The sequence below is a fragment of the Shewanella litoralis genome (assembly GCF_009828585.1).
Taxonomy (GTDB): domain Bacteria; phylum Pseudomonadota; class Gammaproteobacteria; order Enterobacterales; family Shewanellaceae; genus Shewanella; species Shewanella litoralis.
The window spans coordinates 115,344-161,510 of the sequence record NZ_WSRZ01000008.1; the positions used below are offsets into that span (position 1 = coordinate 115,344).

Sequence of the window (46,167 nt, forward strand, 5' to 3'; positions counted from 1 at the left end):
CACCCCTAAAGCCACCGGGTTTATGACCTTAGATGAAATTCCTCAAGGTGCATTACAAGGTAAGCACTTATGGTTTTTGTCGACGGGTACCGCCGTTGGGCCGTTTATTTCAATGTTAGCCACCCAAGAGCCTTGGCAGCGGTTTGAAAAAGTGGTGCTTGTTTATGGCGTCAGACTCGCAGAGGATTTAGCTTATTTAGACACCATTAAACAGCTTCAAGCAAAACATCCGCAACAATTTGTGTTTATTCCTATCGTGACCCGCGAAGATTTTCCTGATGGACTCTCTTGCAGGATCCCAGATGGCTTGAGCAGTGGATTAATTGAACAAAAAGCCGGTTTGGGGATAAATGCTGAACATTCGCAAGTGATGATTTGTGGCAATCCGGGGATGATAAGTGATGCACAAACAGCGTTAATTGACAAAGGACTGGCAAAAAATCTGCGCCGCGCACCTGGGCAAATTACCGTGGAGAAATATTGGTAACTTGCAATTTTGACCAATTAAAACTGGTACAAAGGCGACGCTGTTTACATTCTGTTGGTTTAAAATACGAAAAAATCAAACAGCACTTGCTCAATATGTGACGTTTATTTATTATGTATGCAATTGATAATTATTATCACTTACATTCTAAAGGGCTTATTTAAGCTTGATCACAGGAGAGTGCCACAATGAAATTGCTTAATAACGTTGCATGGTTAGGGTTAGCCGGTATGGCTTTTTCGGTCAGTGCAGCTGAACCTCTAACCGTCTATTCTTATCGCCAAGCATTTTTAGTTGAGCCTATTTTAGCGCAGTTTACTGAACAAACTGGCGTTAAGGTTAACGTGGTGTTTGCCAAAGATGGCATTGCTGAACGTATTGCCCGCGAAGGCCGTTTATCGCCTGCTGATGTGGTATTAACCTCTGACTTTTCTCGCTTGATGGAGTTGGTTGAGAAAGATTTAGTTAGCCCAGTTAATAGCTCTGTCATTAATGAAAATATTCCTGCTCAATACCGTTCGCCTAAAAATGATTGGGTAGCCTTAACCATGCGCGTACGTAACGTGTACTCTTCAAAAGAACGCACAGGTAAGATTGATATTAATTACGAAGATTTAGCATCTGCACAATACAAAGGTAAAATCTGTACTCGCAGTGGTAAACACCCTTACAATGTCGCCCTGGTGGCTTCAATGATTGCTCACGATGGTGAAGCGAAAACCAAAACCTGGCTAGAAGGCGTAAAAGCCAACCTTGCGCGTAAGCCACAAGGTAATGATCGTGATCAGGTATTAGCGGTTAAAGAAGGGTTATGTGATATCGCCATCGGTAATAGCTACTACTTCGGTAATATGTTGATGGATAAAAACCAAAAAAGTTGGGCTGAGGCCGTTAACATTAATTTCCCTAATCAGCAAAACCGTGGCGCGCATATCAACGTATCAGGTATGGCATTAGCAAAACACGCGCCTCATAAAGACAATGCAGTTAAGTTAATGGAGTTTTTAACTTCAAATGTTGCCCAAGGAATGTATGCCGAAGTCAATATGGAATATCCGGTTAAAGCAGATGTACCACCGTCTAAACTTGTCGCTTCTTGGGGGGACTTTAAAGCGGATTCATTGCCTATCTATAAATTAGCCGAGCACCATCAAGCCGCGGTTAAATTACTTGATGAAGTTAAATTTGATCTGTAACTGAGTTATAGGGAAAATTTCAGATAACAACAGTGTCGGCACATTATTAACCTTTAGTAATGTGCCGTAATTAATTCGGTAAACGTTATGATTTTAGGGTTAACCAGAAGCTGGTCGCTTGCTGGTTATGTGATAACAGCAATATTATTGTTACCACTTTTAGCATTAATCGTACAGGCAACATTGCCAGACGAAGCGGTTTTCTCTCATCTGTTTAATACAGTATTACCCACCTATATTTTCAATAGCCTGATATTAATGTTGTTAGTGGGCTTAGGTTCATTAATCATTGCCTTACCTGCGGCGTGGTTTATTGCCCGTTGTGAGTTTCCTGGCCGGCGTTATTTTCAATGGTTGTTATTATTGCCCTTAGCCATGCCGGCTTACATTGTTGCGTATGTTTATACCGATATGCTTGATTATGCGGGCCCGGTACAACGTGCATTGAGGGCTTGGTTTGAGTGGCAAACACCCCATGATTATTATTTCCCTGCAATACGAAGTATTGGCGGCGCAGCCATTGTATTGTCGCTAGTGTTATTTCCATATATTTACTTATTAGCTCGCACCGCATTTATGGAGCAATCATCGAACTTGCTGCACGCATCTAAAGTTATGGGATGTGGACCATGGCGCAGTTTTTGGCGATTAGCTTTGCCAATGGCAAGGCCTGCTTTAGCTGTTGGCGTTGCATTAGTTGCCATGGAAACCGCCGCTGATTTTGCCACTGTCAGCTATTTTGCGGTACCGACATTAACCACGGCGGTATACGATACCTGGTTAGGTTATGGCAGCTTAACCGCGGCGGCTAAACTCTCAGCAATCATGTTATTAGTGGTTTTCTGTATGGTCGGTGTGGAACGTTTTGCCCGGCGTAAACAACAGCTTTTTCAAAAACAAGCGAGATTAGATGAGTCCGACAGGTACCATTTAACCGCAGTAAAAGCCTGGACTGCATGGGGCTATTGTATAGGCTTATTAACCCTCTCGTTTTTATTACCGTTTGCCATTCTATGTGGTTATGCCGTTGATTACTTTGCCGAGAGTTGGGATATACGCTTTTGGCAATACAGTTTAAACAGCTTGTACATTGCCGCAATAGTCAGTGCAGTTTGTGTGGTATTGGCCGTGGTATTAATGTTTTTAAGGCGAGTGAGCCCACGCTCGAGTGATCATCTAGCCTCACGCCTAAGCAGTACTGGCTATGCATTACCCGGTACCGTATTGGCCATCGGTGTGCTGGTGCCCCTCACTTACATCGATTTTGCCATCAATGATGTCATGGATTGGATGGGCGCTCAGGGCCCTGGATTATTATTTACTGGCAGCATATTTACACTAATATTTGCCTTTTGCGTCCGCTTTGTTGCCATTGCGATTGGCAGTTTAGAAAACAGTTACAAGCGAATTTCCCCCTCATTGGACATGGCAAGCATCACATTAGGGCAATCGCCAATGCAATTATTGCGGCGAGTGCACTTGCCATTATTGCGTAAAGGTATGTTTGCCGGTGCGTTATTGGTGTTCATTGAAAGCATGAAAGAGTTACCCGCGGCACTATTATTGCGCCCAATTGGCTTTGAAAATCTGGCTACGTATGTGTTTCAATTTGTCTCAGATGAAAAGCTAGAGCATGGCGCATTAGCGGCCATTGTGATTGTCATGGTAGGGTTAATCCCATTGATTTATTTGAACCGTTCGTTGGAGCAGTCACACTAATATGTCGACTTTATCTATCAGCAATGTCAGCAGTGACTATCAAGGTCACGTGATATTACATCAGTTAAATTTAACCCTTCAACAAGGTGAAATTGTTGCCTTGTTAGGCCCAAGCGGTTGCGGTAAAACCACGCTATTGAAAGCCATCGCGGGTTTGCAAGGTATTAGCCAGGGCAGTATAAAAATTAACGGTCAAGTGCTCAGTGGTGAAGGTGTGTTTATTGCCAGTGAACAGCGCGGTGTTGGAATGATTTTTCAAGATTATGCGCTGTTTCCGCATTTAACGGTGGGCGATAATATTTTGTTCGGTGTAAAAGGCTTAAATAAGCTTGAGCGCCAAACAAGATTAGAAGACATGCTTGAATTGGTTAAGTTAACCGGGCTCGGTGGGCGATATCCTCATGAGCTTTCTGGTGGGCAGCAACAACGAGTATCTATTGCTCGAGCACTGGCATATGAGCCAGAACTGATGTTACTTGATGAGCCTTTTTCTAACATTGATGCACAAGTTAGGCATGAGATGATGCTAGAAATTCGCGCGATATTAAAACAACGTAATGTCAGTGCGGTGTTTGTCACTCACAGTAAAGATGAGGCATTTGTGTTTGCCGATAAACTTGCGTTGTTTGAGCAAGGGCATATCGTTCAACATGGCGCCGCAGAAACCTTGTATGCTAATCCTCATAGCCGTTATGTTGCAGACTTCCTTGGCACCACTAACTATTTGCCAGTGACAGTCTCAAGTGATCTGCTGCTTGAAAGCCCTCTGGGAGTGTTAACCAGTGCTAGCCTATTACCACACGTAGCGGGAACCCATGGTCAATTATTGTTAAGGCCGCAACAAATGGCGTTGCAAGCCGATACACAGGGGCAAGCCAAGATTATCGATAGACGATTTTTAGGCACTGTGTGTCATTATAAAGTTAACCAAAACGGTGTTGATTTAGAGGTGAGCAGCCCTGTCATGAATTTTGAACCAGGACAACGCGTGCAGTTGACTGTCGTTGGCCACCCTTTTGTAGTTTTTAATGACGCAAACTTACCTACCTAATTACCCTAAGAGACGTAAATGTGAGTGTTCTTCAAGTAATTTACCCATATTTAGGCTAAAGTGGTTTGGCTTAATGGTGTTAAATCTAATATCATCAATTTGTTAAGTGATAAACATTTAGGCCGACAAACAGTATTAAGGTGGATGAGTTTATATGGGTAACCAAGTTATGCCTCGTGAACAGTTAGGAATATGCGCAGAAGGAAATTTACACAGTGTGTATTTGATGTTTAATGCCATTGATGGTGTTGAAGAGCAGTTACGCCCATCAATTGCTAATGTGGCGCAATACATATACGAACTCACGGACCAATATGCCGACAGTGCTTTTAATGGCTTTGTGGGGATTGGCGCTAACTTTTGGGATACTTTTTATCCTCAAGCTCGGCCTGCATTATTAAAGCCTTTTCCGGCGATGAACGAAGGTAACCGTGACGCTCCTGCAATGGAGTATGATATTTTTGTGCATATCCGCTGTGATCGCTACGATATTTTGCATTTAGTGGCCAATGAGATTAACCAAATGTTTGAAGACTTGGTTGAACTGGTTGATGAAGAACGTGGTTTCCGCTTTATGGACAGTCGCGATTTAACGGGCTTTGTCGATGGCACAGAAAACCCGAAAGGGCGTCATCGTCAGCAAGTTGCATTAGTGGGTAATGAAGATCCTGAGTTTACATCTGGCAGTTATGTACACGTGCAAAAATACAAGCATAACCTCAGTAAGTGGCACAGGTTACCACTTAAAAAACAAGAAGATATATATGGTCGCACTAAGGTTGACGATATTGAATATGAGTCTGAAGATAAGCCGTTAACCAGCCACACGAAACGGGTTAATTTAAAAGATGATCAAGGTAAATCACTTGAAATTTTACGTCAGAGCATGCCTTATGGCTCAGTAAAAGAGCAGGGGTTAGTGTTTATTTCTGTATGCAGTACACCTGAACATTTCGAGAAAATGTTACGCAGCATGGTACATGGCGATGCCCATGGTAATCACGACCATTTGATGTTATTTACCAAAGCTTTAACCGGATCTTCTTTCTTTGTTCCTTCTCTGGATTTTTTAACCCAGTTTGACGACGCGTAATCGATGCTATTTCGCTTTGCGTTTTCTTAGGCAATAAAAAAGCAATGCCATGGCATTGCTTTTTTACATCTTAACACTGTTGGTTAAGCGTAACGCTAGAATTTAAATTCACTTTAACCGGTTTATTATTCGCTATAGTTAAACAGTGATTTAACGGTTTCTAGGGTATCATCAATTGTTTTGATACTCGCAGGGCAGATAAAAATAGTGTCATCTCCTGCAATGGTTCCTAAAATACCTTCCGGCTTACCTATCGAGTCGAGTAAGCGCGCAATAAGTTGTGCAGCACCTGGGCTGGTTCTGACCACAATCATGGCTTGATTATGGTCAACATCTAGCACGAGATTTTTTAATGGGCTGCCAGCGGTTGGTACACCTAACTCCGCGGGTAAGCAATACACCATCTCTTGCTTAGCATTACGTGTGCGTACCGCGCCAAATTTGCTGAGCATGCGTGATACTTTTGATTGGTTAATATTGCCGAATCCTTCAGCTTGAAGCGCAATAACAATCTCACTTTGGCTTCCAAAACGCTCTTCTTTCAGAATCGCCTTAAAAGTTTTAACGAGCTCATCCTGATTTCTTGTTGCTGGCATAGTGATATTTCATCTTATAGTTGTTATTCAAAAAACTTGCACATTTTGAATAGATCCACTGATTAAGTCAAGAAAGAATCATATTTTTTGAATAAAAATTCAAATAAAAAGTGGAACTTTATACTGACACCTTGCAGTTAATATGAACAATTATCACCGCGATATAGCAGTTATGGGGCTTTAGTTTGCTCGCCTAAGTCATTTAAGCGGCTAAGCACTAATAACGTATCACCATTTTTAGCCAGTAAATTGAGCTTCCCATTTGAAAAACCTGCATGCTGTACTAATGATATTGCTTGCATTAAGTCGGCTTCTTGCGCCATTAATGAATCGATACATGCTTTCATAGTGGCGCCAACAGTGGTGAGCTGTAATTGGTTACCTTGTTGAGTATATTGGCCAAAAAATTGATTACAGCTATTGTTACCCGTGAGTTGTCCGTCTTGAGCAAACACGATATTGGCTGGGCTGTGGTAAATAGCAGGCGTATCGAGAACGGTTTCGACATGCCAGGTGCCAATGAGTTGATCGCTTGAGAGCTGTAATGGCTGGTTTTGACAAGCGCTGAGGCCAATGAATAAAACGGCGGCAGTAAGAATAGGCTTTATCATATTGTTAATGTTCCTAAAATAACAAAAGCCATTATTCTACTATTTGTTCAGCGCATTTAGGGGGATAATGACTCAATTATTGGTTTAATTAACACAATTTAACCTGTTCACGAGTACACCATATGATCAAACTACTCAAAATTTTACACTTTGTTGGCATCGCCATGTTGCTGGTGGGTGTGTATTTATACCTGCAAACAGAGCTTGGCCAGCAAGTGAGTGGCATGTTAGTGATTGCCTTGCTCATTGGGATTGGCACGTTAATTATGTCGCCGTTACCTGTTGCACTGGTTATCGAGTGGGCACGAAAACAACCTTCTTCTTTCAATTCAAAGGAATAATCATTGTCATTCATCGTCCGTAAAGCGGTATTAACCGACGCCAAAGCCATTGCGCACTTAGAGCGTGCCCATGTTGATGACGAACTTACTACTCATAATGGCATTTTACATGCTCATTCGTTAACCATTAGCGAAGTTAAACAATTAATTATTCAGCATTGGATAGTGGTTGCCGAGCAACAAGGCGACATTATCGGTTATGTTATTGCCGCGAAATGGGCTTTTGTTTCTTCTCAGCCCTTGTATCGTAATATTATTCAGCGGATTAAATTTGCTGATTTTGAGGGGCGTCCTTTATCGACCACCAATACCTGCCAATATGGGCCAGTGTGGATTAATCAATCATACCGAGGTAACGGTATATTTGAGGCAATGGTTAATGAACTTAAATCGCTTTTAAAAGACCGATATCCGTTTATGGTGACCTATATTGCCGCCGATAATGCCCGTTCACTCGCTGCGCACCAAAATAAAGCGGCTATGCAGATATTAGAAAGTTTTAGTTTTGAGCAACGTGATTATCAATTGCTGGTCACTGAAACACAACCGTAAGCGGATGTGCCACAAAGTGGCCGTGGGTGATGCAGCGGCTGCTTATACCAATTCCATTAATTATCTGGTCATTCAGCGGGAGTTCTGTGTCTTCTAGGCAAGTAATAGAATTGTAGGCATAGTTGTTCTACGTCAAAATGCTATTAAGCAGAATAGAAGGCACAGAAACCCGCCTTGTAGGAGGCACTCAGACTGTCCATTTCTTTGTTGCATTGCCTTAGAAGGGAATAACCATTATTTCAACAATGCGCCTCAAACTGAACAATCTGAGTGACTCTGATTGTTCACATAATTAATAGAATTGGTATTAAATCAATGCTGCACTGGGGGACTGATGACAACTCGTTTTAACACACTTTTTGAACCGTATTTGGCGCTGACGCTGTCGGCCTTTGATAATATGAAGCTGGTTGTTGCTGTGTTGTCTGAGATTAATGAACCCTATCAATGCGTTGAAGCTAAGATGTCAATATCGCCTGTCAATACTTCAATGGAGGCAGGGTATTTTGTACGTTGGGATGATGTATGGCTATTTTGCGGGTTAACGAACTCCTATTGTGCTTCTATTGTGTTGTTTACTGAGATTGAACGAATTGATATGACATCATTAACGAGTCTCAAGATCCCTGTAATGACGATGCAACAAGTTGGGTTTATGTGTGTTGAAAGTGCCCATTTTGATCACTGCTAACGTCTGCTATATGCCCATCATGTTGACCGTTTCACGATAGCTGCATAATAATAAGTGGCCTGCTTTCACTGTGATAACGCTGATAAAGTTGCATTATCTCTGCAGGAACTTGAGCTATATGAGCGGGTTGTAGCCATTGAAATTGTTGTTGCTGATATAACGCCTGCAAGCTGATATCGGTGAAAAGGAAGCACTTTTGCGCGACTAATGTGGGCGCAATAAATTGAAGTAGTTGAGTCGCTAGCTTTTTACCCCGCAGGTGTGGCGCCACTAATAAGCCGCTGATCAGCTGATATTGACCAACATGTTTAATTCTTACAGCAGCAATGATTTCGCGAGACTCCAAACCTTCACGACCAGAGGTGATCGTTGAATTTGCCTCATTGTGTGGCACCGCTTGCGGATTAGCAGTATCGAATGCTTTGGCATCATCTTGATAAATAACAGCAACAGACTCTTTGCTCGACACTCTGGCATAAGCCATGTGTTGGCGATAAAACAACTTAATTGCTGACCACTGCTTTTTTTGCTGCAACGAGGCAGTGGAATGCTCATATTGAGTGGGTAAGTTAGTATCTACCCAGCGGATGTTTATCATAATGTTTATTTTTCTAATATTAACAAAAAACCGCCCTGCGGCGGTTTTTGTATGGGCTAGACTGCTCGGTTAATTATAAACCGGCGTCAGCACGTAATGCTTCAGCTTTGTCTGTCGCTTCCCATGGGAAAATATCGCGACCAAAGTGACCATAAGCTGCAGTTTGTTGATAGATTGGGCGCGCCAAATCTAACATTGCCGTTAAGCCATATGGACGTAGTTCGAAGTGTTGACGCACTAACTTAATCAATACTTCTTCAGACACTTTACCAGTACCGAATGTTTCGATACTGATTGAAGTAGGTTCTGCAACACCAATTGCATAAGACACTTGCAGCTCACAGCGATCAGCAAGACCGGCAGCAACAATGTTTTTAGCAACATAACGTGCTGCATAAGCTGCGCTACGGTCTACTTTTGATGGGTCTTTACCAGAGAAAGCACCACCACCGTGACGTGCCATACCGCCGTAGGTGTCAACAATGATCTTACGACCGGTTAAACCACAATCGCCAACAGGACCACCAATGACAAAACGACCGGTAGGGTTAATAAAGTATTTAGTGTCTTTATTTAACCACTGTGCAGGTAATACTGGCTTGATGATAGTTTCCATTACGGCTTCAATCAAATCAGCTTGAGTCACATCTTCACGGTGTTGGGTTGATAGTACGATTGCGTCAATACCAATGATTTTGCCTTCATCGTAGGCAAAAGTGACCTGGCTTTTTGCATCTGGGCGTAACCAAGGTAATGTGCCATCTTTACGCACTTCAGACTGACGCTTCACTAATTTGTGAGCATAAGTAATTGGTGCAGGCATTAATACGTCGGTTTCATTGCTGGCATAACCAAACATTAAGCCCTGGTCGCCTGCGCCTTGCTCAGCAGGGTCGGCACGGTCAACACCTTGGTTGATGTCTGGAGACTGTTTGCCAATCGCGTTTAATACGGCGCACGAATCAGCATCAAAACCCATATCTGAATGAGTGTAGCCAATTTCACGTACCGTTTTACGGGTAATTTCTTCAATATCGACCCAAGCAGAAGTAGTGACTTCACCGCCAACTAGTACCATGCCTGTTTTAACATATGTTTCGCACGCAACACGAGCTTTTGGATCTTGCTCAAGGATTGCGTCTAATACCGCATCAGAAATCTGATCGGCGATTTTATCTGGATGACCTTCTGAGACCGACTCAGAGGTAAACAAGTGCTTTGCCATAATAGGAAAATCTCGTTGGTTGCATTTGAATATACGTCTAGACGTCTATTTTAGTCGAAATCGAAATCGATAACACCCCCCAATACGAATTTAACTTCATAATTGTGCATTAGTTCAGATGTTTTTTTTATGTGCAGCATGCTTGTTTGTCGTGGTGACTAATTAATTTATTGACTCAAAACAAGTTATTGTCTTTATGTTGTGGCATTTGGTAGTTCACATTAGTGTTAATTGAACAATATTTTTAGCGTTTGGCATCATTGTGCAGTGAGATATAGGCTGATATTGAACAGCCGTGTCTATTTTGGCTATGGAGTGTCAATAATTCATTACTGTGGATGTGTAGCCTGGGACGCACAGTCTTTATTGAGAAAAATATCCATTTACAGCGTTGTATCGCATGAGTGGGAAGGGGAAGATGACGTAAATAACCCGAACTCGAGCTAATAACAGGTTTTCAAACAGCCCTTTGTCTCTTTCACTGTGTTGAATGAACTTACAGTAGGCTAGCGATTGACGCGTTCATTCGCTTTGTTAGCAAAACAAATGATAAGTTTGAAATAGTTGAACACTATTATTTTGATATTTAGGCATTTTGCTTCCATCTCTAATCCCGAGTTCTGGTTAAATAACGCTAAAATGGAATGGCTAGCGACTAAAGTGGTTGATTGAAAAGCAATCGGAAAAATTTTAATTTGCGTCCCACCGCCTAGTAGGGGAAAATGCTAATCCACAATTGCCGTTAGATCTCACAAACAAGCAGGAGAGAGCATGTCTTCTCGTAAAGTACTCGCTAATGCCATTCGCGCCCTAAGTATGGATGCGGTTCAAAAAGCTAACTCTGGTCACCCAGGCGCCCCAATGGGGATGGCTGATATCGCTGAAGTGCTATGGAACGATTTTCTAAAGCATAACCCGACTAACCCAAATTGGGCTGATCGCGATCGTTTCATTTTATCAAACGGTCACGGTTCAATGCTTATTTACTCTTTACTGCATTTATCGGGTTATGAATTACCTATTGAAGAGCTAAAGCAATTCCGTCAGCTACATTCTAAAACGCCAGGTCACCCAGAGTATGGTTATACGCCTGGTGTTGAAACGACTACCGGTCCTTTAGGTGCGGGTATCAGTAACGCTGTGGGTATGGCGATTGCTGAAAAAACCCTAGCTGCCCAGTTTAACCGTCCAGGCTTTGATATTGTTGACCACTACACTTATTGTTTCTTAGGTGACGGTTGTTTAATGGAAGGTATTTCTCACGAAGCCAGTTCATTAGCCGGTACATTAGGCCTAGGTAAGTTAGTGGCATTTTGGGATGACAACGGTATTTCTATCGATGGTCATGTTGAAGGTTGGTTCACTGACGACACACCAAAGCGTTTTGAATCATACGGCTGGCATGTGATTGCGGGTGTTGACGGTCATAACCCTGATGCTATCCGTGCTGCAATTGAAGAAGCTAAATCAGTAACTGATAAGCCATCTATGATTTGCTGCAAAACCATTATTGGTTTTGGTTCGCCAAATAAATCTGGCAGCCATGACTGTCACGGCGCGCCACTAGGTGATGCAGAAATTGCTGCAGCACGTGAATTCTTAAATTGGCCACATGCGCCGTTTGATATTCCATCTGATGTATATGCGGGTTGGGATGCTAAACAAAAAGGTGTGGCTAACGAAGCATTATGGAATGATAAGTTTGCTGCGTACCAGGCTGCGTTCCCAGAATTAGCTGCTGAATACGAACGCCGTGTATTAAATGGTGATTTACCCGCTGATTTTGAAGCCAAAGCACAAGCTTATATCCAAGAATGCCAAGATAAAGCGGAAGGCATTGCCAGCCGTAAAGCATCACAAAATGCCATTGGTTTCTTTGGTGCAATGTTACCAGAGTTATTAGGCGGCAGCGCCGACTTAGCGGGTTCAAACTTAACGCTTTGGTCTGGTTCAAAAGGCATTCAAGACGACCCAGCCGGTAACTACATTTATTACGGTGTACGTGAATTCGGTATGAGCGGTATTATGAACGGCGCATCATTACATGGTGGTTTTATCAACTACGGCGCAACGTTCATGATGTTTATGGAATATGCACGTAACGCAGTCCGTATGTCTGCATTAATGGGCATTCAAAACATTTTCGTTTATACCCATGACTCTATCGGTCAAGGTGAAGATGGTCCTACTCACCAACCGGTTGAGCAATTAGCTAACTTACGTTTAACACCTAATATGGCTGTATGGCGTCCATGTGATGCGGCTGAAACCGCAGTATCTTGGAAAGCCGCTATTGAGCGTCGTGATGCACCTACATCATTAATCTTTAGCCGTCAGGGTCTTAAAGCCCAAGCGCGTACCGCTGAGCAATTAGCTAACGTGGCGAAAGGGGGTTATGTACTGTCTGATTGTCAAGGCACTGCGGATGTGATTTTGATTGCGACCGGCAGTGAAGTGCAATTAGCTATGGATTCTGCGGCAGAGTTAACTAAGCTTGGTCAAAAAGTGCGTGTGGTTTCTATGCCATCAACCACTGAATTTGACAAGCAAGATGCAGCATATAAAGAATCAGTACTACCAAAAGCTGTCACCAAGCGTGTGGCAATTGAAGCAGCACATGCTGATTTTTGGTACAAGTACATTGGTTTTGACGGCGGCGTAGTGGGCATGACCACCTTTGGTGAATCAGCGCCAGGCGGTGACTTACTTAAGCATTTCGGCTTCACTGTTGATAATGTCGTAAAAACTGTCCAGTCTTTAGGATAATAGCGTGCCATTAAACACTTATCTATTAAGTGTTTAATCTGTATAATGACGACCTGCAATGCAATTGTAGGTCGTTTTTTTATGTCTGCAATTTCACGTAATTTGATAAAATAAATCAACCGCTTAATGGTCTGTTACTTATGCGTAACCTCATTAGTGTATTGATTCATTACTCTGGACCCTAAATGATTCGAGTTGCAATTAATGGTTATGGCCGGATTGGCCGCTCAATTCTTCGTGCATTGTACGAGTCTGGAAAACGTCAGCAAATTCAGATAGTGGCCATTAATGAGCTCGCCAAACCTGAAGCTATTTGTCATCTCACTCAATATGACACCACTCATGGTCGTTTTCAGCATGCCGTTAAACTCAATGGCGATAAGTTACTGATTGGCGACGACAGCATACAGTTACTCAATCAAGCGGATGCCAGTTTGTTGCCCTGGAGCGATCTTGATATTGATATAGTGTATGAAGCGACGGGCAGTTTAATCGACCGCCAGGCCTGTGAAGCACATATTCATGCCGGCGCTAAACAAGTATTGATTAGCCATCCATCGTCTGCCGATGTTGATGGCACTATTGTTTATGGGGTTAATCATGATTTATTGCGCCCTGAACACACCATTATCTCTAATGCATCATGTACAACAAACTGTATTGTGCCGGTTATCGATGTGTTAGACAGGCATTTTGAAGTCAAAAGTGGCGCTATTACTACTATTCATTCGGCCATGAATGATCAACAGGTGATTGATGCCTACCATGATGACTTGCGCCGAACTCGCGCTGCTGGCCAATCTATTATTCCTGTTGATACTAAATTAGCCCGTGGTATTGAACGTATTTTGCCGCACATGAAAGATAAGTTTGAAGCCATCTCAGTGCGGGTGCCGACCATTAATGTGACCGCAATCGATTTATCTGTCACATTGAAGAAAAAAGTCAATATTGAACAAATCAACAATGTGCTACAACGTGCGTCAAACGGCAGTTTTAATGGCATTTTAGGCTATACTGACGAGCCGTTGGTGTCGTGCGACTTTAACCACGATCCGCGCTCAAGTATTGTTGATGGTACCCAAACACGTGTTAGTGCCGGGCATTTAGTCAAATTGCTGCTATGGTGCGATAACGAATGGGGCTTCGCTAACCGCATGCTCGATACGAGTTTAGCGATGATCCAGGCCAAGCAAGTAGACCAATAAGGTCACATATTTTAGTAATGGGCACTAAGCCGGTTACTTGAGTGATGATCATTAAGTTTTGTACAACCTAGTGTTCATCTAACTCAATACAAGTTTTGTTTTTAACTTAAAAAGGAAATGCTAATTATGGCAATTATTAATATGACAGATTTAGATCTACAAAATAAGCGCGTGCTTATTCGTGAAGATTTAAATGTACCTGTCAGTGATGGCGTGGTGACCAGTGATGCGCGTTTACGTGCATCACTACCAACCATTCAACTAGCACTGAAAAAAGGCGCCGCCGTCATGGTGATGTCGCATTTAGGTCGCCCAACTGAAGGCGAGTTTAATGCAGAATATTCAATGCAGCCGGTAGTCGATTACTTAGCTAAAGCGCTAGATTGCCCGGTACGCTTAGTCAGTGATTATCTTGATGGCGTTGATGTGAATGTTGGCGAAGTTGTTGTTTTTGAAAACGTTCGTTTTAACGTAGGCGAAGGCAAAAACGATGAAGCTCTGTCTAAAAAAATGGCGGCTTTATGTGATGTTTATGTCATGGACGCCTTTGGTACCGCTCACCGTGCTCAAGCATCGACCCATGGTGTAGGTGTTTATGCCCCGGTGGCGTGTGCCGGTCCGTTATTAGCACAAGAATTAGATGCATTAGGCAAAGCTCTGGATAACCCCGCCCGCCCAATGGTAGCTATTGTTGGTGGCTCAAAAGTTTCAACTAAGTTAACGGTACTTGAAAGCCTGTCGACTAAAGTAGACCAGCTTGTTGTAGGTGGCGGTATTGCCAATACCTTTATTGCCGCTGCTGGTTATAAAGTCGGTAAGTCACTATATGAGGCAGACTTAGTTGAAGAAGCTAAGCGTCTTGTGGCAAATGCGAGAAGCCGTGGTGGCGATATTCCGGTACCAACAGATGTGGTTGTGGCCAGTGAGTTCAGCCCTACGGCCGCAGCAACGCTTAAATCAGTTGCAGATGTTACTGACGGCGATATGATTTTTGATATCGGTCCTGATAGTGCAGAAGCACTGGCAAAAATAATTGAACAAGCCGGTACGATAGTCTGGAATGGCCCAGTGGGCGTATTCGAGTTTGATCAATTTGGTGAAGGCACTAAACGCATTGCGCAAGCAATTGCCGAGTCAAAAGCATTTTCTATTGCAGGCGGTGGCGATACGCTAGCGGCAGTCGATAAATATAATATTGCTGACAAAGTGTCTTACATCTCCACTGGTGGTGGTGCTTTCCTTGAGTTTTTAGAAGGCAAAGAATTACCTGCAGTGGCTATGCTTGAAAAACGTGGCGCTTAGTCCACGAATAACTTATATTATAAATAAGATAATTATAAAAACACCCTGTTACGACCTAAAGGAATGAGGGCGTAATAGGGTTAAAAATCCGTCCAAACGATAGCGACCTAGGTGAGCAATCACCCTATTAATGGAGAACAAAATGGCTCTTATCTCTCTACGACAACTGCTTGATCATGCTGCTGAGCATGGTTATGGCGTCCCTGCATTTAACGTAAACAACCTTGAACAAATGCGTGCAATTATGCAAGCGGCTGAAGCAACAGATAGCCCTGTGATTGTGCAAGCATCTGCTGGTGCGCGTAAATATGCTCGCCCACAGTTTCTAAAATATCTTATGGCTGCTGCTCTTGAGCAATATCCAGACATTCCGGTTTGTATCCATCAAGACCACGGCACCGACCCTGATATTTGTCAGCGTTCAATTCAGTTAGGTATGTCATCTGTAATGATGGACGGCTCGTTAATGGCTGATGGTAAAACACCTGCATCTTATGAATACAACGTAGACGTTACTCGTCGTACAGTTGCCTTTGCACATGCGTGTGGTGTGTCTGTTGAAGGTGAAATTGGTTGTTTAGGCAGTTTAGAAACTGGCCAGGCAGGCGAAGAAGATGGCGTGGGCGCATCAGGTATTTTAAGCATGGATCAAATGCTTACAACACCAGAAGAAGCGGCACGTTTTGTTGCTGACACTCATGTAGATGCGTTAGCCATTGCAATTGGTACTAGCCATGGTGCTTATAAGTTTAGCCGTAAGCCTACCGGTGATGTGCTACGTATTGACCGTATTAAAGAAATTCATGCGCGTATCCCAAACACTCATTTGGTTATGCACGGTTCTTCATCTGTACCGCAAGAGTGGCTGCAAATCATTAACCAATACGGTGGTGAGATCCCAGAAACTTACGGTGTACCATTAGAAGAAATCGTCGAAGGCATTAAGCACGGTGTGCGTAAAGTGAACATCGATACCGATTTACGTTTAGCCTCAACAGGTGCTATCCGTAAGTTCTTAGCTGAACATCCTGCTGAATTTGATCCACGTAAATTCTTAAAAGCATCAATGGAAGCAATGGCAGACATTTGTACTACCCGTTACGAAGCGTTTGGTTGTGCAGGTATGGCGTCTAAAATTAAGCCTAAGTCTTTACAAGCTATGTATAAAGCGTATCAATCTGGTGAACTTGATCCAAAAATCATGTAAACCAAGTTAGCCGATATTGTTATTAAATGGCCCACTGAATCCAGCGGGCCATTTTTTTGTAAATAAATTACGAAAAATGTTGTTTTTTTAAACGTCATCACGCATGATTTGCGCCCTTAAAATGTCATGCTTTATTGATATAACCCTATCTAGATCGCAATTTCAATTTCACAGTAGAACACGTAATGCATTCCAATTCAGATAAGCCTTTATCATTATTTTCATTAACTTGGCCACTATTTGTGGATTTTGCGCTGCATTTTTTAACCGCAGCCATTAACACGTTTATGATTAGCCATGTGTCATATCAAGGTGTTGCCGCTTTATCGGTCGGTAATATGGTGTTTGAGCTGGCGATTACGTTATTTAGTTTCGTCAGTATTGGTGCGAGTGTGGTGATTACCCAATATTTAGGTTCACAAAATAAGGCCGCGGCCAGCGCGGTGGTGTACTCATCTATTGGGTTTAACTTTTTAGTGGGATTGGTTGCTGCCGTGGGTATTTTAACCGGCTCCACAATGATGTTGAATTTAATGAATCTGCCCGCAGAATTAATGGCCGATGGAGAATTGTACCTACAAATTGTTGGCTTGTGTCTTATTCCCGAAGCTATGGCAATGTGTTTAGCCGCAGGCATGCGTGCCCATGGATTTACTCAGCAAGCCATGTGGGTTACGTTGTCGATGAACGTGATTACTTTTGTGGGTAATTTATTGCTGCTTTACGGCTGGTTTGGCATACCGCAAATGGGCGTCGCTGGCGTTGCTATTAGTACGGTTGCAGGTCGACTCGTCGGCATGACTATTATGGCGGTGCTGTTTGTGCGCTACACCGGCATTAAATTACATATTCCAAGCATATTGCGCCCAGAAACAAAGATGCTCAAAAAAGTGTTCCATATTGGCTTACCCGCGGCGGGTGAAAACGTGTCATGGATGCTGCAATTTATGGTAGTCACATCATTTGTGGGGTTAATGGGCGATAAAGCGCTGGCAGCACAGTCGTTATATTTTCAAATTTGTATGTTCATTTTACTGTTTGGATTATCGATTGGTATCGGTAACGAAATTATTATCGGTCATATGGTGGGCGCTAAAAAGCTTAAAGCAGCGGAGCATCAAATGTATCGTGCATTAAAGCTGGGCTTAATAGTGACCACGATTGTGGCATTATTTGTAGCGATATGGGGCCCTAATCTTGTGGGCTTATTTACCGATGAAACCGACATCGCTTTACTCGTTGGCCAACTATTTATACTCACATTGGTGATGGAGCCAGGGCGAACATTCAATCTGATTGTGATTAATGCACTGCGTGCAAGTGGCGATGCTAAGTTCCCGTTCTTTATGGGCTTGTTTTCGATGTGGTGTATCGCAGTGCCCGGCGCATATGTGCTCGGCATTCATTATGAATTTGGTTTGTTAGGCATTTGGGCTGCTTTAGCGTTAGATGAATGGGTGAGAGGGTTGGCAATGTTATGGCGTTGGCGTAGCGGACGTTGGCAAACAAAAAGCTTAATCGCCTAAATATGTTTACCTCGCTTTAAATATTATTGAGTTAAGCTGATCGTTTCGTGCTCATGTTTCGTATTTTTATTAGGCTCATATCTTGGGTTCATGTAAGCAAGTTAATGTTGATTTTGGTCACAATTTTTTCAATCCAGTGGTGAAAGTGTTAATATGCGAACAAATTTGGACAAGATAGCCATCCAAACGTTTTTGTAAATCGTAATTAAAGGACGAAATGACATGAAGAAACTGCTACTCACTGCAGCAATTACACTGGCCATGCCATTTGCAGCACATGCTGGAAGTGAATTTGTTGAAGGCGATGCGACTCTTGCAGGCGAAGCTGAATTGGGCGCTACGTTAACCACTGGTAACACCGATACCTCTTCTTTTAAAGCGCGTTTAGCCTTAAAGCAAGAGTTAGGCAATTGGGAAAACCAATATGTTGCCGAAGGTTTATACAAGGAAGACACTGATGAAGTTACGGCTAAGCGCTACTTCTTTGGTGTACAGGGCGATTATCAAATTGACGATTTGAGCTACTTGTTTGCCAACACTAACTACGAAGTCGACCCTTTCACTGGTTACGACTTTACCTCTACAACCTCAGCCGGTTACGGTTATCGTTTTATTGACACCGATAGAATGTCATTAAAAGCAGAGGCGGGTCCTGGTTATATTTATCAGCAGCTTGATGATGAGCTCGCAGTTTCAGAAGGTTATGATAGTGATGACAGCGTGGTTGTTCACGCCGTGGTTGACTTTCAAACTAAGCTGGGTGAATCGTCTAAGTTTCAACAGAAATTTGTTGCTGACTGGGGTGAAAAATTAGATGCTCGCTCTGAAACATCACTCACGGCAAATATCGTGGGTGCATTAGCGATGAAATTTGCAGTGATTGTGCGTTACAACAGTGACCCACTTGATGGCAAAGAAAGCACAGATACTGAAACCAACATGACATTGCTTTACGCATTTTAATTCAATGTGTTAACGCTTAAAAAGCTGGCTTAGCCAGCTTTTTTTATGGCTTTTTTTGAGCAAAAAACTCAGCGTATTAGCGTTCGCTATATTTGTAATCATGCAATGATATCTGGCTCAAAAAATAACCATATTCGAGTCTAGGTTCACGGAACCGTCATTTTATCTGATGATTTAAGCCCTTTTTTCCATAAGGTTATTGCTTTAGGAGTATACTTTTTTTATCAGTAGCGACGCTGAGAAAGGACGATGCAAATAGGATGTTGTTGGTTTGATAGTGAGCGACGTTTGTTGGTTGATCAAGCAAAATCGACTCAGTGGCATTTAAACGATAATGAATATTGGGTATTAGCTCAATTAGTTCAGCATCGTGGTCAAGTCGTTCCTTTGGATATGCTAGAAGCTGTGGTGATTTCAGGTGAAATTGCCCACCAACTCAGCCATGCTGAACTTGTTAGCATTATCTACCACATCATTGATTATCTGTGTTCTAGCCACAGTAACCTCATCGAATATATCCCAGAGCAAGGGGTGATCTTATACCCCATGACGCAAGTCAAGCATCCTAAAATTCTTGATTTACCCACTCGATTGTTATCGTTGGGACAATATGGCGTGATTATTGGTGCGCTGTTAGTGTTACTGTTTTTTCTCTGGTCGCATATTACCCCACCCATGTTTGCCAAAGCTGATGTACTGCGACAGGTGATTACGCCACAGGGTAAAGTGATTCAATTGTCGGTCTTTGACGAGCAATCTTTGCAAGATGCTATTTTGCATGCCAATTGTTTATCTACGCAACTACGCTTATGCCACGATGTGCATTGGGATGCCATTAGTGCAGCCATGTCTACTGACCGTCATTATGTGAGCTTGTTGCTAACACAATCTAATAAAGCGGTTTGGCGCTTCAAAAACGTAAAAGTTAGGGTTGAAGATATGCATTCGCCGTTTATTACACAGCAGTGGCTACATAAGGTAGATATTTGTGGTTAAACGAACATTGTGGGCGCGTCGCTGGCGTAGAAGAAGTCGCCGTTTGGTGCAATCAACGCGAGGTAAGTTGGCGCTTGTTTTCAGCGTTATGTTACTCATCTTTGGTGGCGCTAGTGCCCTTGAACGCTGGGTTACGCCGCATCATCTTTGGCGTTTTACTTGTCATGCTCAGGGGTATTTATCTCATGCACAATCTCACGCTGCGCCTTCTGATGTCATGCTGCTTCTTGAGATTGATCATCAACAAGCCTCTTTGCATTATCAACTTGACTCAAATGCTGCGTTGCTTGAATTTGCGATATTTCAAGGTGAAGTGGCCCATGTAGACTTAGGTTCGCTGAGTTATCAGTTAGCGTTGGTAACAAAAGCGCTTCAATGGCAAGAAAATTCGAGCTTGCATCCCTATCTCATTAATGAGCTTTCTTTAAATGAGATAGGCTTACAACTGTTGGCAAGGTTACCGATTCAGGTGCAAATACTCAATGTCGATAGTGACCACTCCCGCGCCACATTAAAATTTATTCCGAGCAACAATTTATGGTCTTGTCAGGTTGTGTCTGCAGATCTGCATCACTAACATTGAATAAATTGCCTTTTAGGTTACTATCCATAACATAGGGAATAATTCAAACGGTAAGTAATCAAAAGCTGTGGCAAAAGTTAAAGTAAAACAAGAAGAAGCATTATCAATCAAATTTAGTCATCAAATGGCACCAGGGGATCAGCGTACCTTTGATTTGTACTTCTATTTGCCGACTGAAATGGGAATTGGCTCGCACACTCTAGACGAGGAGGAATACTATCACAGTGGTATTCTTGGGCGTCGCTCCTATTACTCTAAGGGCTTGCACCTACCGCTGGTTCAATCGCGTTTTATCAGTTTAAATAAGCGCACCTTAGAGGAATTTCGTTTATACCTTAATTTATTTGCTTATCAATTTGCGGTCGCCATTGAAACCGACGGCAAAGAGCTGCGGCAAAAAAGTGATGCCAGTGAATTTTATATGGCACTCGATGAGCTGTGTGATGTGGTTATTCAGCTTCTTAAAAAGTTTCGTCGAAATGAGCCTAGCGATCCAAAGTGGAAATCGTATTTTGAACATGCCGATAACTATCTTTCATGGTTTTGTGAACAACAATTACTGAAAACGTTAGCCTATTCACCGCGCAGCTCAGATTTTAGCGAAGTAAAAGAGAAAGTACTGAGTTTATGTCGTAGTGAAAATCACTACCGTGAAATGGTGTGTAAATACAATTCGATGCAAACCCAGCAAGATGCCAATCGGATTTCAAACAAAATGCTGTTGCTGCGCCGCTTGATCCAACAAGGCGTGGTATTAAAAGAAGAGTTAAAGCCACTTGGCGTTGGGCTTAAGAAGTTTGTTACAGGCCTTGCAACTGGGTTAGTGATGTTGGTGGTTTCGGCGTTAATTATTAAAGCTCAGGGTTTTTTTAATGGTTTAACCTTAACATTATTACTGACGCTTGCGGTTATTTATGGTTTCAGGGAAATCTTTAAAGAAGACTTTCGTAATGCGATGTGGCGCTTTATACAACGAGGGCGCCCGCGTTGGAGCCGTATTTTACGTGATACCACCACCCAGGCGATTGTCGCTAAGCAGTTAGTCTGGCTTGAATTTATGCGTTCGCAAGATATTCCTGACACAGTGTCTGAAATTATGAAGCAGCGCCATAGCCAAAACAAAGTCGACTCTACTGTGTTGCATTATCGTATTGCCACTAAAGTGGCCAATAAACCGTTTGAGGCGGGGTATTCGCAAATCCAAGAACAGGTTAACTTTAGCCTGGTGCCATTTGCGCGTCATTTAGAACGTGGTAAAGCCAAAATTTATAAAGAGTCAGATGGCAATATCAGTAATGAATCCGTTGAGCGTCGTTACCAGGTTAACCTGGTTGCGGTGTTACGCGATGGCAAGCAACAGCCTGAATATGCGCGTTTTAAAGTCACGATGAATCGTTCAAGTATTGTCGAAATTACCGAAAGCAAACTGCCTGATAATATTCAACCCTTCACACTGGAGTCAGAAAGCAGCTTAAATGAAGACACCCAGGTTGTAGACCATCATCAAGTAGAGCCTTAACTGGCCCAGATCTATGTACAGCTCTAGTCTGGGCCAGCTATTCGCTAATTGAGATAGTCAATATGAGCTGGGCGGGTAAATGCCATGCAAATATTTTGGTCAACTGACTGCTTAGCGCGTTTGAGTGCAATTTCAGCATTGGCTAGATATTGCTCTAGCGTTTGTGGTGACACGTAACCTGCAATACCCATGTTGATGCCTTCAGATAGGTTATTTTCAGTTAAGCAGTGCATGACATTGAGCGCGTATTGATAGGCGCTATTTGCATCAGTGTCGGGCAATAAAATCACCAATTTACCCAGTTGCCATTGCGATATTTGATAATTGAGTGGCAGTTCGATGAGTAATTGTAACTCAATGTCTTTCTGGCGTTTTTCTAATTGGCTCATATTACCCATGTGGCTGAAAATACCTTCTGGATTAATATCCATCACCATTAAACTCGATTGCACTTTGGTTTGTTCACTGAGGTTATTAAAGTGGTGCTCAAGTTCATTAAGGCGCAGCACAATCGCACTGCGATGACCAAATACGTTACTGCTATTATTGACTGCAACTGTTGGCACTGTTTCTTCGAATGTACAAATTAGATATTCAATCTCCCCGTCGTAAGCTAACTGACCGGCTAAAGTGGTTTTGAGACATTGGCTATAGCGGCTTTGGGTAAAAGGCATGATTTGCGCAGTCCATTCACCTTGTAAGCTGATTTGCGCACAAATGTTTTGCCATTCGCTGTTGAGTTCCTCGCCCAGTAATTCAGTGATGGCAATATTGGTTTCTCCATTTAATGCCATTAAATGATCAAATTTGCTGTTGCACTTTATCAGCTTGCCATTGGCATCGGTGAGCGCTGTTGCCACTGCACTGTCACTGAGTAATTGATACAAGTAAGCCTGGCGCTGGCTGTCGTAAAGAATGGTGATGTCGTCAAATGTAACCAGCCAATAATGTTCTTTACTGTGTGGGCAAACTTCACTGCGTATATGGGTTTGTAACGTGCTGTTATTGACGTTTTGTATGCTGATCTCACCACGCCATTGTTGGTGATGTGCTAAGGCTTCTTTTATTTGCTTAACGCGTTCATCATCGAGGTGAAGCACCCGTTGAAAGCTGCGATCGATTAAGGTTTCAATTGATAAGCCGAGTGCTTTTGACGCTTTAGGGTTAGCGCTGCCTATACGGCCATTATCATTCACAATTAGGCAGCTTATCTCGCTGTTAAATAAACCATGGCTAAGTTGTAAACTGTTGTGTTTTGCGCGGCGCTCCAGTACGAATAAGTGACGTAATACAATTAATGCCGATGCCAATAACGCGATGAGTACCCCAGCAATAAGAATCACCATTCGCCACTCAAGGTAGCGCGCTGCAATATCATCATGGCGAATATAAGACAGTAAAAAATACTCTCTTTTGGTTTCATATTGGCTCGTGAGTTCAACCTTTAAATACACAAAAGTCGCATTTGCACTATAGAATTGGCCAAAGTTATTCATGGCCATGTCTTTCCATAAATCAGGGTAAGTTTGTTTTAAACTCGAGCCTAAATTGTCGGGCATATTCGAGAGCGGCTCTGGTTGATTGGCGCCCGCGTATAGAAAACCTTGAGTGTCGAGCAGAAGTAAGGGCGAGTTATGATTAAAAAATGCCGGCTTGATTGACTCAAGTAATTTGGTTATTGAGTTGTAGGTAACTAAATAGCCTTTAACACTTTGATCGGGATTTTCTATCCAAGACAGTTGGTAAAAGTAAGGTTCAAGTATGCCGTCAATTGGCGTAAATGACATTGGCGATGTATAAATATCACTGCCACCCATATTACGTCCAGAGCCCAGTAATGCGGCAGGGATCTGCATATTGTCGAAGCTATCCGTGGTCGAAAAACGTAATTTCCCTTCAGGGGAAAATAAGGCCAGGCCTAATAGTTCTGGTATGTTTTGCGTCAACGAGTCCCAGCTTTCGGTGACTTTTTGTTGCTGGGTTTTGGATGGATTTTGTAAGTATTGGCGCAGTAATTCGGCTTTGGCAAATGTTTGGGTTCTAAATTGCAAAAATGCAGCTTTGTCTGATGCCAATGATGCGACAGTTTGCAACTCGCTGTAGCGTTGATCTGCCCAGTCTTCTTGCAAGCGACGTTCGCCAAGATTAACGACCATATGCGTGGCAATAAACACTGCGATTAACAGTATAAGTAATTGGCTTAACAGAGACAGAATATGCTGTTGAGACCAGCGTGCTGCTTGTGATGAAATTAATAACGAGTTAGGAGAACTCACTGCTGTACGTTTAAACATTGCGCCACTTTTTTAGCATTTACTGAATGGCAATACTAGCATGAAGCCTGCGTAGGCAAAACGTCTAGGTGTGGATAATTACTTAACCTGAGTTCAGGTTATTTATCCCTGGTTAACCCAGTTTATCTAATTCTCGTTGCTTAAATATAGCCCCATGTTGTTCAGCAATGGCGCGGCAGCGTGCCATGTCGACATTAGCTAAGCCGTTAATAGCACTCACTTGAACGTCTGGGATAAACTGCGGAGCTTGTTGAATAAATTCAAGCAGTGCTTGATAAGACCCCGCAAGCTTTGGCCGACAATGTTGCTCATAGCTTTGCTCTGTATCAGCATTGAGCGAAATTGATAAGCTGTCAACGCATTGGCTCAGGTCAGGCAAAATATTACGTCGATGAAAGTGATTACCTAATCCGTCGGTGTTTAATCTCACGCGGCCGCCTTGTGCCTTAATGGCGTGAGCTACCTGCAATAAACATTCTAGGTTCAGTGTCGGCTCACCAAAACCACAAAACACATATTCATCAACTTTTTTTACATCCCCAAGCAATGGAATAATATCGTCTGCAGTGATCCGTTTACTTAATGACAAATCATATTCATGAATTTGTTTAGATCCATTGTGTTTAGGGCAAAACTGGCATCGCAAGGTACATCTGGCGGTGATATTAAGATAACGGTGGTTGCCGATATCATAAACTAAGGTAGCAGCAGTGGTCATAATGGTTAACATGACAAGAATAACATCGCAGTATTGTAACTAACTCTATGCCGAGGCTTTGTTGCTTGGCTCGCACTTATGCCAATCTGTTACGATTTAATGTTGATATAAAAAGAGCGAATGTGATGACATTCGCTCTTTTTGTAGCCTAAATTTAGCGCAGGCTCTATTAACTTAACTGGGGGCGCTGCTTAAGGTTGCTCATCAAGACCGAGTGGCTCAGTAGGCGCTTTAGGTTGCCACCACCAATTAAAAAAGCGTCGCCATGTGCGTTTTATGTCATCAAGAATGATGTACAAAATCGGCACGAGAATTAATGTCACTAACGTTGAAAATAAAATACCAAACGCTAATGAGGTCGCCATTGGGATGACAATTTTAGCCTGTAAGCTCTTTTCCATAATAATCGGCACTAAGCCGACAAAGGTGGTTAGCGAGGTTAAAATAATCGCCCTAAAGCGATAACACCCTGAGTCGATAGCCGATTGTAATAACGACTTACCTTCTTCTCGTGCGCGGTTAACAAAGTCGACTAAAATTAACGAGTCGTTTACCACCACCCCAGCCAGCGCCACAATGCCGCATAAACTCAATACGCTCATTGATAACCCCAGCATGAAATGACCGAACAAGGCGCCAATCATGCCAAATGGGATCACCGACATAATGATCAACGGTTGAGTGTATGACTTAAGCGGAATGGCCATTAGGGCGTAAATAGTAAACATGGCAAAGAAGAACCCCTGAGCCAAGCCTAACATGGCATTTTGCTCATCCAGGCTGCCGCCATCTAATGCCGAAGCCACTTTAGGAAAGCGAGCGGTGAGTTCAGGTAAAAAATCTTCCTGAATTTCAGCGACCACTTTTGAAGGTTCAACGTTATTTTTATTTACGTTAGCCGTAATAGTGATCGCGCGGCGACCATCAACACGGGTAATTGATGCGTATGACTCTCCTAACTCAATCTCGGCCACGGTTGAAAACGGTACCGCAGCGCCTGATGGGGTGCGGATCAGCATGTTTTCAAGATCGCCAACAGTACGGCGCTGCTCTAATGGGTAGCGCACCATGACTTTCACTTCTTCTTTATTGCGTAAAATACGTTGTGCTTCATAGCCATAAAAACCGTAACGTACCTGGCGCGCTAAGTCTGACAGTGTCAGCCCCTGGGCTTCAGCTTCTGGGCGGATATTTAAACGTATTTCATGTGAGCCTGAAGAGAAGTTATCGGTAATGTCGTACACGCCTTCATAGGTGGCGAGTTTCTCTTTTAGCACGTTGGCGGCGATTGATAATTGTTCTAAATCGCTCGAGGTGAGTCGGAATGATAAATCGCCGCCGGCATCGTTGGTGCTGGCGTTGATGTTGAGCTTTTTAACCGACAGTAATTCTGGTAACTGTTTACGCCACTCTTCTGCTATTTCAACGCCGTCGACTTCGCGATCTTCCGCTTTGGTGAGCTCAGTAAACACAAAGGCACTACTGCGCGAGCTAAGCTCGATATAGCTGTGTTTCACCATGGCGTAGCCGTATTCATCTTCAAGTTTGGCGTTCATCTTGTATAACGCATCTTCAACCTGTTGCAGCACTTTTAGGGTATTTTGCTCTGAGCTGCCTTCTTCCATTTCAAGTTGTACTTGAATAAAGTCAGATGGAATATCTGGGAAGAATACCCAACGAACCTTGCCGCTTTGCACAAGGGCTATCGACAAAATAAGTACGCCAATAAACACCGCAACTACACTGTAACGGCGCCCAATACAGCGCTCTAAAAAGTGACGATAAGTGTGATGAATAAAATGTTGTAGCCATTCGTTGATGGCAAATTTAATGCGTGAAAATACATTCGTTGGTGTTTTGCGTTTGTTGATTTTCATGTGGGCTAAATGTGCCGGTAAAATCAGTTTTGATTCAACCAATGAAAATGCCAGGCATAAAATCACCACCATGCCGATGGATTTCCAAATGATGCCCATCGGTCCTGACACCATGATCATAGGGATAAACGCTGCAATGGTGGTCAATACCCCAAACGTGGCGGGCATGGCTACTTTTTGTACCCCTTTAACGACATTATCCAACGAGTGGCCGTTTTCTTCTAACTCGGTGTAGGCACTTTCGCCGATCACAATGGCATCGTCGACAACTATTCCCAGCACCAGAATAAAGGCAAACAATGTCAGCATGTTAATCGACATATTAAAAGGATCTAGCGGCATTAATAACATGGTGCCTAAAAAACACACAGGTAAGCCCATCATGACCCAAAAGGCCAGCTTAAGATCTAAAAATAAGGCTAAAATAATGAACACCAACAAGGCGCCATAAAACATGTTCGACAACATCATGTTTAATCGGCCTTGCAAGTAGTGGGTTAAATCTCCCCAGGTGTCTAATTCAATATTATTGGGTAAGGTTTTTTTACGTTCGGCGACATACGCTTTGACTTGTGACGAAATATCTAATGCATTTTGATCATCAATACTGGTAATTTCAATCACCGCTGCCGGTTTACCGTTAAAGCGGGTGTACTCTAAACGCTCTTCAAAGTCGTCATTAATGGTGGCAACTTGTGGCAACATTATGCGGCTACCGTCAGCACGCGTTGCAACAACGATTTGGGCAAAGTCATCTGCGGTATAAGCCTGACCTTTAGTGCGCAATAAAATATCGCCATCCTCTGCGCGGATTGAACCACCGGGTAAGTCGATAGACGAGTTTTGAACCGCTAAAGCCACTTGGGTAAAGGTAATGCCGTACTCGCGCAGTTTATCTTCTGACAGTTCAATACCGATTTCGTAGTCACGTACACCCGTCACTTTAGCGCGGGTTACCGCAGGTAAATCGGTAATGTCATCACGAATTGCTTTGGCCATTTCTTTCATGTCATGCAGCGTCATGTCACCATAGACCGACACCCAAATGACATTATTTTCAGGCTTTATTTGGTAAATATTAGGTTTTTCAATGTTGTCGGGGAAGGTGGCAATGGCATCGACCCGAAGTTTCGCTTCATCAAGCACTTGTTGTACATCGTAACCATCTTCAACTTCAATGGTCACTGAACCAACGCTGTCACTGGCGACTGATGTGACTTTTTTAATGCCACTAATATCTTGAATCGCTTCTTCGATTTTTATGTTAATCCCTTCTTCAATTTCTTGTGGCGCAGCACCAGGGTAGGCCACATTGATATTGATGAGATTAAGCTCAAATGTTGGAAACACTTCTTTATTAATAATCAATGCACTAAATAAACCGCCTATGAGTAACGCGGCCATCAATAAATTAGCCGCCACACTATTGCGGGCAAACCAGGCAATAATTCCTTTATTGGTATCCATGATTATTCACCTGCCGTTGTAGCAGTTTCAGTCTCAGTGTTAGCAGCAGGCTTTGCTGATTCTTCACCAAGCACTTTTACGCTTTGACCAGCATTAAGGCTGTTAATGCTGGTGGTCGATACTCGCTCTCCGGCGGTAAAGCTACCCTTGATATACAGGGTATCAACATCTGAGCGGATAATATTCACTTGGCGCATATCGATAATATTGTCTTTGTTCACGACAGCCGCTTGGCCATTACGAATCACATGGCGTGGTAGCTTTACCACATCGTCAACTGATTTTCCGGTGATGATGGCATTCACAAAGCTGCCGTATTTAAGCGGTAATTGGCCGGTTTTTTTGCTGTTACGCAGGTAAGGGTCATGAATTTCGGCAACGAGGTATACCATACGGGTTTGCTCGTCAATAACGTTTTCGCTGCGCACAATATTGCCTTGCCAGGTCACTTGTTTACCAGCTAGCAAGGCGGTGAGAGTAACAGCGGTTTCTGGATTGTCGACAGACTCTAAATAAGCAAGATCTTCGTTTGTGAGTGGCAGACGGATTTCAGCAATACTGGTATCGTAAAGTTCGCCTAGGTTAGTGCCCAGTGTAACGTATTGGCCTAAGTCGACATTGCGTGCTTTGATGATGCCGTCAAAGGGTGCACGGATCACGGTACGCTCTAAGTTGCGTTGGGCGCGTGCTAATGCAGCTTGAGCATATTTGACGTTTGCCTGTTCTTTTTTCAATTGTGGGATCCGCAATCCAAGCTCTGGTGGCAGACCATTACCAAAATCTTTAAATTCAACTTTAGCGACTTCACCTCGCGCTTTTTCCTCGTTTAGCGCCGCAGTTGCTTGCGCTACCGAAGCTTCTGCTTGAATGAGGTCTGCTTCATAATCTGATGGCTCAATAATGGCCAGTTGTTCGCCTTTTTTAACAACGCCGCCGGCAACAAAATTAGCAGACACGGTCAGTAGACGACCTTGAACCTCGGTGACTAATTGAGTTTTATATTTGGGGTTCACGACGCCATAGGAAGGTAAGTTAAGTGATAAGGTTTGAGGCGTGACACTTTGCACGTCAATGATGGGTACAGTGATGGGTGTATCTTTTTGTTCTGGCGCTTCTTTGGTACTCAATAGCACCATAGCGCCGGCGACAAATACCCCAATAATTAATAATGGTGACAATCTTCTTAGTATGATTTTTATCATTTCTTTTGCTTATCCATGCTGAAATAATGCTGAAGACAGTTAACTACGTTGGCTAACGTGTTCATTCAGATTCATTTTATTACTCATAGCACCTAAATTAACAGAGTCTCAGGTTTATCTAAATAGTTTGATGTAAATAAAATGTTTCAAAGTTTGGTTTTTTACTGATTTTGGGGTTTACCTTGCCAAAAGTGACTTTCTGGAGGGAGGGCGCTGTTTGGTTTAGCGGTTTTATATGATGTTATATATTAATAATCAGAAGGTTATGCCTACATCTCTACTTGAGTGTTTTTTGTTCACAAATTGACACTTCTTGACATTTTTTTGCCGTATTGCGTTTAGTTAATTGTGTTATATCTCCCTTAGAGCATAAAAAAAGCGAATTAATCAATAATTCGCTTTTTTCGGTGAGTCATACTCAATCAACTTGAAAATTACTTCTTCTTAAACTTCTTCGATTTTACTTTTGCATCTTTCGCGTTGGCTTTTTTCTTACCTGGCACTTTGGCTTCTTTATGCTTAGGGCGAAGCTCTTCAATCACGCGGCGTTTAAGCGGCAGTTCAATGTAACGCTCAATTTTAGACACTATACGCATGTCATGTGCTTCAACTAATGAAATTGCCGTTCCTTTGGCACCAGCACGCGCAGTACGACCAATACGGTGTACGTAAGCATCTGCTGAACGCGGCATATCAAAGTTGATCACATGAGTAATATCGTCAACATCAATACCTCGGGCGGCAACGTCGGTTGCAAGCAACACATTGACTTCGCCTTTTGAGAATTTACCTAACGCCTGGAAACGTTTTTTCTGTTCCATGTCGCCGCGCATAAAGGCACAAGGAATATTGGCTTTAAGCAGTAAACCTTCAAGGCTGGCAACGATTTCACGTGTTTTAACAAACACAATGGTACGTTTAACATTTTCTTGGCGCAAAATATGACACAGCAAAGCAAATTTATGGGCATTATCATCTGCAAGGTGGATCCACTGATGCACTTTGGCTTTTTCGCTGCGCGGTGATTCAACATCAACAACGACAGGGTCGTTTAGTAGTTCACGCGCAAAACGATTAACACCGTTACCTTCAAGCGTTGCAGAAAATAACATGTTTTGCTTACGACCTTGGGCTTCAATCGCAATGGTTTGTACCACTGATGAGAATCCCATATCAAGCATACGGTCTGCTTCATCGATGATTAAAATTTCGACTTCAGTTGCATCAAACTTATCTTTGTCCAGGTATTCCATCAATCGCCCTGGCGTGGCGATTAATAAATCAACGTTATCTTCGAGCGCTTCTTCTTGTGGGCCATAAGGCACCCCACCAGTAATAATCGCAATATTAAGTTCAAGCCCTGTGGCTAAATGGCAAGCATAACGATGAATTTGGCTGGCTAATTCACGTGTTGGTGTTAAAACCAAAATGCGTGCCTGGCCTTCAAAGCGGCGAGGAAAGTCGATAAGGTGCTGCAGAGCTGGCAGTAAAAAACTGGCTGTTTTACCGGTACCGGTTGGCGCACGCGCTAAAATATCCCGCTGATCCATGGCCAATGGAATGGTTTGCTGCTGAATTGTGGTAGGGGTGTTATGTCCCATGGCCTTGAGTGACTCTAATAAGCTAGGGTCGAGCTGGAAATCTTCAAATTGCATGCGCTGGTCTCGCTGAAAAATAGTTGAGTATTATAACTGACCTAATGAGTAGGCTAAAGCTTTAAGTAGAATGGGCGGCATAAATCTATCATCGTTTGGCTGTATCCCGATTGTTTATTGCGGATCGCCATTTGCAGGTACTCTGTTTTATGGGAGCTTGGTTGTGTTTGCTGCGCAGTTAAGTCGTGCTGAATAACGAGAATTGAACGATTTGGCGCTTTACCCTCGGCACTAATAATCTCAAGGTGTTTTGCGACAAATAAACCGTGAGCATTAAGCTGTTGAATAAAACTGGCCAAACTTTGTTGCGGTAAAATAATACTGGCATTACCTCGAGGGGCTAGCAGCTGGCTAATGGCTTTTTGTAACTCTGCAAACGATAAGGTATTGGTATGCCTTGCATCAGCTCGGGCGCTATTTTTAGCTTGAGTGCCTTGTTCGAAATAGGGCGGATTGCAGATGATATGATCGAATAAAGGCGCGATGTTTTTATCAAATTGTTTCTGAAAATCTTGAATGGCACCATGAAATAATTGCACTTTCTCTGGCCAGGGGCTTTGTTCAATATTATGTTTACAGGCATTGGCTGCGGCTGTGTCTAGCTCGACGGCGGTAATTTTAGTCTGCTCAAGACTGCGTTGGGCGGCCATTAAACTGAGTAAGCCACTGCCTGCACCAATATCAAGAATATGCAGAGATTGAGTGAGCTCTGCCCACGCCCCAAGAATAACGGCATCAGTACTGACTGCCATACCACACTGTTCATCATCGATATGGAATTGCTTAAAGGTAAAAGACATAGGCAAACTGTAATTGATTGAGTCATGAAATCGTTAACTGAGATCATAATCGCTTTGGCTAATGATGTCGTCGGTTAAATGAGCCATTGCAATTGAGGGTTGAAATTATGTTATACAAAAATGACGTAAATATGATGGCTTGGCTATTATGTACACAAGTGTTGACATAATTTCAGCATAAAACGGTTATTTTTATTATTTTTCGGGCCAAAGCTTGTGTGGTCTGGAGATGTTTGATATTAGTCTGACCGTTTAATGCCAATAAAACTGAGTAAAAAGTCTAAGTTAAGCTATTTTGACAAGGATGTAGCTTCTATAACTGGGCTTAATGTTCATTTTGGGCATTGTTAAAGCAAATTTTATCATTTAAGAGTGTGTTTTTAACTTTACAAAACTGGATTGGGTTCAGCTCAACAGTAGCTAATTATTGCGTAATCAATTAGGTTTGTTAAAAAACATAACAATAAAAAGAGGCTAGTAGTGCAAACAACCAAGATGAGTTTTACCGATACGCTAGGGTTAGGTTTTATGACCTTCGCGTTTTTTTTAGGTGCAGGTAACCTAATTTTCCCACCTTTTGCCGGGATGCTTGCTGGCGAGAACATGTCGTTTGCCATGCTCGGTTTTTTGATTACCGCGGTGGGGATGCCACTGATTGGTTTAATTGCGGTTGCCAAAGCCAACGGTAAAGTGATGGCGTTATTACCAACCTTTGCCGCTACCGCTCTAGCGATTGCCATATATATCATTATTGGTCCAGCATTTGCCGCGCCGCGCACTGGGTTAGTGGCGTTTGAAATTGGTGCCAGACCCTTTATAAGCAATCCCGACGCAATGATGATGTTAGCGGGTAAAGAATTCAATATCGCGCAGCTTATCTACACATTAGTGTTTTTCTCTATTGTGATGTTTTTGTCGTTATTCCCTGGCAAGCTGCTGGATAACGTCGGTAAGGTGCTGACACCCATTTTGATTTTGTTATTAGTCAGTTTAGCCAGTTCAGTGATTATTTTACCGGGATTTGAAGTTAATCAACCGGTTGGTGAATACATCAATAGCCCATTAACCAAAGGGATTATTGAGGGTTATAACACCATGGATACCTTGGCATCGTTGATGTTTGGTATGTTGATTATTGATTTGCTTCGTAAAAAAGGTGTAAACGATGCAGCCGATCAAACTAAATACCTGGTGCGAGCGGCCTTTATTGCCGCTGGCGGATTAGCCTTTGTTTATGTGTCACTATTTTATCTTGGCGCATCGGCGGGTGACTTTGCCATTGGCGCTGAAAATGGCGGCCAAATTCTAACAAACTATGTGACTCACCATTTTGGCAATATTGGTACGTTAATGTTGTCTACCGTGGTGACGCTAGCGTGTTTAACGACTGCGGTGGGTTTAGTGACGGCATGTGCTGAATTTTTCAATGAGCTAATGCCAAGTTTGTCGTATAAATTATTGGTTATGTTGTTGAGTGCCATTTGTGCCACGGTAGCGAACGTGGGCTTGTCGCAGTTAATTAGTATCAGTATTCCGGTATTGATGACCATCTACCCAGTAGCGATTGCCTTAGTATTAGTGACGTTTTTAACGGAGCGTTTTGCTCGACCAGCATTTTCACATCGGCTGATTTTAAGTGTGGCGCTATTTTTTGGTATTTTCGACGGTTTACAAACTGCGGGTATGGACATGAGCTTCCTTGATTTTATGCCATTGCATAAAGAAGGTATGGCGTGGTTGTTGCCTACTGCACTGACCGCAATTGTGTGCTTGTTTCTACCCAACAACCGTGTTGCAGCCGCATAATGCTAAGTGACCGTTAGGGGTAAACATTCACCTTAATCAGTGAATAAAGGCAAACAATAAGACGACGTTATGATATTTTATCTAACGTCGTTTTTTTTATCCCATTAGAGATGTTATTTTGGTCAAACCTGCATATCAGCCCAACCCGTTAATCAACCAGTTTTTGGATGATTTATGGTCGACAAAAGGACTAAGTGATAACACCTTGGCTTCATATCGCACTGACTTGCAGCATGTAGAGCGGTATGTGTTATCGCAAGACAGTGATTTATTATGTGTCAATCAAGGCTTGCTGCGTGATTATTTGAATGCCCGTTTTGAACAGCAGTTTGCTAAGAGCAGTACCGCTAGATTATTAAGTAGTTTACGACGTTTTTATGGTTACTTATTGGTAAAGCAATTGATTAACCAAGATCCTACCGCCTTGATTAAATCACCTAAATTAGCGCGTCAACTCCCCGATTCTTTGTCAGAAGCTCAAATCGACAGCTTACTGGCAGAACCTAATAGTGACGACCCAATTGAATGCCGTGATAAAGCCATGCTAGAACTGCTTTATGCCACCGGCTTACGGGTAACCGAATTGGTGAGTTTAACCATGGAGCAAATAAGCTTGCGCCAGGGGCTTGTGAGGGTGGTAGGCAAAGGCGGTAAAGAGCGTTTAGTGCCGTTGGGCGAATTAGCGGTGGCCGAGGTTGAGCAATACATGCGCTTTGCTCGTGGCGAATTATTAAATATGAAGCAATCTGATGTGGTGTTTCCATCAAGACGTGGGCAAATGATGACCCGGCAAACCTTTTGGCATCGGATTAAGTTATATGCTTCACGCGCTGGAATTTCGTGCCATTTGTCGCCTCATACTTTGCGCCATGCATTTGCGACTCATCTATTGAATCATGGCGCTGACTTGCGTGTAGTGCAGTTACTGCTCGGCCACAGTGATTTATCAACAACCCAAATTTATACTCACGTGGCTAAAGTGCGCTTGCAGCAGCTGCATAGTCAGCATCATCCCCGCGGTTAGTTGTGTTTGTGAGGTTTCAAATCCTTACATTTAAGATTTTGAGTATTTGTTGCGTTCATTTAATTAAATCTGTAAGTTTTGCTTACGAAGTCGGGTCTATACATTTTGAACCCGTGTAAATTAGGAACTATCATGAAGTTAACCAAAGCATTTGCCCTCGTTGTCAGCCTTGTTATTGCACCTATTGTGTCAGCGGCACCTGCAACAGATGTATCAAACGAATCCGCCCTGAAACAAAAACTGACCGACACCTTGGGCGTGAATGTTTCGCTTATTCAATCTTCTCCAGTAGACGGCCTTTATCAAGTGTTGACCGACCGTGGCGTGCTTTATGTGACTAAAGATGGCACTAAGCTATTTCACGGTAATTTGTACGACATGGAACAGGGCATGAAAAACTTAACCGAGGCTGCATTAGCCGGTCCACGTTTAGAAATGCTTAAGCCATTTGAAAAAGACATGTTGGTCTATAAAGCCAAAGATGAAAAACATGTCATTACCGTTTTTACTGACGTTGATTGCGGCTATTGCCGTAAGCTACACAACCAAATGCAAGGGTATAACGATTTAGGTATTACGGTTCGTTATTTAGCTTATCCGCGCGCGGGTGTGCCCTCTGCCAACGCTGATGAAATGCAAGCAGTATGGTGTGCAAAAGATCCGCTTAAAGCGATGACAGAAGCCAAAAACGGTGGCAATGTTAAAGCGTCTAGCTGTGGTATTGATATTACAAAGCAGTATCAACTAGGTCAGGCGTTTGGCATTAATGGTACGCCGGCACTCGTGTTAGAAAACGGCACTATGGTGCCAGGTTATCAATCACCTGCCGACTTGTTACGCACTATTGAAGCAAGTCTTTAATTATTAACAGCGTAAAATTAAAGGTGAGCTTAGGCTCACCTTTTTGTTATTCATCTCTTTCAATTTAAGCCAGTAAGTCAAACAAGCTAAGCTGTGATTAGATTATCGCTTAATTATCATTGAAAAACCTGAGCTGATTGATTTACTCATTGTTCAAATAAGGTTGTCTTTTGTCACACAAAATAGTCCGTCGCCCTCAGGTTGATGATTCGCATTTACCGCCTGCATTGCCGCCATTGTTAAAGCAGCTGTATGCCCGTCGTGGTGTGGCAGAGGCAGACTGCGAGTTAGTGTTAACTAAGTTACTTCGTCCTGAAACCATGAAAGGCCTATCTGAAGCTGCAATATTGATTGCCGATGCCATCGCTGCTGATAAGTCGATATTAATTGTTGGTGACTTTGATGCTGACGGTGCGACATCTACCAGCGTATGTATGTTGGCGTTAAAGATGATGGGCGCTAAAAAAGTTGATTATTTAATCCCCAATCGCTTTGATTATGGTTACGGCCTTAGTCCTGAGATTGTTGCTGTGGCCTATTCAAAATCTGCTGATATGCTCATTACTGTTGATAACGGCATCTCATCTATTGAAGGCGTTGCGGCGGCTAAGTTGCTTGGCATGCAAGTGGTGGTAACCGATCATCACCTACCGGGTAAAACACTGCCAAATGCTGATGTGATTGTGAACCCTAACCAGCCGGGATGTGAGTTTGCCAGCAAATCGATTGCAGGCGTTGGCGTGGCCTTTTACTTAATGTCGGCATTACGAGCAGAGTTACGGCAACGCAATTGGTATCAACAACATCATATTGCAGAGCCCAATTTAGGCACGCTATTAGATATTGTTGCGCTGGGCACCGTGGCTGACGTGGTGTCGCTAGATGCCAATAATCGTATCTTGGTCAATGCGGGTTTGCAGCGAGTGAGAAGCGGCCGTTGTCGAGTCGGTATTACCGCTTTACTCGAGGTGGCCAAACGCAGCCCAGAAAAAATGGTGGCTGCTGACTTTGGTTTTGCTGTTGGTCCCCGTTTAAATGCAGCAGGGCGCTTAGATGAAATGGCTCTAGGGGTGGAAACGCTATTGTGTGATGACATCATGCGGGCCAGAAGAATGGCTGCTGAGCTTGATGGCTTAAACCAAGAGCGCCGCGAATTAGAAACTGGCATGCAGCAAGAGGCGCTTAAGAGTTTGCAGCAAGTGTCGCTTAATGAAGATGATTTACCCTGGGGCATTGCCATTTTTCAAGAGGATTGGCATCAAGGTGTAATTGGTATTTTGGCTTCACGGATTAAAGACCGTTACCACCGACCTGTTATTGCGTTTGCCGATGCGGGTGAGGGCGAAATTAAGGGGTCGGCTCGCTCAATTAAAGGCTTACACATGCGTGATTTACTCGAACGCATCAATAGCCAGCACCCTGGGATGATCATTAAATTTGGCGGTCATGCCATGGCTGCGGGGTTATCACTTAAAGCAGATGCATTTGAGCTGTTTAAACACGCTTATGATAATGCCGTGCGGGATCTTTTAGATTATGAGCAGTTAACTGGCGAGTTATTGTCTGACGGCGAATTACCGACAGAACTGCTTAACCTAGACACTGCATTTTTGCTACGTAATGCTGGCCCTTGGGGGCAGTCATTTGAAGAGCCGTTATTTGATGGCGTTTTCAGAATCATTCAACAACGCATTGTGGGGGAGAAGCATTTAAAATTACTTCTAGAAACGCCCTGTAGCAGCTTAATGCTCGATGGCATTGCGTTTAATATCGATTTAGCCATTTGGCCTGACGCCACGATACAGCAGGCAAGGGTGGTGTATAAGCTTGATGTAAATGAGTTTCGTGGCAACCAGACTGTGCAGTTGATGGTGGATTACATCGAGCCGCTGTAATGGTGGGCTGCATTGTTTAGTACAAGGATGTACTGACCTTCATCAATACTGAAAACAAAAAGGCCTCGCAATGCGAGGCCTTTTTGTTAATCTTTATTAGTCGCGTTAGCCACCAATGTAATATGGTGCCCGAACCCGGAATCGAACCAGGGACACGAGGATTTTCAATCCTCTGCTCTACCGACTGAGCTATTCGGGCGACGGACGCAATTTAAAGGGTTTTGGCCTGTCGAGTCAACTGGTTTTTACTATTTATCTTAAAAAACGATTCGTTTGAACGTATTTTGCCCGTATCGGTGTTAATTTATCCATTGTGTGGGATAGTTCACATAAGCGCGTTTTCATCACTCAACTGTTTTTCGTTTGAGCGTTTATCGTCATTGGAATAGAAAATGACTACTTTACCAAATGCTCTGGGTGAAATATTACCGATATAATCCAGTGACAGGCATAAAAAAACGCTCCGAGGAGCGTTTTGATATTTAATACAAATGCTAACGTTAATTAGTTCGTTAACATTTCATTGTTAGGGAAGTTAGTTCTCATCACCATTTTAATGTGCTGTTGTAACTTCTCTTGGCCTAACTCACCGTAAGCTTCAGACATAATTTCAAGTGCACGTTCTGTTGCCGGAGTACCTGGAAATTTTTCCATGACGGTTTGCGCTCGCACTGCTGCTGCACTCCAGGCGTTCATTTTGATATAATACTCAGCTACCTGAATAGAATACTGCGCTAAACGGTTTTTCAGAAACTGCATGCGATGCTGTGCATCAGCTGCGTACTTACTATCTGGGTAAGATTTAATCAAACGATCAAAATCTTTAAATGCATCTTGCGCATTTTTAGGATCGCGGTCGGTGCGATCGATATTCATTAAATCGTGAAATAAATAATTATCTGCCTGCATATTGGTTAAACCACGCATATAATGCACGTAATCAATATTTGGATGCGTTGGATTGAGGCGTAAAAAGCGATCAATGTTAGCAATTCCAGAGGCCGCGTCGTCCATTTTGTAATACGCATAAATCAAATCTAATTGAACTTGAGTCTTGTGCGGACCAAATGGATAACGAGAGTCTAATGCTTCAAGTGAACGCACGGCTTTAGAGTAATTCCCTAATTCCATTGATGTTCTTGCTTGAGTATAGAGCTGATCAGGAGATGCATTTCGTGTAAATTCATCTTCTTCTGGACTGCTACTACAGGCTGTTAAAGCCAGTGAAAGTAATACTAGGGCGGCACCTTGGGCAAATTTATACATACTTGAATTCAATTCTTTTTAAGTTGTTGTTAAGAATTTTTCCATTTCACGGTAAAATAGAAAACATCCGATTGTAACAGATAGCACATTCACTTTGGACCCCTAAACTGGGGTACGGTTCCTATGACACAAGAGATTAATCTAAAAAGCGAGATAACAGCAACACAAACCGGTCTGAGATTAGACCAAGCATTAGCTGGTTTGTTCCCTGACTACTCGCGCACACGCATCAAGGAATGGATCCTATCTGGTGCAATTACTGTTGACGGTATCACAGTCGACAAGCCACGGGAAAAGGTTTTCGAGTCTCAGTTGATAGAAGTTGCAGCAACACTTGAAGAAGAAGTGCGTGCTAAGGCGCAAAATATCGACTTAAATATTATTTATGAAGACGATCATATACTGGTTGTGAATAAACAAGCCGGTTTAGTTGTACATCCTGGTGCGGGTAATGCAGACGGCACCCTAATGAATGCGTTATTGCATCATTGTCCTGACATTGAACATGTGCCACGAGCCGGTATCGTTCATCGCCTAGACAAAGACACCACAGGTTTGATGGTTGTAGCCAAAACCGTTGAAGCACAAACTCATTTGGTTGCCGCATTGCAAGCGCGCGATATCGTTCGCGAATATGAAGCCATTGTGCTTGGTACTATGACTGCTGGTGGCACCGTTGATGAGCCGATTGAGCGTCATGCTACAAGACGTACGCAAATGGCGGTGATTCATGGTGGTCGTCCATCTGTAACTCACTATCGAGTCGCTGAAAAGTTCCGTGCTCATACGCGTTTACGTTTACGCCTTGAAACCGGTCGTACTCACCAAATTCGTGTGCATATGGCGCACATTGGCCATGTTTGGGTTGGCGATCCTGTGTATGGTGGCCGCCCAAGACCCCCAAAAAATGCTAGCCCAGAATTTTTTGAGTTACTGAAAGGCTTTAACCGCCAAGCATTACACGCGGTGCGTTTAGAATTAGCGCATCCGTTTACTTGCGAAATCATGACTTGGCATGCGCCAATTCCTGATGACATGGTTGAGCTCACCAAAGCGTTACGTGCCGATACGCAATTAAACCCTATTGAGTATTTATAATGCTCCAGCACGATTGGCCATTACCTGATAATGTCGCAATAGCGATGACTGATCGACATGGCGGATGCAGTTTAGCGCCATTTGACAGTTTAAATTTAGGGTTACATGTTGGCGATAATCAACAACATGTTTTGGCTAATCGTGCCGCTTTACGCCAACGCTTATCTTTACCTACTGAGCCATTATGGCTTGATCAAGTGCACGGTGTTGATGTGGTGAATATGTCGCATCTAAAACCGAGTGGGTCTGTGAGTGATTCGGCAATTCTTTCGTTGATAAAAGCAGATGCAAGTTACAGTAATCAAGCCGGTGATGTTTGCGCTGTCATGACGGCAGACTGCTTACCTGTATTGTTATGCAATCAACAAGGTACTGAAGTGGCTGCCGTACATGCTGGGTGGCGCGGGTTGTGTGCTGGCGTGATTGAGCAAGCGGTTGAATTATTTGCCTCATCCACTGCAGATTTAATTGCTTATCTTGGTCCTGCAATAGGACCTGCTGCTTTTGAGGTTGGCGCAGAAGTACGCGATGCTTTTATGCAAAAACACCCTCAAGCCGCGCAATATTTTATTCCTCATCACAATAAATACCTTGCTGATTTACCCGGTCTTGCTTCTTTACGTTTAACGCAAATCGGAGTGTCACAAGTATTTAATACTAATGTATGTACTTTTACTGACCCTGACTATTTTTCGTATCGTCGCGATCAACAAACTGGCCGCATGGCGTCGCTTATCTGGCTAAAATCATAATAATTCGTTCAAGTTCAAAAAATAAACGATTTATTGATCTAGATTAAGTTTTAAGCTTGAAATTATATTAATCGCCCCCATCTTTAAGTTAACAAATTATTCATTTCTGAATTAATTTCCCACTCAATAAGTATCAGATCCTAGGAGGTTATATGAGACTCGATCGTATGACTAATAAGTTTCAAATTGCTATTTCTGATGCCCAATCATTAGCCTTGGGGCGCGATCACCAATTTATCGAACCCATTCACTTAATGATGGCGCTATTAAATCAAGATTCTGGCTCTATTCATCCATTATTAACCCAAGCTGGCATTCGTGTTAGCGCGCTTCGCTCTGCTGTTACTCAGGAGTTAGAGCGTTTACCGCAAGTTGATGGTACCGGTGGCGATGTTCAATTGTCTCAAGGATTAATCCGTCTACTGAATTTATGCGACAAGCTCGCACAAAAACGTAAAGACAAATACATTTCGTCTGAATTGTTTGTGCTTGCTGCACTAGAAAACAACGATTCATTGTCAAAAGCGTTAAAAGATTCAGGTGCCAGCAAAGAACTCATGGAAAAAACCATTGAGGACATGCGTGGAGGTCAAAAAGTTGATGATCCAAATGCAGAAGATCAGCGCCAGGCATTGAAAAAGTTCACTGTCGATTTAACCGAACGTGCAGAGCAAGGCAAACTAGACCCCGTGATTGGCCGCGACGACGAAATTCGCCGCACCATTCAGGTATTGCAACGCCGGAGTAAAAATAACCCAGTGTTAATTGGTGAACCAGGCGTAGGTAAAACGGCCATAGTTGAAGGTTTAGCTCAACGGATCATTAATGGTGAGGTGCCAGAAGGCATTAAAAACAAGCGGGTGTTATCACTCGACATGGGCTCGCTTATAGCAGGCGCAAAATATCGCGGTGAGTTTGAAGAACGCCTCAAAGCAGTATTAAACGAGTTGTCGCAAGAAGAAGGGCAGGTAATTCTCTTTATTGATGAATTGCATACTATGGTTGGCGCTGGTAAAGGCGAAGGCGCAATGGATGCCGGTAATATGTTAAAGCCTGCTCTAGCACGAGGTGACTTACATTGTGTTGGCGCCACAACGTTAGATGAGTATCGTCAGTACATTGAAAAAGATGCTGCACTTGAGCGCCGCTTTCAAAAAGTGATTGTTGATGAGCCAAGTGTTGAAGACACCATTGCTATTTTACGTGGCTTAAAAGAACGTTATGAGTTGCATCATCATGTTGAAATTACCGATCCTGCCATTGTTGCTGCCGCAACCATGTCGCATCGTTATATTTCAGACAGAAAATTACCCGATAAAGCTATCGACTTAATTGACGAAGCGGCATCGAGTATTCGTATGCAAATCGACTCTAAACCAGAGGCGTTAGACAAATTAGAACGTCGCGCTATTCAATTAAAACTCGAAGAGCAAGCCCTCAGTAAAGAAACCGATGACGCCAGCCGCAAACGTTTAGACTTTTTACAACAAGAGTTGAAAGAAGTTGAAAGCCACGCTGCTGAACTCAACGAGATTTGGCATACCGAAAAAGCTGCTCTTGCAGGCACTCAGCATATTAAAGCGGATCTTGAGCAAGCACGCTTAGATCTAGAGGTGGCAAGACGTGCCGGTGATTTAACCCGAATGTCTGAGTTACAGTATGGGCGGATCCCTGAGCTTGAAAAACAGCTCGATTTAGCTTCACAAGCTGAAATGCAAGATATGACATTACTGCGCAATAAAGTCACCGAGGTTGAAATTGCCGAAGTGTTGTCAAAAGCAACCGGTATCCCGGTGTCAAAAATGCTTGAAGGTGAGCGCGAAAAATTATTGCACATGGAAGATGCATTACACGAACGCGTAATTGGTCAACATGAAGCCGTTGATGCTGTATCCAATGCGATTCGTCGTAGTCGTGCAGGTCTTGCTGATCCACAGCGCCCTATTGGTTCATTTTTGTTCCTTGGGCCAACCGGGGTCGGTAAAACCGAGTTATGTAAATCACTGGCTAAGTTTTTATTTGATACCGAGTCGGCGTTGGTGCGCATCGATATGTCAGAATTTATGGAAAAACATACCGTGTCACGCCTAGTCGGTGCACCTCCAGGATATGTCGGTTATGAAGAAGGTGGCTATCTAACAGAAGCGGTTCGTCGTAAACCGTATTCGGTTATCTTGCTTGATGAAGTTGAAAAAGCGCATCCAGATGTGTTTAACATTTTATTACAAGTGCTAGACGACGGCAGGTTAACTGATGGTCAAGGTCGTACAGTTGATTTTAAAAACACCGTTATCATCATGACATCTAACTTAGGTTCAGACCGAATTCAAGAAAGCTTTGGTCGTGCCAGTTATGAGGAAATGAAACAAAGTGTAATGGAAGTGGTTATGCAAAACTTCCGTCCTGAGTTTTTAAACCGTGTCGATGAATCTGTGGTGTTCCACCCATTAGATGCAAATAACATTAAGCATATTGCCAGTATTCAACTTGAATTACTGCGTAAACGTTTAGTGGAGAAAGAGTTTGATATCGAACTTACCGATGCCGCATTGTCACTCATTGCTGAAGCCGGCTTTGACCCAGTTTATGGTGCGCGGCCATTAAAACGTGCCTTACAGCAGGAAGTCGAAAACCCATTGGCACAGAAACTCCTACGTGGACAATTATTGCCAGGTAAGATGATTAAAGTCGATGTAGTAGATGGACAGTTAACATTTGAGCAATAAGTTAACTGTGTAAAATCAAAAAGGGAGCGAAAGCTCCCTTTTGATTTTCTAACGATCAACATTTTAGTTTACTTGCAAAACAATTTAACTCGCTCTGTGTTTTCAGCTATCGCAGCTTGTCTTTGTTCTTCGGTTAACTTTGAAGTGTCACCGGTTTCTTTATTTTGTTGGCTAAGATTAGTGTGTGTCTTTAACACATTTAAACTGTGTTTAGCGCTTTCACAAATATCATTCGCTTGCTGTTTATCTTTTTCATTAATGATTTTCGCAGACTTAGCCAGTTCAGACTCTTCTGGCTTTGGCTCAGTTTTTCTTTGGGGAGTGCTCGTCCCAATTTTTGCCGGTTCCATATCTTCAGTGTAAATTTTCTTGGCATCGACATCTTTTGGCGGTTGTTGGCTGTAATGCACAACGCCGGATTTATCTACCCAGGTATATATAGTGGCGGCGTATAAAGAACAGCTAAATGCGAGTAAGGCTATACTAGTAACTAAACGAAAAATTCCCATGTGAGTTCCCAAGGCTAAATTGACGCTATGCTTGATTGATTCAAAATATGCTATCTTGAATATAAATCCAACATCTAAAACGATATTGTTTAAAGTGTATGCAAAATTCATCAAATCAAACAGCAAAAAATAAAGGTATTTACTTATTACCTAACTTATTTACCACAGCAGGCCTATTCTCTGGCTTCTATGCCGTGATAGCTTCCATGAATGGTCACTTTGAATTAGCTGCAATAGCAATCTTTATTGCAATGATATGTGATGGACTCGACGGAAGAGTCGCCAGGCTCACCAATACACAAAGTGATTTCGGTGCGGAATACGACAGCATGGCCGATATGGTGTCTTTTGGTATGGCCCCTGCAATACTTGTGTATAACTGGGCTTTGCAAGATTTAGGCAAAATAGGTTGGCTTGCGGCATTTATCTATTGTTCTTGCGCAGCATTAAGGTTAGCTCGCTTTAACACCCAAGTGGGAGTCGCTGACAAGCGCTTCTTCCAGGGGCTTGCAAGTCCAGCTGCTGCCGCATTAATAGCTGGGAGTATCTGGAGCGGCAGTAGATATGAAATCGATCCGACCGATATTAGTTATATTGCTGCTTTTATAACGGCATTGGCAGGGTTATTGATGGTAAGTAACTTTAGGTATCATTCATTCAAAGAAGTCGACTGGCGAGGTAAAGTTAATTTCATTGTCATGTTATTGCTGGTGGGCATTTTTGTGGTGATATCAGTAGAACCCGCAATTATTTTGTGTTTAAGCTTTTATACATATGCACTATCAGGTCCATTTATTACGATTAAAACCATCAAAAAGTTAAAAGTAGAGCATGTTCTTGGTGACACTGTAGCGAGCAGTAATAAAGCTGAGCAGCCACAAGACACAGTAAAAGAAGATGACAGCAACAACACAGAATCAACATCGATTAAAGATAAAGCTGACTAACCGTGTATCCATAACAGTAACGTTGTTTTATCTCGACGAAGAATAGCGCCTAACAATAGGTGCTATTTTTTTTTAGCGTCTCCAACGTCTTAACATCCAGTCCTTGCACTTGACCATTACACTCAATGTTAAACCTGCCAAACACATGTAGACTCATCGCTGTAAACAACTTTGTAGTATTCATGCGTATTTAGTATGAAGCTAAGGTGGGTTAGACACTTTTAAACAGCGTAATAGAGGTAGGGTCACTAACGCTGGTTATCCCTGCTTTACATTTAAAGTGGTAATTAGTAATTAAAGGCGTGCAAATAATTGAACCGTTAACCACCCATAAGCTAAATTTTGGCAATCTAGCTACTCAAAAAAGTAAACTTAGATAATGATACTAGTCATAATGTTGGCTTTTTAACCATAAATACACGGTTTTGTTTGATTAGTGTTCGCTTAAACCCTTTTTCAATAAAATAGCTAAAAAAGGGGTTGCACTAAATCTCTCGGTGCCTATAATGCGCATCCACTGACACGGCAGACAGCGAAAGCGGTCATCGGGTTAGGTTGAATTAAGTGCTTCAAAACACTGAGTTCAAGGCGAAAAGAAAGTTTGAAAAAACACTTGACGCCGACACGGGAAAGCGTAGAATACGCAGCCCAAGCCGACGACCTAGCGTCAACGGCCACTAAGCGAAAGATTGATTCTTTTGGTATTAGTACGCTCTTTAACAATCTAAACAAGAAATCTGTGTGGACATTCACAGGTATTGAGTTATTCGAAATTGTCTTCTTGTTCTTCGGAATGTAGGCAATCAAAAAATTTAAACTCAATGCGATGATGAGTGTTCATAGTAATATGTACAAAGACTTGTTTCACTTCGGTGAGATAAGCAATCAGAATTCATTGAGCCGAGACGTTGTCTCAAAAAACTTTAATTGAAGAGTTTGATCATGGCTCAGATTGAACGCTGGCGGCAGGCCTAACACATGCAAGTCGAGCGGTAACAGAGAGTAAGCTTGCTTACTTTGCTGACGAGCGGCGGACGGGT

37 protein-coding genes, 1 tRNA gene and 1 rRNA gene (1 of these 39 cut by a window edge) are annotated in these 46,167 nt (G+C 42.8%); 26 read left to right on the forward strand and 13 right to left on the reverse strand.

Annotated elements, in window-relative coordinates:
- From GQA99_RS08755 to GQA99_RS08775, 5 genes are all read left to right on the forward strand, one after another.
- On the forward strand, positions 1-487 hold the 3' portion of the coding sequence (locus GQA99_RS08755; RefSeq protein ID WP_160053513.1) for a ferredoxin--NADP reductase. 263 nt of this gene lie to the left of the window's left edge; only the last 487 of its 750 coding nucleotides appear in the window; its start codon lies beyond the left edge, outside the window; its stop codon occupies positions 485-487.
- Between the two features lie 188 nt (positions 488-675).
- Complete coding sequence (locus GQA99_RS08760) at positions 676-1,683, forward strand: Fe(3+) ABC transporter substrate-binding protein (RefSeq protein ID WP_160053514.1); 1,008 nt, start codon at positions 676-678, stop codon at positions 1,681-1,683.
- A gap of 87 nt (positions 1,684-1,770) precedes the next feature.
- On the forward strand, positions 1,771-3,402 hold the full coding sequence (locus GQA99_RS08765; protein WP_160053515.1) for an ABC transporter permease: 1,632 nt from the start codon (positions 1,771-1,773) through the stop codon (positions 3,400-3,402).
- A gap of 1 nt (position 3,403) precedes the next feature.
- Positions 3,404-4,453 carry an ABC transporter ATP-binding protein gene (locus GQA99_RS08770; RefSeq protein ID WP_160053516.1) on the forward strand — a complete coding sequence of 350 codons (1,050 nt, stop codon included), beginning with the start codon at positions 3,404-3,406 and terminating at the stop codon, positions 4,451-4,453.
- A gap of 154 nt (positions 4,454-4,607) precedes the next feature.
- Positions 4,608-5,546: a Dyp-type peroxidase gene (locus GQA99_RS08775; protein ID WP_160053517.1), complete on the forward strand. Its 939-nt coding sequence runs from the start codon at positions 4,608-4,610 to the stop codon at positions 5,544-5,546.
- 125 nt (positions 5,547-5,671) lie between these two features.
- On the opposite strand, the gene argR is transcribed toward GQA99_RS08775, so the two are convergent.
- The gene (argR, locus tag GQA99_RS08780) at positions 5,672-6,142 is read right to left on the reverse strand and encodes a transcriptional regulator ArgR (protein WP_160053518.1); all 471 of its coding nucleotides are present in this window, start codon (positions 6,140-6,142) and stop codon (positions 5,672-5,674) included.
- A 170-nt stretch (positions 6,143-6,312) separates the two neighbouring features.
- Complete coding sequence (locus GQA99_RS08785; protein ID WP_160053519.1) at positions 6,313-6,753, reverse strand: META domain-containing protein; 441 nt, start codon at positions 6,751-6,753, stop codon at positions 6,313-6,315.
- A gap of 122 nt (positions 6,754-6,875) precedes the next feature.
- On the opposite strand from GQA99_RS08785, the gene GQA99_RS08790 reads away from it, so the two are divergent.
- The 3 genes from GQA99_RS08790 to GQA99_RS08800 all read left to right on the forward strand — a co-directional run bounded on the left by GQA99_RS08790 (position 6,876) and on the right by GQA99_RS08800 (position 8,337).
- Positions 6,876-7,094: a hypothetical protein gene (locus GQA99_RS08790; protein WP_160053520.1), complete on the forward strand. Its 219-nt coding sequence runs from the start codon at positions 6,876-6,878 to the stop codon at positions 7,092-7,094.
- A 3-nt stretch (positions 7,095-7,097) separates the two neighbouring features.
- Positions 7,098-7,646: a GNAT family N-acetyltransferase gene (locus GQA99_RS08795; protein ID WP_160053521.1), complete on the forward strand. Its 549-nt coding sequence runs from the start codon at positions 7,098-7,100 to the stop codon at positions 7,644-7,646.
- Between the two features lie 334 nt (positions 7,647-7,980).
- Positions 7,981-8,337 carry a hypothetical protein gene (locus GQA99_RS08800; RefSeq protein WP_160053522.1) on the forward strand — a complete coding sequence of 119 codons (357 nt, stop codon included), beginning with the start codon at positions 7,981-7,983 and terminating at the stop codon, positions 8,335-8,337.
- Positions 8,338-8,368: 31 nt separating this feature from the next.
- Here the strand turns inward: GQA99_RS08800 and GQA99_RS08805 are convergent, their stop codons facing one another.
- Both GQA99_RS08805 and metK read right to left on the reverse strand, forming a co-directional pair.
- Positions 8,369-8,935 carry a GNAT family N-acetyltransferase gene (locus GQA99_RS08805; protein ID WP_160053523.1) on the reverse strand — a complete coding sequence of 189 codons (567 nt, stop codon included), beginning with the start codon at positions 8,933-8,935 and terminating at the stop codon, positions 8,369-8,371.
- A gap of 73 nt (positions 8,936-9,008) precedes the next feature.
- Positions 9,009-10,160, reverse strand: a complete 1,152-nt coding sequence (metK, locus tag GQA99_RS08810) for a methionine adenosyltransferase (protein ID WP_160053524.1) — start codon at positions 10,158-10,160, stop codon at positions 9,009-9,011.
- 771 nt (positions 10,161-10,931) lie between these two features.
- Here metK and tkt point away from each other — a divergent pair.
- The 9 genes from tkt to GQA99_RS08855 all read left to right on the forward strand — a co-directional run bounded on the left by tkt (position 10,932) and on the right by GQA99_RS08855 (position 22,230).
- Positions 10,932-12,926 carry a transketolase gene (gene tkt, locus GQA99_RS08815; protein WP_160053525.1) on the forward strand — a complete coding sequence of 665 codons (1,995 nt, stop codon included), beginning with the start codon at positions 10,932-10,934 and terminating at the stop codon, positions 12,924-12,926.
- A gap of 185 nt (positions 12,927-13,111) precedes the next feature.
- Complete coding sequence (gene epd / locus GQA99_RS08820; RefSeq protein WP_160053526.1) at positions 13,112-14,134, forward strand: erythrose-4-phosphate dehydrogenase; 1,023 nt, start codon at positions 13,112-13,114, stop codon at positions 14,132-14,134.
- Between the two features lie 126 nt (positions 14,135-14,260).
- On the forward strand, positions 14,261-15,436 hold the full coding sequence (locus GQA99_RS08825; RefSeq protein ID WP_160053527.1) for a phosphoglycerate kinase: 1,176 nt from the start codon (positions 14,261-14,263) through the stop codon (positions 15,434-15,436).
- Between the two features lie 142 nt (positions 15,437-15,578).
- Positions 15,579-16,643 carry a class II fructose-bisphosphate aldolase gene (fba, locus tag GQA99_RS08830; RefSeq protein WP_160053528.1) on the forward strand — a complete coding sequence of 355 codons (1,065 nt, stop codon included), beginning with the start codon at positions 15,579-15,581 and terminating at the stop codon, positions 16,641-16,643.
- 185 nt (positions 16,644-16,828) lie between these two features.
- Positions 16,829-18,169: an MATE family efflux transporter gene (locus GQA99_RS08835; protein ID WP_160053529.1), complete on the forward strand. Its 1,341-nt coding sequence runs from the start codon at positions 16,829-16,831 to the stop codon at positions 18,167-18,169.
- 222 nt (positions 18,170-18,391) lie between these two features.
- On the forward strand, positions 18,392-19,132 hold the full coding sequence (locus GQA99_RS08840; protein WP_160053530.1) for a DUF481 domain-containing protein: 741 nt from the start codon (positions 18,392-18,394) through the stop codon (positions 19,130-19,132).
- 288 nt (positions 19,133-19,420) lie between these two features.
- Positions 19,421-20,128 carry a hypothetical protein gene (locus tag GQA99_RS08845; RefSeq protein ID WP_189386223.1) on the forward strand — a complete coding sequence of 236 codons (708 nt, stop codon included), beginning with the start codon at positions 19,421-19,423 and terminating at the stop codon, positions 20,126-20,128.
- Positions 20,121-20,705: a hypothetical protein gene (locus GQA99_RS08850; protein ID WP_160053532.1), complete on the forward strand. Its 585-nt coding sequence runs from the start codon at positions 20,121-20,123 to the stop codon at positions 20,703-20,705. The genes GQA99_RS08845 and GQA99_RS08850 overlap by 8 nt, the downstream gene beginning before the upstream one ends.
- A gap of 73 nt (positions 20,706-20,778) precedes the next feature.
- Positions 20,779-22,230, forward strand: a complete 1,452-nt coding sequence (locus tag GQA99_RS08855; protein ID WP_160053533.1) for a hypothetical protein — start codon at positions 20,779-20,781, stop codon at positions 22,228-22,230.
- Between the two features lie 44 nt (positions 22,231-22,274).
- Here the strand turns inward: GQA99_RS08855 and GQA99_RS08860 are convergent, their stop codons facing one another.
- From GQA99_RS08860 to GQA99_RS08885, 6 genes are all read right to left on the reverse strand, one after another.
- Positions 22,275-24,524: a PAS domain-containing protein gene (locus tag GQA99_RS08860; protein ID WP_160053534.1), complete on the reverse strand. Its 2,250-nt coding sequence runs from the start codon at positions 24,522-24,524 to the stop codon at positions 22,275-22,277.
- Positions 24,525-24,636: 112 nt separating this feature from the next.
- Positions 24,637-25,242 carry a TatD family nuclease-associated radical SAM protein gene (locus GQA99_RS08865; RefSeq protein ID WP_160053535.1) on the reverse strand — a complete coding sequence of 202 codons (606 nt, stop codon included), beginning with the start codon at positions 25,240-25,242 and terminating at the stop codon, positions 24,637-24,639.
- Between the two features lie 191 nt (positions 25,243-25,433).
- Positions 25,434-28,586: an efflux RND transporter permease subunit gene (locus GQA99_RS08870; RefSeq protein WP_160053536.1), complete on the reverse strand. Its 3,153-nt coding sequence runs from the start codon at positions 28,584-28,586 to the stop codon at positions 25,434-25,436.
- Positions 28,587-28,588: 2 nt separating this feature from the next.
- On the reverse strand, positions 28,589-29,788 hold the full coding sequence (locus GQA99_RS08875) for an efflux RND transporter periplasmic adaptor subunit (protein WP_160053537.1): 1,200 nt from the start codon (positions 29,786-29,788) through the stop codon (positions 28,589-28,591).
- Between the two features lie 434 nt (positions 29,789-30,222).
- Positions 30,223-31,443 carry an ATP-dependent RNA helicase SrmB gene (gene srmB, locus GQA99_RS08880; protein ID WP_160053538.1) on the reverse strand — a complete coding sequence of 407 codons (1,221 nt, stop codon included), beginning with the start codon at positions 31,441-31,443 and terminating at the stop codon, positions 30,223-30,225.
- 53 nt (positions 31,444-31,496) lie between these two features.
- A complete protein-coding gene (locus GQA99_RS08885) occupies positions 31,497-32,243 on the reverse strand; it encodes a tRNA1(Val) (adenine(37)-N6)-methyltransferase (RefSeq protein WP_160053539.1) in 747 nt (248 codons plus the stop codon).
- 480 nt (positions 32,244-32,723) lie between these two features.
- Here GQA99_RS08885 and brnQ point away from each other — a divergent pair, with 480 nt between their 5' ends.
- The 4 genes from brnQ to recJ all read left to right on the forward strand — a co-directional run bounded on the left by brnQ (position 32,724) and on the right by recJ (position 37,829).
- Positions 32,724-34,049 carry a branched-chain amino acid transport system II carrier protein gene (gene brnQ / locus GQA99_RS08890; protein WP_160053540.1) on the forward strand — a complete coding sequence of 442 codons (1,326 nt, stop codon included), beginning with the start codon at positions 32,724-32,726 and terminating at the stop codon, positions 34,047-34,049.
- Between the two features lie 118 nt (positions 34,050-34,167).
- The gene (xerD, locus tag GQA99_RS08895) at positions 34,168-35,073 is read left to right on the forward strand and encodes a site-specific tyrosine recombinase XerD (RefSeq protein WP_160053541.1); all 906 of its coding nucleotides are present in this window, start codon (positions 34,168-34,170) and stop codon (positions 35,071-35,073) included.
- A gap of 132 nt (positions 35,074-35,205) precedes the next feature.
- Positions 35,206-35,934: a bifunctional protein-disulfide isomerase/oxidoreductase DsbC gene (gene dsbC / locus GQA99_RS08900; protein WP_160053542.1), complete on the forward strand. Its 729-nt coding sequence runs from the start codon at positions 35,206-35,208 to the stop codon at positions 35,932-35,934.
- Between the two features lie 170 nt (positions 35,935-36,104).
- Positions 36,105-37,829, forward strand: a complete 1,725-nt coding sequence (recJ, locus tag GQA99_RS08905; RefSeq protein ID WP_160053543.1) for a single-stranded-DNA-specific exonuclease RecJ — start codon at positions 36,105-36,107, stop codon at positions 37,827-37,829.
- Positions 37,830-37,952: 123 nt separating this feature from the next.
- Here the strand turns inward: recJ and GQA99_RS08910 are convergent.
- Positions 37,953-38,028 (reverse strand) — tRNA-Phe (locus tag GQA99_RS08910).
- Positions 38,029-38,333: 305 nt separating this feature from the next.
- Positions 38,334-39,095: an outer membrane protein assembly factor BamD gene (locus GQA99_RS08915; RefSeq protein WP_160053544.1), complete on the reverse strand. Its 762-nt coding sequence runs from the start codon at positions 39,093-39,095 to the stop codon at positions 38,334-38,336.
- Positions 39,096-39,218: 123 nt separating this feature from the next.
- On the opposite strand from GQA99_RS08915, the gene rluD reads away from it, so the two are divergent.
- The 3 genes from rluD to clpB all read left to right on the forward strand — a co-directional run bounded on the left by rluD (position 39,219) and on the right by clpB (position 43,671).
- Entirely contained in the window at positions 39,219-40,193 is a 975-nt protein-coding gene (gene rluD, locus GQA99_RS08920; protein WP_160053545.1) for a 23S rRNA pseudouridine(1911/1915/1917) synthase RluD, read from the forward strand.
- Positions 40,193-40,945, forward strand: coding sequence for a peptidoglycan editing factor PgeF (gene pgeF / locus GQA99_RS08925; protein ID WP_160053546.1), 753 nt, complete (start codon positions 40,193-40,195; stop codon positions 40,943-40,945). The genes rluD and pgeF overlap by 1 nt, the downstream gene beginning before the upstream one ends.
- Positions 40,946-41,097: 152 nt before the next feature.
- Positions 41,098-43,671 carry an ATP-dependent chaperone ClpB gene (gene clpB, locus GQA99_RS08930; RefSeq protein WP_160053547.1) on the forward strand — a complete coding sequence of 858 codons (2,574 nt, stop codon included), beginning with the start codon at positions 41,098-41,100 and terminating at the stop codon, positions 43,669-43,671.
- Positions 43,672-43,739: 68 nt separating this feature from the next.
- Here the strand turns inward: clpB and GQA99_RS08935 are convergent, their stop codons facing one another.
- Positions 43,740-44,180 carry a DUF4124 domain-containing protein gene (locus GQA99_RS08935; RefSeq protein ID WP_160053548.1) on the reverse strand — a complete coding sequence of 147 codons (441 nt, stop codon included), beginning with the start codon at positions 44,178-44,180 and terminating at the stop codon, positions 43,740-43,742.
- Positions 44,181-44,278: 98 nt separating this feature from the next.
- Here GQA99_RS08935 and pssA point away from each other — a divergent pair, with 98 nt between their 5' ends.
- Together pssA and GQA99_RS08945 are read left to right on the forward strand one after the other, a co-directional pair.
- Positions 44,279-45,127, forward strand: coding sequence for a CDP-diacylglycerol--serine O-phosphatidyltransferase (gene pssA / locus GQA99_RS08940; protein ID WP_160053549.1), 849 nt, complete (start codon positions 44,279-44,281; stop codon positions 45,125-45,127).
- A gap of 924 nt (positions 45,128-46,051) precedes the next feature.
- A 16S ribosomal RNA gene (locus tag GQA99_RS08945) occupies positions 46,052-46,167 on the forward strand; the annotation flags it as partial.

Excerpts from the sequence above, each read along its gene's own strand:
- GQA99_RS08760 (WP_160053514.1), top strand. The coding sequence starts at position 676 with ATGAAATTGCTTAATAACGTTGCATGGTTAGGGTTAGCCGGTATGGCT.
- GQA99_RS08765 (WP_160053515.1), top strand. The coding sequence starts at position 1,771 with ATGATTTTAGGGTTAACCAGAAGCTGGTCGCTTGCTGGTTATGTGATA.
- GQA99_RS08770 (WP_160053516.1), top strand. The coding sequence starts at position 3,404 with ATGTCGACTTTATCTATCAGCAATGTCAGCAGTGACTATCAAGGTCAC.
- GQA99_RS08775 (WP_160053517.1), top strand. The coding sequence starts at position 4,608 with ATGGGTAACCAAGTTATGCCTCGTGAACAGTTAGGAATATGCGCAGAA.
- argR (WP_160053518.1), bottom strand. The coding sequence starts at position 6,142 with ATGCCAGCAACAAGAAATCAGGATGAGCTCGTTAAAACTTTTAAGGCG.
- GQA99_RS08785 (WP_160053519.1), bottom strand. The coding sequence starts at position 6,753 with ATGATAAAGCCTATTCTTACTGCCGCCGTTTTATTCATTGGCCTCAGC.
- GQA99_RS08790 (WP_160053520.1), top strand. The coding sequence starts at position 6,876 with ATGATCAAACTACTCAAAATTTTACACTTTGTTGGCATCGCCATGTTG.
- GQA99_RS08800 (WP_160053522.1), top strand. The coding sequence starts at position 7,981 with ATGACAACTCGTTTTAACACACTTTTTGAACCGTATTTGGCGCTGACG.
- GQA99_RS08805 (WP_160053523.1), bottom strand. The coding sequence starts at position 8,935 with ATGATAAACATCCGCTGGGTAGATACTAACTTACCCACTCAATATGAG.
- metK (WP_160053524.1), bottom strand. The coding sequence starts at position 10,160 with ATGGCAAAGCACTTGTTTACCTCTGAGTCGGTCTCAGAAGGTCATCCA.
- tkt (WP_160053525.1), top strand. The coding sequence starts at position 10,932 with ATGTCTTCTCGTAAAGTACTCGCTAATGCCATTCGCGCCCTAAGTATG.
- epd (WP_160053526.1), top strand. The coding sequence starts at position 13,112 with ATGATTCGAGTTGCAATTAATGGTTATGGCCGGATTGGCCGCTCAATT.
- GQA99_RS08825 (WP_160053527.1), top strand. The coding sequence starts at position 14,261 with ATGGCAATTATTAATATGACAGATTTAGATCTACAAAATAAGCGCGTG.
- fba (WP_160053528.1), top strand. The coding sequence starts at position 15,579 with ATGGCTCTTATCTCTCTACGACAACTGCTTGATCATGCTGCTGAGCAT.
- GQA99_RS08835 (WP_160053529.1), top strand. The coding sequence starts at position 16,829 with ATGCATTCCAATTCAGATAAGCCTTTATCATTATTTTCATTAACTTGG.
- GQA99_RS08840 (WP_160053530.1), top strand. The coding sequence starts at position 18,392 with ATGAAGAAACTGCTACTCACTGCAGCAATTACACTGGCCATGCCATTT.
- GQA99_RS08860 (WP_160053534.1), bottom strand. The coding sequence starts at position 24,524 with ATGTTTAAACGTACAGCAGTGAGTTCTCCTAACTCGTTATTAATTTCA.
- GQA99_RS08865 (WP_160053535.1), bottom strand. The coding sequence starts at position 25,242 with ATGACCACTGCTGCTACCTTAGTTTATGATATCGGCAACCACCGTTAT.
- GQA99_RS08870 (WP_160053536.1), bottom strand. The coding sequence starts at position 28,586 with ATGGATACCAATAAAGGAATTATTGCCTGGTTTGCCCGCAATAGTGTG.
- GQA99_RS08875 (WP_160053537.1), bottom strand. The coding sequence starts at position 29,788 with ATGATAAAAATCATACTAAGAAGATTGTCACCATTATTAATTATTGGG.
- srmB (WP_160053538.1), bottom strand. The coding sequence starts at position 31,443 with ATGCAATTTGAAGATTTCCAGCTCGACCCTAGCTTATTAGAGTCACTC.
- GQA99_RS08885 (WP_160053539.1), bottom strand. The coding sequence starts at position 32,243 with ATGTCTTTTACCTTTAAGCAATTCCATATCGATGATGAACAGTGTGGT.
- dsbC (WP_160053542.1), top strand. The coding sequence starts at position 35,206 with ATGAAGTTAACCAAAGCATTTGCCCTCGTTGTCAGCCTTGTTATTGCA.
- GQA99_RS08915 (WP_160053544.1), bottom strand. The coding sequence starts at position 39,095 with ATGTATAAATTTGCCCAAGGTGCCGCCCTAGTATTACTTTCACTGGCT.
- rluD (WP_160053545.1), top strand. The coding sequence starts at position 39,219 with ATGACACAAGAGATTAATCTAAAAAGCGAGATAACAGCAACACAAACC.
- pgeF (WP_160053546.1), top strand. The coding sequence starts at position 40,193 with ATGCTCCAGCACGATTGGCCATTACCTGATAATGTCGCAATAGCGATG.
- clpB (WP_160053547.1), top strand. The coding sequence starts at position 41,098 with ATGAGACTCGATCGTATGACTAATAAGTTTCAAATTGCTATTTCTGAT.
- GQA99_RS08935 (WP_160053548.1), bottom strand. The coding sequence starts at position 44,180 with ATGGGAATTTTTCGTTTAGTTACTAGTATAGCCTTACTCGCATTTAGC.
- pssA (WP_160053549.1), top strand. The coding sequence starts at position 44,279 with ATGCAAAATTCATCAAATCAAACAGCAAAAAATAAAGGTATTTACTTA.